Below are 57,671 nucleotides of genomic sequence, written 5' to 3' on the forward strand. Positions count from 1 at the left end.
ACTAATATTAAAGTAGATGAGAATCGTACTATGACATTATTGCTTGGTGAAAATGGTAAATTGGTACGTTATATGGGGATGTTGGAAAAACCTCTTGCGGCACCAAAAGATTATTCTTATGGTAAAGAAGGTATTCGTAAAGAATTGATTGCTAGAATGGAAACAGTAAAGCAATATTCAACTGCTAAAGGAAAACCAAATGATGGAATTATTGTAATTATCAAACCAAGTAAAAAATCAACATATCGTAATTTGGTTGATGTTTTGGATGAAATGGCAATTGTTGGGGTGAATAAGACTGGCTCTTATGCAATAGTTAATGAATTTACACCAGAAGAACAAAAATTGTTAGAAGTAAAAAAATAATTTTTACTAATAACCTAATAATTATAAAAAATGAAATTAGATTTAATTAAAAATCAATGGATAGAAATCGTTTTTGAAGGACGTAATAAGCTTTACGGAGCTTACGTACTTAGAAAATCGAATCGCAAGACTTCTATGCGAGCGCTTATCATTGGTAGTGTTCTTTTTAGCCTAGCAGTTAGTGCTCCGCTTATTGCGAGTTACTTGCCAAAAGGAGGTGATGAAATGGATACCGATATCAAGATAACTGCCGTTAAGTTACCTCCTAAGAAGAAAGTTGAAGATGTAAAAGATCTTGCACCACCACCGCCACCACCACCTAAACAAGATCAGGTTAAATTCGTGAAACCTGTTGTTGCTAAGGCTGAAGATGTTACTGAAGATCCACCAAAAATGGAAGATATCAAAGACAAAAAAACTGGTGCTGAAACAATCAAAGGAGATCCAGATGCTCCACTTACTGTAGAGGAAGTTGGAAATGGACCTGTGGTAGAAGTTATTGAGGAAGATACTAGTGTACACTCTTTAGCTGGGATTGAACAAAAACCTGAATTTCCAGGTGGAATTGAAAAGTTTTATCAATTTGTTGGTAAAAACTATCAAGCTCCCGAAGAGGAAGGTCTTAAAGGAAAAGTTTATGTGACTTTCGTTGTTGAGAAAGATGGATCATTAACAGATATAAAAGTTGTTAGAGATATCGGTTATGGTACTGGAAAAGAAGCAATTAGAGTTTTAAGTAAATGTCCGAAATGGCTTCCAGGTGAGCAAAATGGTAAAAAAGTGAGAGTACTGTATTCTCTTCCTATTACTATTCAATCAGCAGAATAATGTTAAAAAATATATTTAATAATTTGAAGAAGAAATCGCTTATTGAGCGATTTCTTCTTATTATAACCATTTTGGTTTTTTTGGCTTATTTTTTTTTGGGTCTAATGGTTATCTTTTGGAAAAAATTTCCTTTTAATATGCAAATGCAATATAGAATTGCTCTTGGCGTTGTATTAATGGGATATTCTATTATTCGTTTTTTCCGCGTCTATAATGCTAACAAGGAATAGGTATGTCTAGATTTAAAGTTTATTTAATTTTAGTGTCTGTTGTTTTCATTTTTTTTAATTGTAAAAAAAATGAAAATGAGGATGTAAACAAAGAAACAATCTTAAAAGGGAAAGCGGAAATCTATGTGGATGAAACTATTGCCCCTATTGTGGAAGACGAAACCATGGTTTTCGAAAGTCAGTATGACGCCAAATTTACTTTAATTTCTAAATCCGAATCAGAGGTTTTAAACTCTCTGTTTAATAAAAAGGCCAAAATTGTCGTGATTGCAAGAAATTTGACTAAAAAAGAGTTAAATATTTTCGAACAAAGGAAAATAGTTCCTAAAATAACTAAATTTGCGACAGATGGTATCGCTTTTGTTGCTAATAAATCGAGTAAAGATACTTTGATTGCTTTGAAAGATGTAATCGGTTTTATGAAAGGAGAGAGAAGCTCAAAAATTAAAGGTTTAGTTTTTGATAATCCCAATTCAAGTACCGTAAGTTATATGAATAATTTGGCTGATTTGAGTGGGTTGGCAGATAAAGATGTTTACACTTTTAAGACTAATAATGAAGTTTTAAAATTTGTTTCGGAAAATGATGGAATGATTGGTGTAGTTGGAGTAAACTGGTTGTCGCAACCTAATCCTTCAATGAATTCTATTATAAATAATATAAATGTGTTAAGTGTCAAAGGTTTAAATAAGGAAGGTTATTATTCGCCTTCACAAAATAATTTTGCCGAAGGAACTTATCCTTTATTAAGGGACTTGTATGTTGTAAATTGTCAGGGATATGATGGTTTAGGTATGGGATTTGCATCTTTTGTTGCTGGCGATATCGGACAAAGAATTGTTTTAAAATCTGGTTTACTGCCTTATCAAATACCCACTAGAAAATTAAATATAATACGTGGTCAATCTAATAATGAAAAGAAATAAAATAAATTAATTTAATGAAGATGAACAAAGTTAAAGTTTTAAGTATTGCTTTATTGGCTATCGTGGCAACAAGCCGAGCGCAAGACCTTAATCAAGCAAAAAAAGCAATTGATGCTGAACAATTTGAAAGTGCGAAAACTATTTTAAAGTCTATAATAAATGCAAAACCAGCCAATGGTACGGCAGCATTTTATTTAGGGAATGTTTATATGTTGCAAAATAATATAGATTCTGCTAAAATATATTATCAAAAAGGGTTAGCTGGTACTGAAGGAGCAAAATTGAATAATATTGGTTTTGGTTTAATTGATCTTGATAATGGGAATACTGCTGCCGCTGAAGAAAAATTTGCTTTAGCTACTAAAGATTTGAAAAAGAAGGATATTGAAGAATATTTATTTATAGGTAGAGCTTATACATATTCTTTAAAACCAGATTATAAAAAAGCGATTGAAGTTTTAAACAAAGCGAAATTGATAAACCCTCAGGATGCTCAATTGAATTTGGCACTAGGGAATGCATATTTTGGTGATAAAAACCAAAATGAAGCGTATTCGGCTTACCGAAACGCTTATACAATTGACAACACTTTGATTAGAGCTAAAATGCAATTGGGTGTATTGTTGAAAGGAGCGAAAGCATATACAGAAGCGATAAAAGCTTTTGATGAAGTAATCGCTATTAATCCAAACTATGGTCCAGTTTATCGTGAATTGGCTGAAACTTATTATTTATGGGGAAGAAACGAACCTTCTAAATATAGAGTTTATGTGGATAAAGCTTTAGTAAATTATGAAAAATACTTGTCTTTAACTGACTATTCTCTTAACTCAAGAATGCGTCATGCCGATTTTTTAGTTCTTGCGGGTGAGTATAAAGCTTTGGAAACTGAGGCTAATAAGATGATTGAATTGGATAAAGTGAATCCTAGAATTCTTCGTTACTTAGGAATTTCAGCTTATCAGAATGGTAATTATGATGTTGCTATCAAATCTTTAGAAGGTTTTATCGCTAATCCTGCGAATAAAATTATTGCTATGGATTATCAAACATTGGGGTTTGCTAAAATAAAAAAGGCCGTTGGAGAAGATGGTAAAGCTATTGATAATGCTTTGTTTGATAATGCAATTCTAGATGTTAAAAAAGCGTCTGAAATGGATGCTAATGGATTATCATTAAATATCAGTGATGTTGGGAAAAAATTGTATGAGTTAAAGTTATTCAAACAAGCCGCTGCCATTTATGAAATAGCTGTAGCTAATAAAGAGTCTAAAAACTATGTTTTGGATAATTTTTATTTAGGAAATAGCTTGTATTTTGACAATACAAGAAAGGATATTGTAAAACCAGATCCAATAGCTTTACAAAGAGCTGATATAGCTTACGGCGCTGTTATTGAAGCATCACCAAAAACACAGGACGCTTATTTGTATAGAGCAAGAACGAATAGTTTATTGGAGAACGATGAAATGACAATTAAATACTATAATGATTATGTAAATGTGGTTACAGAGAAAGGACCTGAAGAATTGGCAAAACCTGCAACTGTTAAAAAAATAATTGAAAGTTATAATACTTCTGCTGCTAGTTATGCAAATACTGATAAAGCTAAAGCAATCGAGTATTTCAATAAAACTTTAGCTTTGGATCCGGCTAATCAATATGCGCTTGATTCATTGAAGTCTTTAAAATAAAGATTTTTTCAAATATTTAAAAAAGACAATCAGAAATGATTGTCTTTTTTTTGTTTTAGCGGATTTGTTTTGATATTTTTAGGATAAAACACAAAGCTCTTATATGTCGTCCTTTCTTGAGATTTCTTTTAATTGCTTATCTTTGTAGCTTAAATTTATATAATGTTATCTAAAGAAGTTCAATTAGAAGTCAATAAAGGAACCATGCTTCCTCTTATGGAAGAATTTTATACAATTCAAGGGGAAGGTTTCCATACAGGTACTGCTGCATATTTTATTAGAGTTGGGGGATGTGATGTTGGTTGTCATTGGTGCGATGTTAAGGAGAGTTGGAATGCAGAATTGCATCCTCCTACTAAAATTGATTTAATAGTTGATAACGCTGCCAAGTATGCAGATACGATTGTTATTACAGGAGGTGAACCTTTAATGTGGGATATGGCTCCTTTGACGCAAAAGTTGAAGCATAATAATTTAAAAGTTCATATAGAAACTTCAGGAGCATATCCTTTAAGCGGAACCTGGGATTGGATTTGTCTTTCACCAAAGAAAAATAAATTACCAACCCAAACAGTTTATGATAATGCAGATGAACTTAAAGTTATCATTTACAATAAGCATGATTTTGTTTTTGCAGAAGAACAAGCTGAAAAAGTGAATTCAAAAGCTATTCTTTTTCTCCAGCCGGAATGGAGTAAAAAAGAAGAAATGACTCCCTTAATTGTTGAATATGTTATGAACAATCCAAAATGGCGTGTTTCACTTCAAACTCATAAATATTTAAATATTCCATAAATTAAATTGAGATTTTCAATTTTTAACCTGTCTTTGTTTTATCTAATTTTTACGAATATTAGTAATGGTTTTGCGTTTTTGAGATCATAATATAGATAGGGATATTTATTTGCGGCATTTTTTTTTAGATGATGTAAAAAAATACTTAATACTTGGCCTGTAGCTACTTATAGCTGCAGCTAATTTTTCTTATAAATATTTTATTCTGATTTTATCAAAGAAATAAATAACGTACTCTGATGCAGTAAGTTGGATTTTATTCGTGATTATATGATAATTTTGATCATATATTTTTGCGTATTTGGTTTTTATAAGCGTATTTTTTTATATATTTACTAAAACCTACTATGATTTGTTTTTTGTAAACATTCATAAATAAAAAATACCACATGAAAAGAATTTTACTTTCGCTAATTGCGTTGTTTATTGTGAGTTTTGCCTCAGCTCAAGCAACAGCTACTATTATTGATGATGCTCCCTATAATTATGACGAAGTAGAGGTTAGACCAGAATTTCCTGGTGGAAATAATGAGTTGCTGAATTTTATTGGCAAAAATTTTAAAATACCAGATTACGAAGGAAACGGTGGTACTTTAAAAATTGCTTTCATTATAGAAATTGATGGATCTATTACTAATGTGAAAGTTGTAAAAGATCTTGGCGAAGGAACTGGAGCTGAAGCTAAGCGAGTAATTTCTTCATCTCCTCGATGGACATCAGGTGAGACTAGAGGTAAAAAAGTTCGGGTTTTGTATGAGTTGCCTATAAAAATTGCTAGTCAAGGATAAAAGGGATAAAGCATAAAGAATAATTATTTTTTCAAAAACCAAATGTTTTTAAGCATTTGGTTTTTTTTTTCAATTGCTATTTTTGATTTAGATTGAAAGGCGGGCTAAATAATCATAATGTTCCCCCTCTAGAACTAATTCGCACTGAAGCCCATTGGCGAATGCCGCATTTTGAAGGGTGTTGTAATCTAAGAAGAGCCAATCTAAAGGAACTTCTTTTTCGCCTTTGTACGTAATATTAAAGATAGTTTCCCCGTAATATTCATTTTCTGATGGAATCCATTTGCCTCCGTCTTCATCTTCGTCAAACATATATATGATGTCTGAAGAATCGATGAGGATTTGCCCGCTAGGATTTAAAAGACTTTTTAATTTTTGCAAAAAAACGGGAGTTTCTTTTAGTTTCCCAAAGATTCCCGTGCCATTCATTAGTAATAAAATGGTATCGAATTTTTCGTTTTCCAATGTCATTATGTCTTGAACTCTTGCATTTTTCAATCCGCGAAGTTTGCAGGTTTGAATTGCATTTTCTGAAATATCAATTGAAACGACATCAAGATTCCTGTCATTTTGTAAAGTCAGGCTATGGCTACCGGCTCCGCACCCTACATCGAGTATTTTTCCTTTAGCTAATTGCATTGCTTTTTGTTCAATGCTTGGCATTTCGTCATAGTTTCTGAAAAGATAGGCAACGCTCATTTCGTCTTCTTCAGAAATGGATGTTTCCGTAATTAAATCCTCGGGCTGGTTGTTAGTTTGATAGTCAAGTATGGCTTTTCCGAAAAGGTCTTTCATAAAATTTAGTTTCAAGTTTAAATTTCCGAGTTTAAAGTTTAGTACTTTTGCGAAATCATCAACAAATTTCAAATTTGAAACCAGCTTTAAACGAATTAGGAAAACTAGCCAAAGATAAGCATATCGAAAACAAAAAGTATTTTGATAAGCTAAAAAAGAAAACGCCCAAGAATTTGGACTACGTAATGCAGGATATTCACGATGCCGAATTCAAAAAAACCGATTGTTTAAAATGTGCCAATTGTTGTAAAACGACTGGGCCATTATTTACTTTGGCTGATATTGAACGAATTTCTAAGTATTTGAGGCAAAAACCACAACAGTTTATCGAGCAATATTTGCGTGTCGATGAAGATAAAGATTATGTGTTGCAAAGTGTTCCTTGTACTTTTTTGGATAATGAAAATGCTTGTATGATATATGATGTGCGTCCAAAAGCCTGTAGAGAATTTCCACATACTGATCGTAAAAAGTTTCAGCAAATTACTGATTTAACACTTAAGAATGTTGCAATTTGTCCAGCTGCTTTCAATATTGTGGAAGAGATGAAAAAAAGATTACCACTTTAATAGATTGCTTTCTGTAAACATTGCCAATTTGAAGTTAACCAAATCGAGTAACAAAACATTAAATGAAACTTTATGTATATTTGTTCAGTTCCTCAAAATAAATCAATTTGAATTTAGAATATTTTATTGCCAAAAGACTTATTACTGCCAAAGATTATAAAAGCAGTATATCGGCACCTATAATAAACATTGCAATTTCGGCAATTGCAATTGGTATGATTATGATGATTGTCTCAGTTGCTACCGGGATTGGTCTGCAAAATAAAATAAGGGAAAAGATAGCCGCTTTCAACGGTCATATCATAATTTCAAACTACGATAATAATCAGTCAGAGATTACATTACTACCCATTGAAAAAAATCAAGACTTTTATCCAAATTTCAATTCTGTTCCTGGAGTAGGTCATATTCAGGCAATAGCGAGTAAAGCGGGAATAATCAGAACCGAAACTGCGTTTGAGGGAATAATTTTCAAAGGGGTTGGCAATGATTATCAATGGGGGAATATAAAAGAGTATATCGTTTCGGGAAAATTGCCAAATTTTTCTAAGAATGTCACTCAAGAAGTGGTGATTTCTCAATTTCTAGCCAATCGACTGAATTTAAAAGTAGGTGACTCCTTCAATACGTTCTTTATTAAAGAAGATCAAAATCAATTACCGAATGTTCGAAGATTCAAAATAGCTGGGATTTTTAATTCAGGATTTCAGCAATTCGACGCTACGTATATTATAGGTGATATTCGACACATACAGCGAATCAATAAATGGAATCCAAATCAAATTGGGGCTTTTGAAGTTTTCGTAAAGGATTTCAATAAAATAAAAGAAACCGGGGATCAAGTATATAAAAAGACGTCTTCAACTCTGGATAGCAAAACAATTATTGAGAAATACAGTTACATATTCGAGTGGTTGCAACTTTTCGATTTCAATATTATTGTGATATTAGTCGTAATGATACTCGTCGCAACGATAAATATGGTTGTTGCCTTGTTGGTACTCATCCTGGAGCGAACTCAAATGATCGGAATTCTAAAAGCACTAGGAGCTAACAATTGGTCTGTTAGAAAAATATTCCTTTACAATGCATTTTACCTTATAGTAAGAGGTTTGTTTTGGGGTAATTTAATTGGAATCTCTTTGCTGTTAATTCAGCAGCATTTCGGAATTATACAGCTCAATCCTGAAAACTATTATGTTAATCAAGCACCTGTGTATCTTAATCTGGGGTACATCTTGGCTTTAAATCTGCTTACAATTACGATTTGTGCATTGGTATTGTTAATTCCATCGTACATAATTACCAAAATTTCCCCTGTAAAAGCGATTCGTTTCGATTAAATTCCTCCAAATACTCAGGAGCTTAATCCCGCTATCCGCTACAATCTTATAAGCCGAACCCCGGCTTATAAGGATTTTCGCTTCTATCGGGGCTAGGGCTTGGGTTTTTCATTAGAAAGAAATCAATAAATGACACCTTATATATAGGAGAGAAAGATCCGGAAACAAATCCTCGAAAATCTCCTCATCGCTCAGACGAATTGCTATCGTCAGTGTTCAATTTGGCATTAAAAAAATCAACCAAAGCCCAGAAATACTGATAAAATCTCAAAAAAAGGATAAAGGGAAGGGGCTGAAATGTCAAAACCTCAAAAAAGCCATTTCATAAATACCAACATACCAGCGGATTAAAAAATACTTTAAAAAAAGGTTAAAAAAGCCATTGTTTGCACGAATAAAGGAGCTACTTTTGCACCCGCAACAACGCAGACGTTCTTAGAAATCCTGACAAGCCTGAAGAAATCGAAACGAAAATTTATTTTCAAAAAAGATTTAAAAAAGCTTGTGAGATTTAAAAACGTAAGCTATTTTTGCACCCCGCAAAACGCGTAACGTTCCTTGAAAGATTGACAAGAAATAGAGAAGAAAACGAAAAATAAATTTTTCAAAAAAAACTTCAAAATTTACTTGCCAGTTAAAAAAGAATAACTACTTTTGCACCCGCTTCGAGAGACATACAATGTGAGTTAAACGAGACGAAAAAACAAGAAGAACACGTTCCTAGACATATTGAATTGACAGCCGTTTTTATCGAAAGATAAGAACAAAAAGAATAAGAGTAATAGAATCGGAAGATTTGAATAAAGAACCACTAGAACTTCAGTCAAATAAAAACAGAGATCATTTATGATCTCGCATAATATACGATGAAGAGTTTGATCCTGGCTCAGGATGAACGCTAGCGGCAGGCTTAACACATGCAAGTCGAGGGGTATTGGTTTTCGGACCAAGAGACCGGCGCACGGGTGCGTAACGCGTATGCAATCTACCTTTTACAGAGGGATAGCCCAGAGAAATTTGGATTAATACCTCATAGTATGTGAGAATGGCATCATTTTCACATTAAAGTCACAACGGTAAAAGATGAGCATGCGTCCCATTAGCTAGTTGGTAAGGTAACGGCTTACCAAGGCTACGATGGGTAGGGGTCCTGAGAGGGAGATCCCCCACACTGGTACTGAGACACGGACCAGACTCCTACGGGAGGCAGCAGTGAGGAATATTGGACAATGGGCGCAAGCCTGATCCAGCCATGCCGCGTGCAGGATGACGGTCCTATGGATTGTAAACTGCTTTTGCACAGGAAGAAACAACGCTACGTGTAGCGTCTTGACGGTACTGTGAGAATAAGGATCGGCTAACTCCGTGCCAGCAGCCGCGGTAATACGGAGGATCCAAGCGTTATCCGGAATCATTGGGTTTAAAGGGTCCGTAGGCGGTTTGGTAAGTCAGTGGTGAAAGCCCATCGCTCAACGGTGGAACGGCCATTGATACTGCCAGACTTGAATTATTAGGAAGTAACTAGAATATGTAGTGTAGCGGTGAAATGCTTAGAGATTACATGGAATACCAATTGCGAAGGCAGGTTACTACTAATGGATTGACGCTGATGGACGAAAGCGTGGGTAGCGAACAGGATTAGATACCCTGGTAGTCCACGCCGTAAACGATGGATACTAGCTGTTGGGAGCGATCTCAGTGGCTAAGCGAAAGTGATAAGTATCCCACCTGGGGAGTACGTTCGCAAGAATGAAACTCAAAGGAATTGACGGGGGCCCGCACAAGCGGTGGAGCATGTGGTTTAATTCGATGATACGCGAGGAACCTTACCAAGGCTTAAATGTAGATTGACCGGTTTGGAAACAGACTTTTCGCAAGACAATTTACAAGGTGCTGCATGGTTGTCGTCAGCTCGTGCCGTGAGGTGTCAGGTTAAGTCCTATAACGAGCGCAACCCCTGTTGTTAGTTGCCAGCGAGTCATGTCGGGAACTCTAACGAGACTGCCAGTGCAAACTGTGAGGAAGGTGGGGATGACGTCAAATCATCACGGCCCTTACGCCTTGGGCTACACACGTGCTACAATGGCCGGTACAGAGAGCAGCCACTGGGCGACCAGGAGCGAATCTACAAAACCGGTCACAGTTCGGATCGGAGTCTGCAACTCGACTCCGTGAAGCTGGAATCGCTAGTAATCGGATATCAGCCATGATCCGGTGAATACGTTCCCGGGCCTTGTACACACCGCCCGTCAAGCCATGGAAGCTGGGGGTGCCTGAAGTCGGTGACCGCAAGGAGCTGCCTAGGGTAAAACTGGTAACTAGGGCTAAGTCGTAACAAGGTAGCCGTACCGGAAGGTGCGGCTGGAACACCTCCTTTCTAGAGCCTTAGTGTTAGTAGCAATACACGCTGAGGAAAGAAGACGAAAAGAACTATTGGTTACAAAAACAAAGATTATATTACTCTTGCTGTTAATTTAAATAATTTAAGATTGTTGATTAATGATTTTCGATTGCAGATTTAAATCTAAAATCGTTATTCTAAAATCAAAAATCTACAATACTGATGTCTCGTAGCTCAGCTGGTTAGAGTACTACACTGATAATGTAGGGGTCGACAGTTCGAGTCTGTCCGAGACAACAAAACAGTTACGAATTTGTAAATGACGAATTACGAATTACGAATTGAAAAAAACGTTCATAGAAACAGATTGAAAGGAAATTCTAGGGTTGAAGATTACGAATTACAATAATTCCTAATTCATAATTCACAATTCATAATTAAATTGGGGGATTAGCTCAGCTGGCTAGAGCGCCTGCCTTGCACGCAGGAGGTCAACGGTTCGACTCCGTTATTCTCCACAGATCCGAAAGGATAAAAGTTCATTGACATATTGAGATAAGAAATAATAAAAAGTAGAAAGCAGTTTTTTCTAATTTATTAGAGAAAACGAAAAAAAACGGTCGTAATTGATTTTACGATTGGTACAATAAGCAAAATAAGGGCGTATGGGGGATGCCTAGGCTCTCAGAGGCGATGAAAGGCGTGATAAGCTGCGAAAAGTTACGGGGATTGGCACACACGATATGATCCGTAAATACCTGAATGGGGCAACCCACTATGTTGAAGACATAGTACACCGATAGGTGGGCAAACCCGCTGAACTGAAACATCTAAGTAGGCGGAGGAGAAGAAAACAAAAGTGATTCCGTAAGTAGTGGCGAGCGAACGCGGATTAGCCCAAACCAGTGTTGTTACGGCAATGCTGGGGTTGTAGGACCACGACATTTTATGCACAAAGAATTAGAATCTACTGGAAAGTAGAGCCAAAGAGAGTGATAGCCTCGTATAAGTAATAAGTGTAATAGATAGTGGTATCCTGAGTAGGGCGGGGCACGTGAAACCCTGTCTGAATTTGGCGGGACCATCCGCTAAGGCTAAATACTCCTGAGAGACCGATAGTGAACCAGTACCGTGAGGGAAAGGTGAAAAGAACCGTGAATAACGGAGTGAAATAGATCCTGAAACCATACGCTTACAAGCGGTCGGAGCCCTTTCGTGGGGTGACGGCGTGCCTTTTGCATAATGAGCCTACGAGTTAACGTTGCTGGCAAGGATAAGTGGTTAAGCCACGGATCCGTAGCGAAAGCGAGTCTGAATAGGGCGCTTTAGTCAGTAGTGTTAGACGCGAAACCGTGTGATCTACCCATGGGCAGGATGAAGCGCTGGTAACACAGTGTGGAGGTCCGAACCGGTTGACGTTGAAAAGTCTTCGGATGACCTGTGGGTAGGGGTGAAAGGCCAATCAAACTCGGAAATAGCTCGTACTCCCCGAAATGCATTTAGGTGCAGCGCACGGCGCAAAGTTATATAGAGGTAGAGCTACTGATTGGATGCGGGGGCTTCACCGCCTACCAATTCCTGACAAACTCCGAATGCTATATAATGTTTCCGTGCAGTGAGGGCTTGGGTGCTAAGGTCCAAGTCCGAGAGGGAAAGAACCCAGACCATCAGCTAAGGTCCCCAAATATATGTTAAGTTGAAAGAACGAGGTTTGTCTGCCCAGACAGCTAGGATGTTGGCTTGGAAGCAGCCATTCATTTAAAGAGTGCGTAACAGCTCACTAGTCGAGCGGACGAGCATGGATAATAATCGGGCATAAACATATTACCGAAGCTATGGATTTAGAGTTTACTCTAAGTGGTAGGGGAGCATTCTAACAGGGTTGAAGGTGTGTCGTAAGGCATGCTGGACTGGTTAGAAAAGAAAATGTAGGCATAAGTAACGATAATGCGGGCGAGAAACCCGCACACCGAAAGACTAAGGTTTCCACAGCTATGCTAATCAGCTGTGGGTTAGTCGGGACCTAAGGCGAACCCGAAAGGGACAGTCGATGGACAACGGGTTAATATTCCCGTACTACTGATTACTGTGATGGGGTGACGGAGTGATGAAAGCGCCGCGAACTGACGGAATAGTTCGTTGAAGTACCTACCTATAAGCTGCGCAGGCAAATCCACGCGGCTTGGGGAAATACGATAGTACTCGGAGTCTTCGGACAAAGAGATAGTGCGCCTAAGGGCTTCCAAGAAAAACCTCTAAACTTCAGGTAATTAGTACCCGTACCGCAAACCGACACAGGTAGTCGAGGAGAGAATCCTAAGGTGCTCGAGAGATTCATGGCTAAGGAATTAGGCAAAATAGACCCGTAACTTCGGGAGAAGGGTCGCCTCTGAGTAATCAGAGGCCGCAGTGAAGAGGTCCAGGCGACTGTTTATCAAAAACACAGGGCTCTGCAAAATCGTAAGATGAAGTATAGGGCCTGACACCTGCCCGGTGCTGGAAGGTTAAGAGGAGATGTTATCTTCGGAGAAGCATTGAATTGAAGCCCCAGTAAACGGCGGCCGTAACTATAACGGTCCTAAGGTAGCGAAATTCCTTGTCGGGTAAGTTCCGACCTGCACGAATGGTGTAACGATCTGGACACTGTCTCAGCCATGAGCTCGGTGAAATTGTAGTAACGGTGAAGATGCCGTTTACCCGCAGTGGGACGAAAAGACCCTGTGCACCTTTACTATAGCTTAGTATTGACCTTGGATAAATGATGTGTAGGATAGGTTGGAGACTGTGAAGTGGCGTCGCCAGGCGTTGTGGAGTCATTGTTGAAATACAACCCTTTGTTTATCTGAGGCCTAACCCCGAAATTCGGGGGACATTGCTTGGTGGGTAGTTTGACTGGGGTGGTCGCCTCCAAAAGAGTAACGGAGGCTTCTAAAGGTTCCCTCAGTACGCTTGGTAACCGTGCGTAGAGTGCAATGGCATAAGGGAGCTTGACTGAGAGACATACAGGTCGATCAGGTACGAAAGTAGAGCATAGTGATCCGGTGGTTCCGCATGGAAGGGCCATCGCTCAAAGGATAAAAGGTACGCCGGGGATAACAGGCTGATCTCCCCCAAGAGCTCATATCGACGGGGGGGTTTGGCACCTCGATGTCGGCTCGTCACATCCTGGGGCTGGAGAAGGTCCCAAGGGTTGGGCTGTTCGCCCATTAAAGTGGCACGCGAGCTGGGTTCAGAACGTCGTGAGACAGTTCGGTCTCTATCTACTGTGGGCGCAAGAAATTTGAGTGGATCTGATTCTAGTACGAGAGGACCGAATTGGACTAACCTCTAGTGTATCTGTTGTCCCGCCAGGGGCACCGCAGAGTAGCTACGTTGGGAAGGGATAAGCGCTGAAAGCATATAAGCGCGAAACCCACCACAAGATGAGATTTCTTTTAAGGGTCGTGGGAGATGACCACGTTGATAGGCTATAGATGTAAAGGCAGTAATGTCATAGTCGAGTAGTACTAATAACCCGTAAGCTTATGTACACCTTTTCCCCCGATGCAAGTCGGGGGGAGAAACTTTCTAATACTTTTTATGTTCTTTATCTCAGTATGTTAAGATATTATTTTAATTATTAATGGTTAATGATCACCCGAGGCGAAAGCCGAACGGAGCGAAGCTAATTATTAATTAAAAAAGTTGTCCAAAGCAACTAACGACTTAAGGTGGTTATTGCGGCGGGGCTCACCTCTTCCCATCCCGAACAGAGTAGTTAAGCCCGCCTGCGCAGATGGTACTGCAGTTATGTGGGAGAGTATGTCGCTGCCTTTTTTTACTAAACCCTGTTTCGAAAGAAACGGGGTTTTTTGTTTTATAAAAGTTTTAGGTTTTTAGCGGATTTTATAAAAATAGCAATTTTAAAAACTATTCAAAATCACCCTAGGTAGATTCAAAATTGTCTTAATATGTAATATATCGTTTTCGTAAGGTTAAAATAGCATTTGTATCGGAAAATGCAGTTGTGTTTTAAACAGAATTATGATACTACTTTAGCAATAGAAATTATTACTAATTTAAAACAACAGTATTATGAAAGCGATTTTAAAACTTAGTCTGGTAGTATTGGTGGCAATGACCACGATGAGTACTTATGCAATCGATGGTGATTTTTTACTTAATGTAAAAAAAGGAACGGGTAAAGAAATTAGTTTTTCGGTAAATGAGATTCAGAAGGCCAATGTAACGATCTACGATAAATTCCACAATGTAATCTATTCTGAGACTGCCACGGGAAAAGGGGGGATTTTGAAAACCTACAGCCTTGAGGAGTTTCCTGACGGGGTTTATTTCCTGGAAGTGGAAACCAATCTGAAGAAAGTGACGCACGAGATTGTGATCACCAATGAGGTTTCTACACTATCGAGAAAATCAGTGGCCGAGGTGTACAAAGGGGATCTGAAAATGAAGAACCAAAATGTAGCCACGGTGAATTAATTGGGTTATTTTTAAAAAAAAGTGCTTACTTCGAAATTATAAAAACGGCTCCTCTTTGGGGCTTTTTTTTGTTTATAGGACAATACTAAATTTAATCATTAAATACTAAATACGGTTATGGAAACGTGATTGCATGAGGGATGGGAATGGCATCTCCCGATTTAGAAAAACAAGGCTTTTCTGCCGTAGTTTTTGTTAATCGGGAATACAATGGACAGCCCGACCCGCAGGGACATGCCATTATGGAGAGGAGAATGTAATCTTAATATGGAGAATAATTTAGTTTTTGGCCTTTTTAAGATAAGTTAATAAAGAAATGAATTCTTGTACCAATTTTTATTTTTGGCTTTTATCGTCTTTATTTTTAAAATGTGAAACGGACGTAATGGAGATTTCTTTTGCAAAAAAAAGCCCGTCTAGTTTTAAACCGGACGGGATTTTTAAATATTGAATCAAGTGTTTATGCAAGCATAGTTACTGGATTTTCGATGTATTGTTTTAATGTTTGTAAAAACTGTGCTCCGGTTGCCCCGTCAATTGTACGGTGGTCGCAAGCCAATGAAAGCATCATTGTGTTTCCTACTACAATCTGACCGTTTTTAACTACTGGTTTTTCTACAATAGCCCCTACTGATAAAATAGCAGAGTTTGGTTGATTGATGATAGAATTAAATTCAGTAATACCAAACATTCCAAGGTTAGATACTGTAAAAGTACTTCCTTCCATTTCAGTTGGTAATAATTTTTTGTTTTTGGCTCTACCAGCAAGATCTCTAACGCTTGTGCCAATTTGTGATAAACTCATTGCATCAGTAAATCTTAGTACAGGAACTACCAATCCATCTTCAACAGCTACAGCTACACCTACATTTACATGGTGATTGATGATGATGGCGTCTTCTTTCCATTGAGAATTTATTTTTGGGTGTTTTTTCAAGGCCAATGCACAAGCTTTTATTACCATATCGTTGAAAGATACTTTGGTATCCGGAACGCTATTGATAACTGCTCTCGATTGCATTGCTTCGTCCATTGTTACTTCAATTACAAGGTTGTAATGAGGTGCTGTAAACAATGATTCAGCCAAACGTTTCGCAATGATTTTACGCATTTGCGAATTTTTGATTTCTTCTGTGAAAACTTCGCCCGCTGGTACAAATACTTTTGGTGCTTCTGCTTTTACAGTTTCTACGGCTTTAGGTGCTGCACTTGGAGCACTGGCAGTTGCAGGAGTAAAGTTTTCTATATCGCTTTTAACGATACGACCGTTTTCACCTGTTCCTTTCACCTGCGTTAATTGAATTCCTTTATCACTTGCTATTTTTTTAGCTAAAGGTGATGCTAAAATTCTTTTTCCATCACTTACTGTCTCAACTGCTTCTGCAGCTTTATCAGATGAAGTAACTTTATCTTCTTCTTTTGCTACGGCAGCAGTTGGAGCAGCTCCACCCACTTTATAGTTTTCAGCGATTCCGCTAATATCTGTTCCTGCAGGGCCAATGATAGCCAAAAGACTGTCTACAGGCGCTGTATTTCCTTCTTGAATTCCAATGAACAATAAAGTTCCTTCATTGAAGGATTCGAATTCCATTGTTGCTTTATCTGTTTCGATTTCAGCAAGGATATCGCCTTCAACAACTTTATCACCTACTTTTTTCAACCAAGTAGCTACAGTACCTTCAGTCATCGTATCACTCAAACGAGGCATCGTTACTACGATTACTCCTTTCGGTAAATCTGCTGCTGGAGCTTCGGTAGTTTTTGTTTCAGTTGCAATTGGTGCTGATTCTGCCGCAGCTGGTGCAGTAGTTCCTCCAGAAATTAAAGCTGAAACATCTTCTCCTTCATTTCCGATGATTGCCAATAAAGAATCTACCGGAGCAGTTTCTCCTTCTGGGATTCCAATATATAATAGTGTTCCTTCGTTGAAGGATTCAAATTCCATTGTTGCTTTGTCGGTTTCAATTTCTGCAAGGATATCACCTTCGCTTACTTTGTCTCCTACTTTTTTAAGCCAAGCCGCTACCGTTCCTTCTGTCATAGTATCGCTCAAGCGAGGCATTGTTACAATTGTTGCCATAATTGATTTATAATTTATGAGGTGTGAATGGATAGTTTTCTTGGTCGTACACTACGTCGTATAATTGTTGGATTTCTGGATAAGGAGATTCCTCAGCAAATTGAACACATTCTTCAACAAGATCTTTTACTCTTTGATCAATTACTTCGATTTCTTCTTGTGTAGCGTATTTTTGATCTAAAATCACATCCAAAACTTGAGTGATTGGATCTATCTTTTTATACTCTTCAACCTCTTCTTTTGAACGGTATAATTGTGCATCTGACATTGAGTGTCCTCTGTAGCGGTATGTTTTCATTTCAAGGAAAGTAGGTCCGTCGCCACGTCTAGCTCTGTCAATTGCTTCGGTCATTGCTTCGGCAACTTTCACTGGATTCATTCCGTCAACTGGTCCACATGGCATTTCGTATCCTAGACCTAGTTTCCAGATATCAGTATGATTAGCTGTTCTTTCTACTGAAGTTCCCATAGCATAACCATTGTTTTCAACTATAAAAACTACAGGTAGTTTCCACAACATTGCCATATTGAAGGCTTCATGTAATGAACCTTGACGTGCAGCTCCATCTCCAAAATAAGTCATTGTAACTCCACCGGTTCCATTGTATTTGTCTCCAAATGCGAGACCAGCTCCCAATGGAATTTGGCCACCTACAATTCCATGTCCTCCATAAAAACGGTGTTCTTTTGAGAAAATATGCATTGATCCGCCCATTCCTTTGGATGTTCCAGTAGCTTTTCCTAAAAGTTCAGCCATTACACGTCTAGGGTCTACGCCCATACCAATTGGCTGAACATGATTTCTATAGGCAGTGATCATTTTATCTTTTGTCAAATCCATAGCGTGTAAAGCTCCTGCTAATACAGCCTCTTGACCATTATATAAGTGTAGAAAACCTCTAACTTTTTGTTGAATGTATAATGCCGCAAGTTTGTCTTCAAACTTTCTCCAAAGTAACATGTCTTCATACCACTTTAAATAAACTTCTTTTGTAACTTCTTTCATCTGAAATAATTCTTTTGCTTAAGTGTTATTGTATTATCAATTATGACCTAGTAACGCAAAATAGTTTCCTCACCACAAATTTGCGCCCCGAAGGGATCGGGATGCAAAAATAAGACATTCCTACTAAGAACTAAAATTTAAAAGCTAAATTTTGGTTTTTTTTAAAGTAATTTTTTTTCAAACATAAAAGGGAGTAGGTTTTTTAGGGATGCTGATTGATGAATTGCCCCTGTTTCTCCCATATAATAGATTTCGATAGGGGTGTCTTGTCGAATTTCATATTCTGCTATGGATTGTCTGCAAGCTCCACATGGTGGGACAGGAGTAACTGTTTGATTGTTTTCTGAGGCAGCGGTAATTGCCATTTTCAAAATTGTAGCATCAGGATAAATCGCTCCTGCATAAAAAATAGCTACCCGTTCTGCGCAAAGTCCAGAAGGATACGCAGCATTTTCCTGATTCGAACCAACAACAACTTCACCGTTGTCCAAAAGAATGGCAGCTCCAACCCTGAATTTTGAATAGGGTGCATAGGCATTTTGTCTAACTTCAATAGCTTTCAACATTAGATTTTGATCAACTAAAGGTAATTCCTGAATAGTCTCAAAAACAGTAATTTTCGAAGTGATTATTATTTCTTTCATTAGTTAAAGCTATTTTATTATTTGAATATGTATTTAGAATTAAAAACAAAAAAATCCAATTTCAAAATATTGAAGTTTGGATTCTTGTTTTGTATAAAAGTAAAATGTGGATTAGAAACTTTCATATTTCTCTCCAAAATTGAATGTTAAAGAAAAACGCAGTGTGTTTTCCAGTGGGTTTTGTACCTTAGAGGCTGAGAATAAGTAGGAAACATCAATTTTGACAGAGCTGTATTTAAAACCTGCTCCAAGCGAGAAAAATTCCCTTGCACCTTTATCAGGACTTTCGTGAAAATATCCTGCTCTAAATGAAAATGAATCTTGGTACACATATTCAGATCCTAAAGAGTAAGTTACTTCCTTTAGTTCTTCGCTAAATCCACCAGGTGCATCGGTAAATGATTGAAACATTCCTGCAAACCATCCAATAGATTGATAATCGTCCCTATTTTGTTGTTGCTCGGACGCATCTATTATTCCGTCACCATTTAAATCAACTGCATTTTGAGGTGTAGGAACGAGCAATTTGCTTACTTCCAAATTTACGGCTACCTTATTGTATTCGTCTAAAATAAAATCAAATCCGCCTCCAAGTTTCATATTGGCAGGTAGAAAATTGGCATTTATATCATTATTATCATAGCTCATTTTTGGACCCATGTTCTGAAAATTAAATCCCGCTCTCCATCTACCGTTAAAATCGCTATAAGCAATCTCTTCGGACTGAAAAAATCCGGCTACATCCACTGCAAAACTACTTGAAGAGGTTGCATCATTATTATCTGTGGCTACTTTTAGGTTAGAATTTATGTAACGACCCGCTACTGCCATTGAGAATTTTTCGCTCAATTTTTGAGAATAAGATACATCAAAAGCAAATTCATTTGGAGATACTAGTACAACTTGGCTATCAAAATCAGTTCTTAGTTCAATGTCGCCCAAACCAAAATATCGAAAACTACCGGCAAAAGCACTTCTTTCACTAAACTTATTATAGTAAGTTATTTGAGCTAATGATATGTCATTTACTAAATCCGTTAAATAGGGTGTGTAGCTTAATGAAAATCCTTGTTGGTCTTCGGCAAAGGCGTATTTTGAAGGATTCCATTGTTGAGAAAATGAATCTGTTGATGATGCAACACCATTATCTCCCATACCCGCGGATCTAGCATCTGCTGCTACTAAAAGGAAAGGAACGGCTGTTGTAATCACGTTTTCCTGTGCATGAACAAAATTAAAATTATATAAAAATATAATCAGTAAAGTAGCTCTTTTCATTTTTTTAAATAAAAATTAATTTGGGGTAAATATACTATATTATTAAAGAATCACAAGTTTTTCAAATTTTTCAGTCTTCTTATTGGAGAGGGTTGCCTTTACCGTTAATTTGTAAACATAAACCCCTTTTCCAATTTTATTTCCAAAATCATCTCGAGTATCCCATATTATTTCACGTGATAAAAAACCTGGAGTAGTGATGGTTTGGTTTTTTGTCCAAACTACTTTTCCTGTTATTGTCAACACCTGAACTTGCACCTCTAAAGGTTCGTTTGGTTTATTATGAGTAAACCAAAACTCCGTGTAATTTACACATGGATTAGGATAGTTCAATACATTTGTAAGTGTAATGGATTCATCTCCGATTACTAAAAATTGCATTTCTGATGTTGTGGCATTATTATAAACATCCCAAACTGTAAAAGTGATTGTATGTAATCCGGCTTTTAAATTTCGGAAAGGAAAATGTAAATTTCCTTTTGTGAAATTATCAAGTTCGGTTTGATAATAATCATTCAAAATAAAGGGATTACTCACATCGCTATCTAAAACAGCTACAATATCATGACCGATTCCCCCAGCTGTATTGATGCCACTTTCATCTTCCATATAAGCAATAAATATGGGGGAATCATTGGTAATACCTCCAGACGTAAAAGTCTGGTCATTCATATATAACTTCACTTTTGGACTATTATTGTCTGCGACCGCATTTTCATTTACCCCGCCAACCTTGATTGTAGTGTCATAACCCGTAACATCTTCTGGTAATGCGTTTTTTTGGGCATAAAAACTCAACTTTCCGGTATCCAATGGAATTCGAATGTCTTTCGGTACTATAAAACTGTATTCAAATTGACCATTCGTAACGGATGCATTTCCTCTAAAAACAGCTTCGCCTAAAGTAGTGAAATTCATTACCGGACTATAGCCATCATTATTTAAAGTGCTCTTCGTTATTTTTTTATCAAATAAAATAGTTGACAAAACACCATTATAGTTGGTTAAAGGAATATTGTTCTCATCGGTTATTTCTCCAGATATTTTCATTTTGGCTAATGATTTAAAATCTGGGAGGGTTTGATTTACGGGCACATCATTCACTTTGGTTAATACAACTTTTGGCTTGGGAATAGCTAAGAATATTGCTGGATCGCCAAGATAAAGGACTACGTTTGTTGCAGTATTTGGGTTTTCATTTTTGGAAAGCCTTAAGGCTTCTGCTATAGAAACGTATTGGTTGGAATCATAGGATAAAAGGTTTTTTGCAAATACATCATTGAAATTTTCAGCGCTAAATTGTCCAATTGAACGAATTGTAGATACCAAAGAGATAGCCCCGCCTTTTGAATTCCAATAAATGTATTCTCCAGCGGTAGGTCTTGTGGGATTGTCAAAACGAGAAAACTCGCAAGTAATTGTAATAAATAATGGGTATTTATACTGATTGCTTAAACTTTGGCTATCTGCTTTGTCCCAAAGTCTTTCACTCGCCAAGCCATCTTCTCCACCGTGTCCCAAATAATTAAAGATCAATGCTCCTTTTTCAAATTCGTTGTAAAATTCAGATTTTGCCTTGGGATACCTTTCTCCTCCAGCAGAAGCTTCTTGTGTATAAGAGTCCAAAAATATTTTTGAAACATTCAGAAATGGCTTTTGGACGGTAATTTCATCAGCAAGAGTGTTTTGTCTTGATTGCAGAGAAGCGTCAGTAGATTTATCTGAATCATCGGAAAGTGTGACATAGTTATTTCTCCAGCTTCCATAGGCTTTTTTGTCATAATATTCGATGACTTTATTGACCATTTCGTCTGCCTGTGTGGTCGTGCTGACCAGCATTCTGCCAACAGCGATGTCTACTCCTCCATAATATGTAGTAATATTTCCTTCGGAATCATCCATTAGACAAAAAAAGTCATCTGAAGCAAATGATGCTTCACCTATAGTATTACTGGTTAAAGACTCATATATAGGTACAATATTGGTGTTGTTTGTTATCCTTTTTTTATAGTCAAATGAAGCATCTCCGAAGAGATTTACATATCGTACTCTTTTATCTACAGATAAAGCGTTATTGTAAATGTATTTAATGCAGTTTCTTATCGCGGCTATGTCTTGTTTCCCTGAGGAAAACTCTTGATATATTGATTCAAGAGTAATAACTTTTGCATTTAAATTAGAATTTATTCGATGGAAATTGGCAAGCTTCTCCGCTTGGGGTCTTAAAATTTCGGGTGTAACAATTACGTAATCAATATCTTGAAATTGACCTTGGGTGTTTTTAAAAAGCGTTCCTTTTATATTTGAATTGGTTATTTTTGATTTGCTTTCTTTTGATGGGGTATAGTAATCATTTGAATCAACAGCAATATATTTTCTAAGTTCTCCTAAATTTGCTTTGAATGAAAAGGCACTTTGGTTGCTGTTTTCTATTTTAGAGATATTATATATGTCGGTTATATCCCAAATTTGCGAAATAGCAGTGGCATTAGAAAAAGCATATGATATAACTCCAAGATTTGAGCTGGCTAAGTCGTATTGAAAAGGGAATTGTTTTCCGAATCCCTGTAATTTACTTTTTGATTTTAACTGAATGTAGTCTAGGAAGCCTTTAGATCCAGGTACTCCATTGTTGTTATAGGATAATTTGATTTTTATATTAGTGCTGGCTGGAAAAGTAGTGATGTTTGGAAGTGCTCCATTAAAATATTGTATATCTGAATTGGTGTTTAATGCAGAGAATGTTACATTACCAACATCAAGACTATTGGCTGTAACTTTAAACGAAGTAGGAGTGTAGGCTGCTGACGCTAATACCGCATTTATTTTTACGGGGATTGATGAGTCGATATTTGGAAAATCAAATGTAAATTCTTGTTCCTGATTAATTTCAAATGATTCGCCAACCCATTGTCGTCCGACTTGAGCAATATTTGTTAAGTCAACTTCATGAAATTGATAATCGTCATATGTTGAAATATTTAAAGTACTTGAAGTCGTAGGCTGTACCATATTTAATATTCTCTTTCCATTATCTCCTTCTACGGTGATGTAATAATAGGATTTCGAATCGTATAAATTCAAATTGGTTTGACTTTCGTCATTCCAATTATAAATTCCCTCGCCATAAAACAATATGTAATCATCATTATTGAATACACCATCGCTTTCTCCTTGAATTTGGATTGCATTTTCTGTTAAATCTGTCGGGTAGTAAGTGTCATTTGCTAAAGGCAGCATTTTTCCGCCATTTCCATATATCTTAATTCTTTTCGGGTCAATTCCATTTAAATTCAATCCTAAATCCTGTAAAAATTTTAAAGATATTTTGTAAACGCCTGATTTTTCAACATAAAAACGATACCAATTCCCTGAAGCCAAAACCGAATTTGTAATAGTCGTTTTGTTTTTAATCGAACTGGTTTTTCTCGACGAACCGTTATTTATGGTATATGAAAAGGTTTTAATTCTTTTGTAGCCAGAACCCTCTTTTATTATTGGTGATATTCTGAGGAAATTTTGATTAATATTTCTTGATTTTGATGTATACAGTGTAGTTTTTATCGTGGAAGGAATAATAAAGGTATTCAAGTTTCCAAGAGCTGATGTCGCTATGGATTCATAAACTATATTAGAAATCTGAATACTTTTTTCGTCCAAATCAGTACCAGTTTTTAGATTTAAATTGTAATAAATGGATTGATTGTACCCGTCGTAAAAATAACTGTTCCCTTTGAAACTAGGCGTTTGAAACTTGTTATTGGGGGTTGTAGTATTGTTTTCTATCCAATCAATATTTATGTCTCCTTTTATTTGAGCAAAAGTTATTATTGGCAGTAAAAGAATAAAACAAAATACGAGTTTTTTCATTGGAATTGATGGCGAAGTGTATTGTGAATAATTGCTAAAAGTAAATAAAAAATATTAAATGTTCTTTTCGTTGTTTTGTGTAATAAAAAATATATTTTTGCGTTTTTATTACAGCTGTTAAAACATTACAAATTAAAGTTGAAAAAGGGTTTTGTGATTTAATGTTTAATTATTACATTGCGCAACCTAAATTTTAATAATCACCTACTAGAAACTATGAAAGTAAATAAAACTATCCCCTTAAAGATAATGCTGTCCCTGGCATTAATATTAGGACTAGCTAGTTGTAGCAAAAAATCTAAATCCGAGAGTGCCTCAAGAGGTACAGGTTGGAATGTAAGCAGTTCTAAAGGCGGTTTTACAAAAGGAGCTGGACATAAAACACAGGAAACGGGACCAGGATTGGTATTTGTAGAAGGAGGAACTTTTACAAGAGGATTAGTTCAAGACGATGTAATGCATGATTGGAATAATGTTCCAAATCAACAACACGTTATGTCTTTCTATATGGACGAAACTGAAGTTACCAACTTAATGTATCTTGAATACCTTGAATGGTTGAAAAAGGTTTACCCTCCAACAGAAGAAAATTATAAAAATATTTACGAAGGAGCTTCGCCTGATACTCTTGTTTGGAGAAACAGATTGGGTTACAATGAAACAATGACCAATAACTATTTAAGACATCCTGCTTATGCCAACTATCCTGTTGTAGGGGTAAATTGGGTTCAGGCAGTTGAATTTAGTAAATGGAGAACGGATCGTGTAAACGAAGCTGTTTTGGAGAAAAATGGATATTTGAAGAAAAACGCTAAAACATTAGATGTTTCTGCTGAAAGTAATTTTAATTCTGAAACGTATTTGGCTGCACCTACAATGACTTACGGAGGAAATGAAGAAATTCTTTTGAAAGGAAAAGGAGCGTCTAAAAAAGCTCCAAGACCAGACAAAAATGGTAATGTAGTTGAAGAGAAAAATGTATATGCTCAAAGATCATCAGGGATTTTATTACCTGAATATAGACTACCAACTGAATCGGAGTGGGAATATGCTGCAGCAGCTGACGTCGGTCAAAGAGAATACAATATCTATAAAGGACAAAAGAAATATCCTTGGTCTGGAAGCTACACTCGTTCTGGAAAAAGATCTAATAAAGGATTCCAATTGGCTAACTTCAAACAAGGTAATGGAGATTATGGCGGAATCGCAGGTTGGTCTGATGACGGAGCTGATATTACAAATGCAGTGAAAAGTTATCCTGCAAATGATTTTGGACTATATGATATGGCAGGTAACGTGGCTGAATGGGTTGCGGATGTTTACAGACCTATTGTTGATGTTGAGACAAATGATTTTAACTATTTCAGAGGTAACGTTTATACCAAAAATAAAATTGGTAAAGACGGTAAAATTGAAATCATCACTAATAAAAATGTTGTTTTTGATACATTAAGTAACGGTAAATTAGTGCCTAAATACTTAGCTGGTGAAATTGCTCAAGTTCCGGTAGACGAAAATGAAACTTATTTGAGACAAAATTTTAGTACAAGCGATAATATTAATTACAGAGATGGTGATAAACAATCTAGTAAATATTATAAGTTTGGTGGTGCTGACGCTGATAAAGGGAAAACTTCAGATAAAGAAATCATGTACAATGCTCCTAAACACAATGTTAAAATTGACAGTTTAGGAAACATGGAAAGAAAATATGACAAGTCTAGTAAAAGAACTACTTTGATAAATGATGCAGTTCGTGTGTACAAAGGAGGATCTTGGAGAGACAGAGCTTATTGGTTGGATCCTGCACAAAGAAGATTCTTCCCTCAAGATATGGCAACAGATTACATCGGTTTCAGATGTGCTATGTCTAGAGTAGGTTCTAAATCAAACACAAAAAAATCACCTAGAAATTAATTTTTTTATATACATTACAATAAAAGCCCTTTCATTAGGGCTTTTATTTTTTAAACTATATTTATATGGATATTAAATACATTCATAGTTTGTTTTTGAAATGCAATTCAATTTCAATTGATACACGAAAAATTGGATCTAATTCATTTTTTGTAGCCATAAAAGGAGATAATTTTGATGCCAATACTTTTGCAAGGGAAGCGCTAGATAAAGGGGCCTCCTATGTGATAATTGATAGTAAAGAGTATTACATTGACGACAGAACTGTTTTGGTTGAAAATAGTTTAGTGGCTTTGCAGGAATTAGCCAAATTTCATAGGAACTATTTGAAATTACCGATAATTGCTCTTACCGGAAGTAATGGTAAGACAACTACAAAGGAATTGATTAATGTGGTACTTTCGAAAAAATTTAAAACCAAAGCCACTATTGGGAATTTAAATAATCATATTGGAGTGCCCTTAACGCTATTGTCATTTAATGAACAAACCGAAATGGGGATTGTTGAAATGGGGGCTAATCACCAAAAAGAGATAGAATTTCTATGTGATATTGCACAGCCTGATTACGGATACATCACCAATTTTGGGAAAGCGCACCTTGAAGGTTTTGGTGGAGTAGAAGGTGTCATTAAAGGTAAAAGCGAAATGTATCACTATCTTTCAAACAATAACAAATTAGCATTTGTTAACCTTGAAGATCCTATTCAAGTTGAAAAGACGAAAACTATACAATCATATTCTTTTGGGATAGGTAAAGATTTTGCTAATGTTAATATAAGTCGCATAGAGGCCAACCCGTTTGTTTCTGTGTCTTATTCTCAAAACACCATTTCGACTCATTTAATTGGTTTGTATAATGCAAACAATATTAATGCGGCAATTGCTATAGGGACTTATTTTGGTGTTGAAGAAAGTGATATTAAACAAGCACTGGAAAGTTATATTCCTGAAAATAATAGGTCGCAATTAATGACTAAAGGAACAAATGAAATTATTTTGGATGCTTATAATGCGAATCCTAGTAGTATGAAGGTTGCTATTGAGAATTTCGTCCTTTTGAACAAAGAAAATAAAATTGTTTTCTTGGGTGATATGTTTGAATTAGGAGATGAGAGTTTATTGGAGCATAAGGGTGTTGTTGATTTATTGATGAATCAAAATGATATTGAATGTTATTTTATTGGTAAAGATTTTTATCAGAATCAAACAAATCAATCAAACTTCTTTTTCTTTGAAAACTTTGATACTTTTTCGGATTCCATTAAAAACAAAAAGTTTGATAATAACATGATACTCATTAAAGGCTCCAGAGGAATGGCTTTGGAACGAACCTTAGAATTTATAAAATAGTTTTTAATATTTAAAAAGCTCCTTCAGGATTATTTGAAGGAGCTTTTTTTATTTGATACTCATCAAGTAACCAATTAAATTTTCTTTTTGATTTAGATCTAATTTTTTTCTTAGGCGATATCTCGCCAATTCTACACCACCAGTTGATATATTCATGAACTCAGCAATTTCTTTGGTGGACATATTCATTAATAAATAAGTGGCTAAGTCCATTTCTCTTGGTGAAATTGAAGGATGCTTTTCTTTTAGTTTTTTCAGGAAATCAAAATGTACATTTTTGAGGTGTTTTTCAAGGTCCTTCCAGCTTTTGTCTGTATTCACTTCTTTGGTGATACTTCTGTTTAATTTTGTGAATTGAGCTTTAGTTGCTTCATCAAAGGAGCTCGTGTTGATGTCTTTTAATTTATGAATTATTCCGTTTAATATTTTGTTTTTCTTAACAACCTGCAGCGTGTTGTTTACAAGCTCCTTGTCCTTGGAAAGGATTTTTATCTGCAATTTTTCATTTTCTAATTTTTCAATCTCTTTTTCAAGCTCATATTGCTCTTGCTTGATTTTTGTTTCTTTTTCTAAATACAATCTTCGTTGCTCCAGTGTTTCAAAATGTTTGTTTTTTCTGATTTTTATTCTGATTCTTAGGCGGATGTAGTAAACACAACCGGCAGCTAATAACAGGTAAAATAAGTAGGCTAATGAATGTCTGTACCAAGGAGGATATACTCTGAAAGCAATTGAGGTTTCATCAGATTGGATTCCGTAACTGTTTCTGACTTTTACTTTCATTATGTAATTACCTTCTTTTAGATTCGTGTATTCTTTTGTCCAACTATTTGACCAAGGGCTCCAATTTTCATCAAAGCCCACTAATTGATAGGAAAATTCGACATTTTCAAGGTTTTCATAGATGGGAGAGGAAAATGTAAATTTTACTTGATTTGACGAATACGGTATTTCATAGTTTTCGATTATTTTTTGTCCATTTCCAAGTATAAAAGTATTCCCTGGGAACGTAAACGTTCTTATGAAAGCTTTTGGTTTATTTGCAAAATTATTCAATAGTTTGGAATCGTAATGAGCAAGGCCTTCAGTTAGACCAATTAAAATGTTTTCGGAATTAATAGCGTTTATAGATAAATAGTTATAGACTAGATTCCCCGTTAAGTTAGAGAATGGGGCAGCACTATTTTTATAACTACCGTCTTTGTTTTTCATTAACACTCCTAAGGATTCATTGTAGACATACCAAATATTTCCTTGACTGTCCTCTTTTAAAGTACTGACTTTTGGGATGTTTTTAAACAAGCGGGTTATCATTTCATCTTCAAAAAATAATCCCTGTTCATAGGAATATTTGAAAAATTTATTGTTAGTCTGAAAATAAATTTTGTTTTTTAACTGTTGAATACTTCCAATCCCTTTGGCTGTATTTGTTAGATTTTGATATGTTTTAATGGTCTTAAATTGTTTTAGATCTTTGGTTAATGTCATTTGTTGAATTAAATTGTCTTTTTTTATCCAAATGGATTTGTCGTCCAGATCAAATTCCCCAATAGATTTAATAAGTCCTCCAACTTTATTTCTAAACTGCCAACCATTTACTTTTTTTTCAAATATTGAAAAACCATTGTAGTTGGAACCAATTAAATAATTCGGATGATTCGGTATTTGCTTGAATATCCAATATCCTACATTGTCTAAAGTTTTAATTGATTTTCCTCCATCAATTAATAAAGCACCCCTGTTATGTGCACACAATAGCTCTCCATCTACAACTTGAATGTTCCATGCCTGGCCAGTTGTTCCTTCCACAAGTTTAAAAGTATCTTCTTTAAAGGTATGATCCCAGGAATGGTAAAATAAACCTTGATTCGTGGCTACATATAAATTCCCTTTATGAACAACAGATGCATAAACCGTACTTAAATCAAAACTGGAACCAAAATAGGTAAAGGGTGAATTTTCGTTAATAAAAGTGATTCCATTGTCAAGACCTAACCAAAGATTGCTTTTACTGTCAACAAAGGATGTAAGTACAGTGTTGTTTTGTATTCCTTTTTTATGGTTGATTTGTTGAACTATTCTTCCATTGCTGTCACAGATAATAATACCATTCAAAATAGAATTAAGAACTATGTAGTCATTTTGAATGATCGATCCTCCCAAACAACTATTTTTTTTAACAAATTGGTTGGCTTCGGTTTCCCATGGAATCATTCTTTCATTATCATACAAATAAAGCCCTTTGTCCAAAGTTGCAATTAATATTTTATTATTTGGCATCGCAAACATTCCCCAGATTTCTGTGTTATTCAAAAAGGTTGTGCCTTTTAAAGGAATAAGTTGGCCATTACTATACTTCATTAGGCCCATTGAAAGATCTTGAAAATAAAGCTGATCGTTAACTTGAAATGAAAATTGGAATTTGTTCGGCGCTTCTAATATTTTTACTTTATTATTCTTAAAGATATATGTGGTTTTGAAAGACTGAAAAAAAACAGCGCCTTTGAAAAAATGAATTTTCCAAATGTTATCAATTATTTTGGGATTATCCTTCTTTATGAGTTTGGAAACAGAAAAGTATTCTAGCCTCCCTTTTGTATTAGGTTTGAAATAGCCAAATTCATCATAACCTCCAACGAAAATTCTACCTGAAGCATCAATTTTAAGACACCTAACAAATGTAACATTTGGCATAGGGTACTTTGTCCATGCGGAACCGTCAAATTGCAGGAGACCATTATTATTTGCAAAATATAGATTACCATTCTTGTCTTGTTCGATATTCCAATTTTGGGTTCCGCCTTTGTATTCTGTTCTGCTGAAATTCTTGATATGTGGCAATCCAATTTTTTTTACTTGTCCCAAAGAAATGTAGGGCAGATTAATCAAAACAAACAGTAAAAGAAAGCTCTTTAATTTCATGAGTTGGTGTTTATTGTGCTTCATTGATTGAATGTAAGTGTATAGTTTTATAGGTATGTATAATTGATTTTTAGATATGCTTTAAGCTAACTGTTGAGAACCTTTTTGAACTGGATTTCAGTAGTATTTAATGGATTTTAGGCTAAAGTATTTAATTTATCACAATTGTAGTGGTTTTTTTAAATTAATATTTTTTTAAGTAATGATTTTTTGTTTTTAAATTATTAATAATCAGATATTTAAATTTTTTTTGATGTGTTTTTGTAATATTGCTACAACGTTATTGATGTGTTTTTGTAGTAGTTGTTAATTGTCAATGTAAAAATTTTAGCCTTAGTATTGCAGTAAATAACTAATTAATTAACCAAAATAATCAGAAAAATGAAATTATTAAAAACATTTATTTTTTGTATTTCGTTAATCTTATTCTCAGTTTATGGGCATGCTCAGGAAGCGTCCATTAATGGAAAAGTGATTGATGAAAAGGGCTTGCCGATTCCAGGGGCAACCATTGTTTTAAGTGGAACAACAACATCAGTAGCGACAGACTTTGATGGTAGGTTTCAAATTAAAGCCCCTAAAGATGGAATTTTGACTATTAGTTTTATAGGCTATAAAACGGTTCAGGAATCTATTAGTGGGCGAACACAATTACAGGTTAAAATGTATTCTTCCACACAAGACTTGAATGAAGTTGTTGTTGTGGGGTATGGTACCCAAAAGAAAAGTGTGGTAACCGGTGCGATTTCTAGTGTGAGAGCAAAAGATATCGAAAAAGTTCCTAACGGTCGTATTGAGCAAGTGCTACAAGGTAGAGTTTCTGGAGTTACGATTGCTGCCAGTTCTGGACAGCCAGGTTCAGCATCAACAATCCGTATTAGAGGTATAACTACTTTTGGTGACGGTGGAAATAATCCGCTTTGGGTTGTAGATGGTGTTGTGGTAGATGCTGGAGGTATTGGTTTTCTTAATCAATCCGATATAGAATCTATGGAGGTTCTTAAAGATGCTGCTTCTGCAGCAATTTATGGAACTCGTGCCGCAACAGGTGTAATTTTAGTGACAACTAAAAAAGGAAAATCGGGAAAAATTACGGTAAACTATAATGGATTTGCTGGAGTTTCTTCTCCTGAAAAGACTTTGGATTTATTGAATGCAACGCAGTATGCTACTTTATTAAATGAGAAATCAACAGCTGCAGGCGGACCTGTACTGTTTTCTAATCTTTCTGCTTTAGGTAAAGGAACCGATTGGCAAAAAGAGATTTTTAATACGGGTGCATTCCGTTATTCTCATGAATTGAGTATTAGTGGAGGAAATGATGCTTCTAATTTTTATACTTCTTTTGGGCTTCAAAATCAAGAAGGGATTGTTTTGTCAGAGATTTCGAACTATGATAAAAAGAATTTCCGTTTGAACTCTACTCACCACATATCTAAAGTTTTCACTTTTGGACAGACATTAGGTTTCACAAGACAAAAATCAGTTGGTATTGGTAATACTAATAGTGAATTTGGAGGGCCATTGAGTTCTGCAATTAATTTGGACCCAATTACTCCAGTTATTGAAACAGATCCTGTTTTAGCTAATTCATCACCTTATAGTACAAATCCGGTTATTCGTGATGCTAATGGAAATCCTTACGGAATTTCTAGTTTAGTTGGTCAAGAGATGACGAACCCTCTAGCTTATGCTAAAACTAGACTTGGTGGATTTAACTGGTCTGATGACTTGGTTGGTAATGCTTATTTGGAGGCAACTATTTCAAAGCACTTTAAATTCAGAACTACATTTGGAGGAAAAATTGCGTATTGGGGTAATCAAGGATTTACGCCTGTTAGTTATTTGAGTGCTACTGTGAACACACTTAAAAATAGTTATGGTCAAAGTGAAAACAGCAGTTTCGCATGGAATAATGAAAATATTGCGACTTATACAAATTCTATAGGTGATCATAACTTTACGGTATTGTTAGGACAAGGTTCTTATGTAGATAATATTGGTGGAGGTTCAGGGGCAACAATGTATGGTTTGCCTATTACAAGTTACCAAGATGCTTCTTTTAATTTTGACATACCACAGTCTGACAGAAGCAGCAGTACTTATGATATGACTGAGCACAAATTAACATCTTTATTTGCCCGTGTGAATTATGATTTTAAAGAAAAATACCTATTTACCGGTATTATACGTCGTGATGGATCTTCTCGTTTTGGAGGAAATAATAAATTTGGTGTGTTCCCATCGTTCAATTTAGGATGGGTAGTTTCTAAAGAAGACTTTTGGAATGAAAATGATGTGATCAATAGTTTGAAGATCAGAGGTGGATATGGTGTGGTTGGAAATGATGCTATACCAGACTTTAGATATCTTTCTTTGGTACAAGGAGGTTACAATTATTCTTTTGGAAATACTGGAGCAATAACTACAGGGTATGCAAACCTTACCTTAGACAATCCTGATTTAAGATGGGAAGAAACATCTCAAGCTGATATTGGATTTGAATCAAGATTTTTCCATGATTTAACCCTTACTGTTGATGTGTACAATAAAACAACCAACGGAATTCTACGTCCGATAAATATTCCAGGTTATGTTGGGGTGACAGATAATCCAACTGGAAATGTTGCCGATATGGAAAATAGAGGTCTTGAGGTTGAATTAGGATATAGAAAGCAATTTGGAGACTTTAACTTTTCGGTTAATGCAAACTTTGCGTATTTAGAAAATGAAGTAACTTATGTTGCTTCTGATACAAATTATATTGTTGGAGATGCTTCTTTCCAATCAATGGGAGCTGTGACTAGAACTCAAGTTGGCCATTCCTATAACTCATTTTATGGTTTTAAAACGGCAGGAATTTTTCAAAATGATGCTGAAATTGCAGCCTATACAAATACTTCAGGTGGTTTAATTCAACCAAATGCTCGTCCTGGTGACTTCCGTTGGGTTGATACAGATGGTAATGGTTCTATTAATGATGATGACAAACAGTTCTTGGGCAGTAATATTCCAAAATATACATTTGGATTGACCTTGAATTTAGACTACAAAAACTTTGATTTTATGGCTTTTGCACAAGGAGCTGCAGGAAATCAAATTTTCCAGGGATTACGCAGATTAGATGTTGGAAATGCAAATTATCAAACTGAGGCTATGAGTCGTTGGACAGGAGAAGGAACATCAAACGATTATCCTAGACTTACTAACAATGATACTAATGGTAACTTTGGTAAGATGTCAAATTTCTACTTGGAAGATGGAGATTATGTACGTTTAAAATTAATTCAATTTGGATATACATTACCAACGAATGTAGTTTCACAGATAGGAGCAAGCAAAGTACGTTTTTACTTAACGGGAGAGAACTTGTTCACATTTACTAAATATACTGGGTATGATCCTGAAATTGGTGGCGGTGTATTTGGAATAGATAAAGGAGTTTATCCACAGGCAAGAACATTCATGCTTGGAGTTAATCTACAATTTTAATAAAACTAAGAATTATGAAAACGATAAAATATAAATACATTTTTATTGCGATAGCAATGGTTTCTTTTGGATCCTGTTCTGAAGAGTTTGTAGATGTAGCACCAAAAGGATCATTCCTTTCCGAGAATTATTACTCAAACGAAGGACAAGCTACTGCTGCACTTGTTGGAGTTTATGATGCAATTAGAAAAAATTCAGGAGGTTTTGAAAATATGATCGCGATGATGAATGCTGGTTCCGATGATTTCTACGCCGGTGGTGGTGGATCTACAGATGGAGAAGGAATTCAAAATTTTTCAACTCACTCACTTACTTCAACAAATATACCTGGAAGTTTTTGGAATGACCATTATCAAGGAATTTTCAGAGCCAACACATTGCTTTCAAAATTGCCGGATGTTGATATGGGGGATAATTTGAAATCCCGATTTACAGGTGAAACAAAAGCTTTGCGTGCCATTTATTATTTTAACTTGGTTCGCATGTTTAAGAATGTTCCATTGCTTTTGGACCCTTTGACGACTACAAACATGTATAATGTTGAACAGGCAACTCCTGAAGCAGTTTATGCTCAAATCGAAAAAGATTTGACCGAAGCGATTCCTGCTTTGCCTTCTACCGTTCCAGCTAATACAGAATCTGGGCGTCTTACAAAAGGTGGAGCTCAGGCAATGCTTGGAAAAGTATATTTGTTTGAAGGTAAAAAAGCCGAAGCTGCAGCTATTTTGGCTGAAGTGAATGGTACTCCGGGTGCTGCAAATCAATACGGAAACAAATTGTTGACAAAATTCAGTGATTTATGGGTTGTTTCCAATAAGTTTAATACAGAGTCACTTATCGAGGTATCTCATACAAGTGCTGGAAATTCTGATTGGGGATTCTGGGGTTCCGGTAGAGATGAAGGGAATTCTGTGAATATAATGGTAGGACCTAGAACTTATTCTAAGCCAGCAGGATCGCCAGCTCCTGATCTACCGTCAGGATGGAGTTTTAATGTTATTACACAAGATTTGTACGATGCAATAAAGTTAGACCCAAGATTTGCAGCTACTGTATTGGATCTTAAAGCTATGAAGGCTGCTGGTGAAGCAGATTATATCGGTGGTTATCAAGATACAGGGTATTTCTTAAACAAATTTGTTCCCCGTAAAGCAGATGTTCGTACAGGTGGGGGAGCTGCTGAATTGAACTACAAACAAAATTCTTATATTATTAGACTTGCGGATTCTTATTTAATGGAAGCTGAAGCATTAGGTTCAGGGGCAAGAGCGCAAGCATTGCTTGATGCCGTTAGATCAAGAGTTAGTTTGCCTTCAATTCCAGTTACACTTGCAGCCATTAAAAATGAAAGAAGAATGGAACTTGCTGGTGAAGGACAAAGATTTTTTGACTTAGTAAGATGGGGTGATGCAGCTGCTAAATTAGGAAATAGAGGTTTCAATGCTGGTGTAGATGAAATTTTCCCTATTCCAACAAGAGAACTTCAAGGAACCAAATTGAAACAAAACCCTGGCTATAATTAATAAAAGATAAAATTATGAAAAAGATAAAATTTATATTAAGCCTTGTAGCATTGATGGCTGTTGCCATAAGTTGTTCGATAGAGGGTATCAGCAATGATACATCTTTGCCAGGGGCAGGTTCTGGAAATGTTAATAAAGTATTTGATATTAGTAAAGACAATTCAGGAAAGGTAAAAATAACTCCAACTGGAGATGGTGCTACATCATTTACTGTAGAGTATGGTCATGGTACTGATGGTGCAGTTACAGTAGCACCTGGTGAAAGTACAACTCATGCTTATCCTGAAGGTGACTATACTGTAAAAATTACAGCTATTTCTATATCTGGAAGTGCAAGTGAGCAGACATTTCCGTTGAAGGTTGTTTATAGAGCTCCCGAAAACTTACAAATTACAACTGCTGATGAGATGAAAGTTAGTGCTAAAGCTGATTATGCTAGCTCATTTTTAGTATATTATGGAGATGTTGCTGGTGAGAAAGGTACTCCAATGGCTATAGGCCAAGTATTACCTGCCCATACTTATCCAGCGACTGGAGGTCCTTTTGTATTGAAAGTTGTAGCCCTAAGCGGAGGTGCTGCAAAGACTGAAGGAACCAAATCATTATTTGGAACTCCCATTGATTTTGAAACTGCAGGAGTAGATTACTTTTTTGGGACTTTTGGTGATGTGACTTTTTCTAAAGTGGCAAACCCAAATGCTACAGGTTTAAATACTAGTGCAACTGTAGGTAAATATACAAAACCAAATGGAGTGGCTTCATGGAGTGGGACTTATAGTCCATTGAATATTCCAATTAATTTTGCCTATGGTAAAAAAATTAAAGTTTTGGCATATAATCCTGACGCAGCAAATATTGGTAAAAAATTAAATGTTGAATTGGAATGGGCAGTTGGTGGAACTCCGGCAAATGGTGTTGCAGTACAAAAAACGGCATTTACCACTTCTGGTGCTTGGGAAGAACTTGTTTTTGATTATAGCGCTGTTTCAGGAATACCAGCTGGAACCAAATTTACTCAACTTGTTTTGCGATTTAATGATTCAGCCGATGGAGCTGGAGAAGTAATTTATATCGATAATGTTAGATTAACTAATTAGAAAAAATATGAAAACAAATATAAAATACATTTTAGGGCTTTTCATCGCTATGACTCTAACTTTAGTTAGTTGTAATGAGCAAGAATACAGTCTGGGAGATTTGACAGCGCCTTCAAATATTGTAATAAATGCAGAAGTTGTTGGTAAAGATGCTACCCATCCAGATGGGAATGGTTCCGGTGATGTGAAATTTACCATAACAGGTGATAAGGCTCTTTCTTATAAAATAGACTACGATGCTAATACACCTGTGGATTTGGTTTTGTTACCAAATGGAAAAACGACCAAAAAATATACCAATGTAGGGGTTCACACTTATACAGTTACTGCAGTGGTTTATGGAGTTGGCGGTACTTCATCATTAATTACAAAAGATGTTACTGTAAGAAGCGATTTTACGGCTTCTCCAGAAATAGTGAAAGCATTGACTAATGATGGTACAAAAACTTGGGTTGTTGATAAAAGTGTTCCAGGTCATCTTGGTGTTGGTCCTTGGAATGTTGGTTCTATCAGACCAGAGTGGTGGGCTGCTGGAGTTAATGAAAAGGTAGCTTCTGCAAATTGTTTCTATACGGCTACTTTTACTTTTGCTAAAGTTGCTGCTACAGGAAGTTTTCAATTAAAAGTTACAACTCCTGATGGAGCTTTTACGAAAACGGGTTCATTAACAACTCTTCCGGGTATTCCAAGTTCTGGAGCCGAAGGATGTTATAATTATCCAGGCGGTACTTCTGCATTCTCTTTTGTTCCTGCTTCAAGTGGCGCGCCTGCAGTAGGGTCAAGTGCTGATAATTCACCATCTACCCAAGTGAGTATTTTATTGGCTGGAGTAGATACTTTTATCGGATACGGTGCTGTACTAAAAGAATATGAAATCTTGGTTATTACATCCGATTATTTATATCTAAGAGTACAAGGAACTGAAACTGGAAATGCTTGGTATCTTAAACTGAAACCAGCACCTTAATTAATTTAACTAAAACCTAAGCTCAGAACTTTTTTTGAGACTGTTCTGAGCTTTGTTTTAGTATTTATTTAAAAAAAAATATGAGAAATAATATATGGTTTACAGATTTAAAAAGTAAGAATTACTTATTATCGCTTGGTTTGCTCTTCACTGGTCTATCCGTTTTTTTAATGTTATTATCGTGTAGCGACAGCAATGGCGGTGGTGAAGATGTTTCAAAAGCGAAGCCTTCTGATCTTTCGGTAACAGCAACTGTTGTTGGAACAGACGCTCAAAATCCAAATGGAGACGGAAGCGGAGTCGTAAATTTTAAATTATCGGCAACAAATGCAACATCATATAAAATAGTTCTTGGTAATGGAGAAACAAAGGAAGTGACAAATGGCAGCTTTTCTTACACCTATACGACATCAGGTTCTAATACTTATGTGTTATATGTGTCTGCTTATAATGCGGGACAATTTGTTAGCAAAACACTCTCCATAACAGTTTTTGTAGGGTCAAAATTAGTATGGTCTGATGAATTTAATACAGATGGTGCACCAGATGCAACTAAATGGACTTTCCAAATTTGGGATCCTGGGAATGTTAATAATGAACTTCAATCTTATACCAATCGCCCCGAAAACACAATTGTTCAAGGAGGTCTTTTGAAAATAAAAGCCATCAGGGAAAAATATGGTAAAGGTGATTTCACTTCTGGTAGATTAGAATCAAATGGAAAATTCGATTTTACTTATGGCAAAGTGGTAATCAGAGCAAAACTGCCTACTGGAGTTGGGACTTGGCCTGCAGTCTGGATGCTGGGCAGTAATATTGGTAGTGTTGGGTGGCCTGCATGTGGAGAAATAGATATTTTAGAATCTGTTGGAAAAGAGTTGAATGTCAATCATTCATCATTGCATTCTCCTGGACGTTCAGGAAATACTCCAGATACAGGAACTATAAATGTGCCTAATGACAATACCGAATTTCATATCTATACAGCAGATTGGACAGCAAGTTATATAAAGTTTTATGTAGATGACAAGTTGTTTTACACTTTTGTAAATTCAGATAAATTCCCATTCAATAAAAACTTTTACTTAATTGTAAATTTAGCAATGGGAGGTAATTGGGGAGGTCCTGTAGATCCAAATTTTACTTCCTCTACTTTGGAGGTGGATTATATAAGAGTATACAATTAAAATATTTTGGTTAAGTTAGGTAGTTTGAGTTTGGTCTTCATTAGCGGCTTCTGTTTTTATCAAGTTGAACAGAAGCTCTGATGAAGAATTATCTGGCATTGTCTGACTAACAGAAACCAATCAAAAAAAGAATAAATGAATCTCTCCAAAAAAACAGCAATTTCTATCATTTTTGTTCTGATGGGTATTTTTTCCAACGGACAAACTTTAAAAATGATGACTTACAATATCCGACTAGATATCGAATCGGATGGAGAAAATGACTGGACGCACAGGAAAGATTTTTTTAATGCACAGATTCAATTTTATGCCCCCGATATTTTTGGGGTTCAAGAAGCAAAACCCAATCAAATATTGGATATTGCGACAGCACTTCCTCAATACAGTTATGTTGGCATAGGAAGAGACGGAATAGGAAAAGGAGAGTCATCGAATGTTTTTTATTCCAAAGAAAAATTTAAGGTAATGGAATCCAATACCTTTTGGTTATCATCAACACCTGATACTGTTTCAAAAGGATGGGATGCCGCCTACAACAGAGTTTGCACCTATGCGCTTTTGAAGAATAAGCAAAGCAAAAAAATGATTTGGGTTTTTAATACCCATTTGGATCATGTTGGTGAAGAAGCAAGAACCAAAGGATTGGAACTGATACTTTCAAGAATTGAAAAATTAAATACCAATAAATATCCTGTTATTTTGATGGGTGATTTTAATTCAGAACCAGAGACTGACCGGATAATTGCGTTGAAAAATAAAATGAATGACGCCAGAACGATTTCGAAAGAAAAACCTTTTGGCCCCTATGGAACTTTTAACAATTTTAAATATAATGAGGCATCAACACATTTGATTGATTACATTTTTTTATCAAAAGGCAACTCCGTTACAGTTAATAAATATGCTGTTTTATCAGATGCCAAAGATTTGAAATACCCATCGGATCATTTTCCTGTTTTTATCGAAATTAATTACAAATAGATAATGAAAAAAATACATCAATTAACAAAGCTGTTTTTCTTAATCGCTTTATCATCCATACACATCAGTTGTTCCTCTTCCAATGAAGGGGGTGATTCACCAACTCCGACGCCAACTCCAACACCAACTCCGGTAGTAAAAAACGAAGTTGATTTTTGGTTGACCAAAGGAAATCAAACATCGCTTTTGCAAAAGCAAACAGGTATTCTGGCTTTTGGAACTGGAGTGAACATTTATCCAAGTATAGAAGTTAATGAAGCTCAAACGTATCAAACCGTTGATGGTTTTGGATTTACATTGACTGGCGGAAGTGCACAAGTGATTAATCAATTGGCTGCCCAGAAAAAGAAAGATTTATTGCAAGAATTGTTTGGTTCTGGAGATACTTCAGTTGGGTTAAGTTACCTAAGAATTAGTATTGGAGCGTCTGATTTAAATGCTACTCCATTTACCTATGATGATATGCCTACTGGACAAACAGATGTTAATTTAACCAACTTCAGCTTGACTCCTGATATGGGTGATGTTATTCCATTATTGAAAGAAATTTTGGCAATTAATCCTAATATTAAAATTATGGGTTCGCCTTGGTCTGCACCAGTTTGGATGAAAGACAACAATAATTTTATGGGAGGAAGTTTGCAACCTCAATATTATGAAGCCTATGCACAATATTTTGTAAAATATATTCAAAAAATGAAAGATGAGGGAATTGTGATAGATGCAATTACTCCTCAAAACGAACCTTTACACGGGGGTAATAATCCGAGTATGGTGATGACAGCCTTGCAACAAGCAGATTTTATAAAAAATAATTTGGGACCTGCATTTAAAACAGCTAATATTGCCACAAAGATCATCACCTACGATCATAATTGTGATAATCCCCAATATCCAATTACGATCCTAAAAGATGCTGCAGCTTACCCTTTTGTAACCGGTTCTGCTTTTCATTTGTATGGTGGAGATATTAGTGCGCTTTCTACGGTTCATAATGCTTACCCTGATAAAGATGTTTATTTTACGGAGCAATACACGTCATCTACTGGATCATTTGATGGTGATTTAAGATGGCAAGTGAAAAATGTAATTATAGGTTCAATGCGTAACTGGAGTAAAAATGCCTTGCAATGGAATCTTGCCAATGATGGTTCTTTTGGGCCACATACTGACGGTGGATGTACTGTTTGCAAAGGAGCAGTAACAGTAAGTGGCACTGAATCAGTGGTGCGTAACGTTGGTTATTATATAGCGGCACATGCGTCAAAATTTATTCCGGCAGGTTCGGTTAGGATTTCAAGTAATATAATCGGAAATTTACATAACGTTGCTTTCAAAACTCCGGCAGGAAAGAAAGTTTTATTAGTTGTAAATGATGGCGATGCTGCGGCATTATTTAATATTAAATACAAAGGAAAATGGATTACTACGTCTCTGGAAGCTGGAGCAGTAGGGACCTATACTTGGTAACGTTACCACCAAAAAATAAGAAACCACCATACTATAGATTATGAAAAAAATAACCACCACAGCATTAGTACTCGCCACCTTTTTTGTTTTTGCACAGCAAAAAAACAAATCACAAGCACATTCTTTTTCAACAAAAGGAAAAACAGTCGCGGTGTACACTACTGCCGAGAGTACAAATTTAAGATTGTCAAAAACAGATAATCTTACATTTTCAGAACTGGCACAACCCAACGAAAGACAAATTTGCGTTTTTGTAAATCCAGATAAAACATTCCAGTCTTTTATGGGAATTGGAGGGGCAATAACGGATGCAAGTGCTGAAGTTTTCGCTAAATTATCCAAAGAAAAGCAAGAAGAATTACTGAATGCTTATTATAGCACCGAAAAAGGAATTGGCTACAATTTGATACGTACCACTATTCATAGTTCTGATTTTAGTTCAGCGAGTTATACCTATATTGATGAAGGAGATACTGCATTGAAAACATTTTCTATTGAGCACGATAGAAAATATAGAATTCCGTTGATTAAAAAAGCAATTGCTGCTGCAGGCGGAAAAATGACGGTGTATGCAACTCCTTGGAGTCCTCCAGCTTTTATGAAAAGTAATAAAGACATGTTGAAAGGCGGTACATTATTGCCAGAGTTTTTTCAGACTTGGGCTACGTATTATACCAAGTTTGTAAAGGCGTATGAGAAAGAAGGAATTCCAATTTGGGGAATCAGTGCAGAGAACGAACCAATGGCGGTGCAAACCTGGGAATCTTGTGTATATACAGCTGAAGCAGAAAGAGATTTTGTAAAAAATTATCTTGGACCAACTATGAAAAAAGAAGGTTTGGGCGATAAAAAAATTATTGCCTGGGATCACAATCGTGATTTAATGGTTCAAAGAGCCAATATTATTTTCTCTGATCCCGAAGCATCAAAATATATTTGGGGAATGGGATTCCATTGGTATGAAACTTGGGCAGGTGGTGATCCAATGTTTGAGAATGTAGCGAGAGTTCATGAAGCGTACCCTGATAAAAATTTAATGTTTACGGAGGGTTGTGTAGAAAAATTCGACTCTAAAAATTACCAATTGTGGGCGAATGGAGAACGTTATGGTACTTCTATGATTCATGATTTTAATAACGGAACTGTGGGTTGGACAGATTGGAATATTCTTTTGGATGAAAATGGTGGACCTAATCACGTGGGTAACTTTTGTTTTGCTCCGGTTCATGCAGATACTAAAACAGGAGAGTTAATTTATACTCCATCGTATTATTATATTGGACATTTTTCAAAATTTATTAAGCCTGAAGCCAAAAGAGTAAGTACTGCCGTAAGCAGAAGCAGCTTGTTGAGTACTTCATTTTTGAATAAAGATGGAAAAATGATAACAGTTGTTATGAATCAAAGTGATGCTACGGTAATTTATAATTTGTGTGTAGGAACTCAAGCTACCCAAATTACTATTTTGCCAAATTCTATTCAGACTTTGGTGTATTAATCAGATAAAAAAAACTTATTTAATTGTGGGTCAACCTGCTTTCGGATAATACCATTGGATTAAACTTTTTTTTCTCGCAAAGGCGCAAAGACGCAAAGAAAACAGTTTTAAACTTTGCGTCTTTGCGCCTTTACGAGAACCAGATTTAGAAAAAGTTTGAAGAAAGACTCTTTACACTATTCAAATTTTATAAATATTATGATGAAAAAAATAATAATTGTATTTTCTCTTATGTGCTTTGCCATGGCTTCTTTTGGACAGGGTTTTTTGCACAGAGATGGACAAAAAATTGTGGATGGAAACGGTAAAAATATCGTTTTGCGCGGTTTGGGTGTTGGAGGCTGGATGGTTCAGGAAGGCTACATGATTCAAACAGGTGCTTTTGCCGGTCCTCAATATAAAATCAAACAAAAAATTACGGATTTAATAGGTGAGAAAGGTACCGAAGAATTCTATAAAGCATACAAAGCAAACGGAATAACAAAGAGAGATATTGACTCTTTGGCGGCTTGGGGATTTAATTCCATCCGATTGCCGATGCATTACAATTTATACACTCCAGCGATTGAAACCGAAAAAGACGGGCAAATTACTTGGCTTGAAGAAGGTTTTAGAATGACGGATGATTTATTAAACTGGTGTGCTGCCAATAAAATATACTTAATTCTTGACTTGCATGCAACTCCTGGGGGACAAGGGAAAGATGCTGCAATATCCGACTACGATGATTCAAAACCATCGCTTTGGGAGAGTGCTGCAAATCAGGACAAAATGGTTGCGCTTTGGAAAAAATTGGCGCAACGTTATAAAGACAGTCCGTGGATTGGAGGTTATGATATTATCAATGAACCCAATTGGAATTTTACGGGGACAAATCAAAATGGTTGCGACGAAACCTCAAACGCCCCTTTAAAAGCCTTGCAGGTTAGACTTACAAATGCGATAAGAGCCATTGACCCTCATCACATGATTATCATTGAAGGAAATTGCTGGGGGAATAATTACAATGGTATGTTCCCGCTTTGGGATGAAAATATGGCATTGAGTTTTCATAAATACTGGAATCAAAATGATGTAGCTTCAATTCAAACAATGCTGAATTACAGAACGCAATATAATGTGCCAATTTGGTTGGGCGAAAGCGGCGAGAACTCTAACGTTTGGTTTGAGGAAGCGATCTCATTGATGGAATCCAATAATATTGGTTGGGCTTTTTGGCCAATGAAAAAAATTGAAAATCTGGCTGGTGTTACTTCGGTTACAAAAGCGCCAGATTATGATAAATTATTGGATTATTGGAAGAATGGGGGCGAAAAACCCAATTCGGATTTTGCCAAAAAAGTCTTGATGCAAACCGCCGAGAACTATAAAATGAAACACCTGACCATCAGATACGATGTGATTGACGCGATGTTCAGACAAGTACAAACTAACGATACCAAAAAGTATAAAAATCATGTGGCTCCAGGTAAAGTGTTTGCAACAGAATTTGATTTGGGACAAAATGGTTTTGCTTACTCCGATAAGGATGTGGCGAATTATGATGGAACTAAATTCACCCAATGGAATAAAGGGGGCAAAATGAGAAATGATGGTGTTGATATCGTAGCCTGTACGGATAAAATAACCAACGGTTTTCAGGTCTCCTTTATTGAAGAGGGTGAATGGTTGCAATTTACAGTTGATGTGAAAAAACAAAGTACTTTTCATGTTGCAATTCGATATTCGAGCGAAAAAGCTGGAGGTAAATTGCATTTGGAACAAGATGGAAAGAAAATTTCGGAAATAACGGAGCTTCCGGTTACCGGTGGAGAAACTCTTTGGAAAACAATTGTTCTAAAAAATGTAGCTCTTAAACAAGGAATGAATAAAATCCGCGTTCACTTTGAAGGAGGGAATTTCAACCTTAATTTTTTGGAATTTAAAACTGCTAAATAAAAGAATTTGCTTCAAAACATTAAATTTAAAATAAAAAAAACGCTGAGAAAGCTTACCATATAAGAAATATAAGAGCATTTAAGTCTTTGCTTTTTGCCTCCCAACTTATATGACCTTATATTTCTTATATGGTTAAAATTAAATATTTGTTGAAACACAATTTGAATATAAAATTTTAAAAATGAAAAAAACAATAACACTGGCATTCGTATTCGTATCGGTTTTTGCCTTTTCACAGCAACAAACGATAGACCAGAAAGTCGATGCTTTGCTTAAGCAAATGACACTTGAAGAAAAAATAGGACAGCTCAACCAATATACGGGTGATAATTCCGCCACGGGACCAATCACCATTAATTCCAACAAGCAAAGCGAAATCAAAAAAGGATTGATTGGTTCGATGTTGAATATTATGGGTACAAAATACACACGACAGTACCAAGATTTGGCAATGCAGTCCCGATTGAAAATCCCGTTGTTGTTTGGCTTGGATGTGATTCATGGTTACAAAACTACTTTTCCTATTCCGTTGGCGGAAGCGGCAAGTTGGGATTTAACAGCGATAGAACTTTCGGCTAGAGTTGCGGCGACCGAAGCTGCTGCCTGTGGAATTCACTGGACATTCGCACCGATGGTTGATATTTCTCGTGATCCGCGTTGGGGAAGAGTGATGGAAGGCGCAGGGGAAGATACTTATCTGGGGTCCAAAATTGCCTATGCGAGAGTGAAAGGATTTCAAGGAAACTTGGGCGATGTGAATTCGGTTATGGCATGCGTTAAACATTTTGCGGCTTATGGAGCTGCTGTTGGTGGACGAGACTACAACTCGGTTGACATGAGTAACAGAATGCTTTGGGAAACTTATTTGCCTCCTTTCAAAGCGGCTTTGGATGCAGGTGCCGCAACTTTCATGAATTCGTTTAACGACCTGAACGGAATACCGGCGAGCGCCAATAACTATTTGCTTAGGGACATCTTGAAAGGAAAATGGAATTTTCAAGGTTTTGTAGTTTCCGATTGGGGTTCGATTGGCGAAATGGTGAATCACGGTTATGTAAAAGACAATAAAGAAGCCGCTCTTGCATCGATAACTGCAGGAAGCGATATGGATATGGAGAGCAATGCGTATCGATATAATCTAGAGCAATTGGTAAAAGAAAACAAAGTTCCTGTTGCTTTAATAGATGATGCGGTAAAAAGAATTTTGCGTAAGAAATTCGAATTGGGATTGTTTGATGATCCATATAAATTTTGCAATCCAGAAAGAGAACAAAAGGAATTGAATAATCCAGAACATACCAAGGCGGCTAGAGAAATGGCAGCTAAAAGTATTGTGTTGCTGAAAAACGAAAGAGATGTTTTGCCACTTTCCAAAGGCTTAAAAACGATTGCTTTTATTGGACCAATGGTGAAACCGAAAAGAGACAATCACGGATTTTGGGCTGTTGATGTAAAAGGTATTGATTCGACTTACATTGTTTCCCAATGGGAAGGTTTGGAAAATAAAGTGGGCAAAAGAACTAAAATTTTGTATGCTAAAGGATGTGGCGTGGAAAGTCAAAGCAAAGAAGGTTTTGCAGATGCTTTGAAGGTTGCAAGCCAAGCTGAGGTGATCATTTTGAGTATTGGAGAAAATTTCAATAAAAGTGGGGAAGCAAAGAGTAAAAGCAACCTGCACTTACCGGGTGTTCAGGAAGATTTAATCAAAGAACTTCAAAAAACGGGGAAGCCAATTGTAATTTTAATTAATGCGGGAAGACCTCTTGTTATTGATTGGATTGCCGATAATATGCCAACCATTGTCTATACTTGGTGGTTGGGTTCAGAAGCTGGAAATGCTATTGCCGACGTGCTTTTTGGGGATTACAATCCATCTGGAAAGTTACCGATGTCATTTCCGAGAATCGAAGGACAAATTCCAATTTATTACAATCATTTCAATACAGGAAGACCTTCTGTCAATGAAGATAAAATTTACAAATCGGCTTACATCGATTTACCAACAACTCCGAAATTCCCATTTGGATACGGATTGAGTTATACGACTTTTGAATATTCGGATTTGAAATTATCTCAAAAAACAATGAAAAACAATGAGACGATTACGGTTTTGGTAAACATAAAAAATACTGGAAGCGTAAAAGGAGAAGAAGTGGTTCAATTGTATTTGAGAGACAGAGTGGGCTCTGTAGTGCGTCCGATAATTGAGTTGAAAGATTTTCAGAAAATAACATTGAATAGAGGGGAAACCAAAACCATTCAGTTTACTATTGACAACCAAAAATTGTCTTTTTACAACAATGCATTAGAATTCGGTTCAGAGCCCGGTGATTTCGATTTGATGATTGGTTCGTCTTCTGCAGATATTCGTTTGAGAGACAGTTTTGAATTGGTGAAGTAATTTAAGATGAAATATATTCTACTGTTTCTTCTCATGCCCTGTATGCTTTTGGCACAAGCCAAAAATGATACCATAAGAGTATTTTATTTAGGTGGTCAGTCGAACATGCAGGGGTATGGATATGTAAAAGAGCTTCCCGATTCTTTGAATAAAAAAAATAAAAATGTTTTTATTTACCAAGGAAATCCTGTTGGCGATAATGATAAAAATGGAGGATTAGGAAAATGGGAGGTACTTCAGCCCGGGAACGGAACTGGATTTGCATCTGATGGAAAGAGCAATACACTTTCGGATCGATTTGGTGTGGAGCTTTCGTTTGCTAAAAAACTGCAAGAATTATATCCAAACCAAAAACTGGCCATAATAAAATATGCCAGAAATGGGTCTTCGATTGATAGTGCCGGAACCGCATATTTTGGTGCTTGGGAACCTGATTTTAGAGGAGGAAAAGGAATGAATCAATACGATTATTTTCTAAAAACAGTCAATAATGCAATGGCTGTGCAAGACATAAACGGTGATGGAGTTGAAGATGTTTTGATTCCAAGTGGTATTATTTGGATGCAAGGAGAAAGCGATTCGGATAAAACAGAACAAGTTGCCAACCAATATTATGCGAATTTAAAAAGGTTGATGGAACTCATGCGGGCCACTTTTAGAAATAATGATTTACCTATTGTAATTGGGAAAATATCGGATTCAGGTGATGATGTCGATGGAAAAATTTGGCGTTTTGGCGAATTGGTGCAATATGGACAAGAAAAATTTGCTGCAACCGAATCCAACACTGCCATTGTACGAACGACAAATAGTTATAAATATACAGACAAATACCATTATAAAAGTGATGGATATATTGATTTGGGAAAAGAATTTGCAAAAGCAGTTTTCCTTCTGAATAATAAGAATACAAATAAGACCAAAGTTGAGTCTTTGAATTGAAAGATTTTAAAAGAGATGATTGATTCTCTTTTACAATAATACATTAGAATTTGTTTTCCTATAAATCCGTTTGAGAGACAGTTTTGAATTAGTAAAATAGCGCGACTTTCTTAAACACAAAAGCGATACGATTCGAAAGAATTGTATCGCTTTTTTTGTAAAAATTACCATTGGTATTTATAAAAAGTTCAATATTTTTATCTTCTTTCGAAGGTAGTATCGGGGAGATAATGTGGTATTTATAAAGGCTTTTGAAATGGTTTTTGTGTTATTTATTCTTTTACGATAACTTTATATTGTGAGGGAAGTGGAATAATAGGTTTCGTTCAACACGGATTTCATTGTTCGTCCAGCATATATAACCTTTTCTGTTATGGGCTGTGGTTCTTGTGGTTTTGTTATTACAATTCAAAAGTAACGGTTGAATTTCCTGAGCCCAATGCAGATGCTAAACCTGTTACATCATCTATCCTTCCTAATTTTGTGTAGCTGTATGATGTCGAAAAAATTTTGTAAAACAACACCAATGTTTTTGAGCCGTACAACATTAAGTCACCATTATTTATAGTTCCGGGATTGGAAGCATCTGTTGGAATACTGTTTAGCAAATCATAATATTTTTCATTTCCATTCAATTCAATCATATTAATTGTCAGCGGAAACATTTTCTTAAAAGCTTTTGCTGAATTATTATCCAATAGTGTAGCTGTAAATGTTTGAGAATTGACTGTTATTTTAATTTTACCATTTGTCATTGCGTTGTTATTTTCCGTGTTGATATTGTCGTCGTCTTTATTACAAGACGAAGCACTACTTATGGTAATTGATAAAAAAGTCAATAGCATTAAAAATGAATGTTTCATAAACCTGCTTTTATTTCAAATGTTCTTTAAAAAAAGCATCTAATTTATTGAAAGGAATAACATCTACTTTGTCATATAAATCAACGTGGACAGCGTTTGGTATAATTAGTAACTCTTTAGGTTCATTCGCCATTTTAAAAGCATCTTCGCTAAAATATCTTGAGTGTGCATTTTCACCGGCTATCAAAAGTATTGGTCGCGGAGATATTTCTTTGATATAGGTTAAAATAGGCATATTCATAAAGGATATTGGATTTGTCACCAACCAAGCTCCGTTTGAGTTCACGGAGTTAGTATGAAAACCACGTGACGTTCTGTAATAATCAAAATATTCTTTTACAAATTGAGGTTCGTCGCCTTTCAATGTTTCCGGTAAATTTCTTGCACCATCTGCCGGTTTTCCATTTTCTGCATCTTTCCAACGTTGCTGACCTAAATCTTCCAATGTTTTGGCTCTTTGTTCCGGAGTTACTGAATCATTATAGCCTTTTGACATTACTCTGGTCATATCATACAAACTTGTCGTAGCAACGGCTTTCACTCTTTTGTCAATAGCGGTGGCGTTTAAAGCAAATCCTGCAAAACCACAAATTCCAATGATACCAATTTTATTTCTGTCCACATTTTTTTGTAAACCTAAAAAATCTACTGCAGCACTAAAATCTTCGGTATTAATGTCTGGTGATGCAACGTTTCGTGGTTCGCCACTGCTTTCGCCTGTATAAGACGGGTCGAAAGCTAAAGCTATAAAACCACGTTCTGACATTTGGTTAGCGTATAATCCTGACGATTGCTGTTTCACTGCTCCAAAAGGTCCACTGATGGCCAATGCTGATAATTTTTCGGTTCCTGTATTTTTTGGAAGGTATAAATCACCACTTAATGTAATTCCGTAGCGGTTTTTGAATGATACTTTTTGACGGGTTACTTTATCGCTTAACTTGAATGTATAATGTTCTTTTGATGTATTCATTTTTTCTGAATTTGATTTTGTTTTTTGTGAAAATGCTTGTCCTGTTAAAAGAAGCATCATTGCGATTACCAATGGTTTTTTCATTTTTATTTAATTAAATTGTTTTTAAAATTTTCGCTGGAATTCCGCCTACGATAGTATTGTCAGGAACATCTTTTGAAACGACCGAACCAGATGCTACAATAGCATTTTCGCCAATCGTAACACCTTGCAAAATGGTCGCATTGGCACCAATCCAAGCATTTTTTTTGATGTGAATTGGTTTTGGAATTAAAGAATGTCGGTCTTCGATTGCCGTTGGATGCCCTTCCGTTAATAGACTTACTTTCGGTGCTATCAATACGTTGTCTTCTATCGTAATTCCACCTAAGTCCAGAAAAACACAATCAAAGTTGATGAATACATTTTTACCGATTTTAGTATGTTTTCCGTAATTGATATGTAATGGTGTAAATACGGTTACGCTTTCGTCAATTTCAGAGTCAGTAATTTGGCATAAAAAATTTCTGATTTCAGCAGGATCTGATGCGTTATTCATTTCAATCAATAGTTTCTTTGTAGCAAAAGAAGCTTCACGCATTTTATAGGCGTCTTTGTCGGTTGGCGAAATGATTTCTCCTTTTTTTAATCGCTCGAATATCGTTTTTGTTTGCATTGTCTATTAAGATTTACAATGCAAAGTTAAAGACAAAGCCTCGCAGTAACTTTACTGCGAGGCTCAAAGAATCTTTCTGAGAAGCTCAATATTAAATTTCTGTTGGTGAAATTCCATATTGCTTTTTAAATGCGGTTGAAAAATGAGAAGGATTTTTAAAGCCAACTTCCATATAAACATCTTGTACTTTTTTGCTTTCTTCTTTTAGTTTTATGTACGCCATTTCCAAGCGTTTTTTTATCAGCCATTTTTGAGGTGTGAGGCTGCTAATTTTCTTAAAATCTCTTTTGAAAGTCGCCAAACTTCGCCCTGTAAAAGAAGCAATTTGCTCCATTGAAAGTTCTTCCATATAGTTGCCGTTGAGGAATTCCAAAAGGTCAATTTTCCAAGGTTCAGCAAAGTCAAAAAGTATTGGATAGAGTTGTTCGTTACTGTTTAGTAAAGCATAAATTCCTTCCAACAATTTCAAATTTGTAACACCTTCAATTGGTTTTATATTGCTGTCGAAATAAGGGGTAAGCGATTGAAATAAACTTTCTATCGCAGGACTAGGTTCTAATTTGAAAACTTTTTTGTCAGAAATTTTTACAGCTTTCGGAATTTCAGATTTGTTCATTTTGCTATAAAAATCCCGTAAAACATTACGTTTGAAAGTCAACGAAATGCCTTTGTACAAATCTTCGCCTTTGCTGTTTTTGTACATTTTCAAACGGTGGTCTCTTCGAATAAAAGCACAATCGCCCGCTTGTAATTTTATCTTTTTGTTTCTGTCTTCAATAACTTGTTCGCCCGAATACAGATACACCAAAACGTGTTCAGGCGTTGAGTGAATACACTTTTCGCTGTAATCCGCAAAGCACGAAAGAAATATTCCTGAATAGCTTAACGTTTTTAATTTGTCGTCTTGTAGTACTTCCATTATTTCAGTTATTACTTTATGAACGTACAAAAGTAAAGTTTTTATAGCTGAATTACTTTGCTGTAAGGTTCATTTTGTCTTTCTGTAAAGCTCAATGCAATTATAAACCAGTTGGTTAGCTGTGGTGTTTTACGACAGCCTATTTTTATAAAATATACTATTTTCCTGTCCGCATACTTTTGTGAATGCATTTAAAATTCTAGTATCCCGAGAGTAATTTGCGATACAATTCTTCCGAATCGAATCGCTTTTTTTGTAAAAAATTACCATTGGCGTTAATAAAAAGTTCGATATTTTTTCATCTTTTGAAGATAATATCGGGGAGATAATGTGGTATTTATAAAGAACTTTTTTGCCAATGGTAGTATATAACTATTTGACTGTAATGAATGCCGATTTATAGGTTAGCATTTTCTGTTTTAGCCAAAGACGTACTGGTTCATCATATAATTTTAAACAAGCATAAGCAAGAAGAATAGCCCCTGTCAATGTCAATAAAGCAAAAGGTAGTGCTTCCTGAAAAGAAGGTTTATTGCCTACAGCCCAAGCCGTATAAATATAGATAAGCGGATAATGTGTTATGTAAATGGGATAGGATATATCACCTAGAAATTTACAGATTTTAGTGGAGTACTTGCCCGTTACTTCACCACTCGCTCCTATGAATACAATTAAGGGAAAAATGATAATGATGCTCAAAGAATCATATAAACCATTCATCCATAAATGTTCGCTTCCACCAATTCTGGGCATTGCCAGAACAATAACAGTTAACAAACTAGCCCAAAAGAATCCGTTATTGATAGAAGTTAGTTTTACCATTCGATGCAATAATAATCCCCCAAAGAAAGGAAACAGCAAACGTGAAAAACCAATGTGAAGTTGAGCCGGTTCAAGCGACCAACCACCAATCACGTCTCCGTTTGGACTTGTTACCGCTAGATGAATTAAAAGACAACCTGACAAAAATACCAATATAGCAAGTGCTGTATTCGAAAACTTTCTTACGAATAACGCATAAAGAATATTGCCTATATATTCAAAGAATAAAGACCAACCAGGGCCATTAAGCGGATGCATTTCTTGCCAACCTCTGATATCCAAAGATGAGGTTACAGGAATCAACGTAAATCCAATAATCATAACAACAAGCATTTTCCATACCGGTACTTCATGAATTGTTGGCCACAACACTGAATCCTGAAAATAAAAACAAATGGCTCCAATAATCATTCCCATAATCACCATTGGTTGCAGTCTGACAAGGCGGATTTTAAAAAAATCGGTAACGCTCATTTTGCTCCAGCGATCATCATAAGCATAGCTAATCACAAAGCCGGAAAGTAAAAAGAAAAAATCAACCGCAAGATAACCGTGGTTTATAATTTGATCCAAGTGACTGGTCGCATGGGCCTCAAAAATATGGAAGGCTACTACCATAATTGCCGCTACCCCTCGTAAACCGTCAAGTATTGGATAATGTTTTTTTGAAATTAATGAAGTAGTTTTTTTCATATATAACTAGACTTTTTTTAAAAATGAGGCTGTCCGACAGAGACAGCCTCAAATTGAAACAACTATTAAATAATCAAATAATACAGGTTCTTTTTTTAATTGCCATTGGCGCTTTTTAAAATAGCTTGCAAGTTTTCTTCTGTGAATTTACCTCCAGAAAGCAATATGAATTTACTGATTGGCATATCGCCCAACATTGCTTGCAAAAAGGATTCCGCTTTTTTCTCCTCCTCAGTTACTGCTTTTTTATTACCACCAGTAAAACTTTTGGTAAGCTGCTCGTATAGTGCCTCACTATTTGGCGCGTTTTTAAATTCTTTGAACATAGAGTTGCGGGTGAAAACGATTTTGGCTGTCTTTGTTGATTGAATTTCGATGGTTTGTTGCAAAGGTAAATCTCTTGAAGAAGCTCCTACGCGAATATCAAATTTTCCTGATTTTATGACCCAATCATGAGCAACCGTGCTGTAATAAGCAAAATCACGAGACGTTAAGTGAAAGCTAACTGTTTTTTCTTCTCCTGGATTTAATGCAATTTTTTCAAAATGTTTCAATTCATTTTCTGGTCGGGAAGTTTCTGTTGCTTGTTCGTGCACGTATAATTCTACTACTTCTTTACCGGCCACTTTACCTGTGTTTTTTACTTTAAATGAAATGATGATATCGTCAGTATCTTTGGCTGTAGCAGTGTTGGTTTTAATATCCGAATAACTAAAAGTAGTATAGCTTAATCCATATCCAAAAGGGAAATTCGGTTCGATTTTCTTTTTGTCATAATAACGGTATCCAATGAATATTCCTTCTCCGTAATTAGCATTTCCATCTTTCGAAGGAAAATCAATCGCAGTTGGGGTATCTTCCAAGCGCACTGGGAACGTTTCAGATAATTTTCCGGAAGGATTTACTTTGCCGGTCAATACATCAGCGATTGCACCACCACCGGCTTGTCCACCCAAATAAGCTTCTAAAATGGCCTGTACATCTTTTTTCCAAGGCATAGAAACTGCCGAACCATTCATTAAAACCACAACTACGTTTTTATTGGCTTTGGCAACCGCATCGATCAATTGATTGTGTCCCGCTGGCATATCCATATTTGCGCGGTCGTATCCTTCGGATTCGTAAATATCTGGTAAGCCAGCAAAAACTAAAACAGTTTGAGCATTTTTTGCGTTTTGTACTGCTTCTGCAATCAAAGTTTCATTTGTTGTTCCGTCCGTTGCATACCCTGCAGCATATGAAAATGTCGTTCCTTTAGACAGTTTTTGCAATTCATCGTAGGCATTTTCGATTTGGGTTGGTTTTACTTGTGAACTTCCTGAACCTTGATAACGAGGTGTTTTTGCGAAAGCACCAATTATTGCAATTTTGGTAGTCGAAGAGGACAGCGGTAAAATAGAGTTGTCATTTTTCAATAAAACAATACATTCCCCACTTACTTGTCTGGCCAGTGCATTGTGTTTGGGTTTGTCTACCACAATTCCTTGCTTGTGACTGTCTTTTGCTTTAAGCGTAACGGCAAGGGTTTCAGTTACGATTTCATCTAATCTGGACTCTTTCAAAGTTCCGTTTTTTACCGCTTCGATGATTTTTTTATTGTTATATCCTCCACTTGCAGGCATTTCTAAATTTAGACCTGCTTCAACTCCTAATGGTCGTTCGTTCACCGCTCCCCAATCAGAAACAACGAATCCTTTGAAACCCCATTTTTCTTTTAAAACATCATTCAATAAATATTTATTTTCTGAAGCATAAACGCCATTCAATTTATTATAAGAACACATGACTGTCCAAGGTTGCGCTTCTTTTACTGCCATTTCAAAAGCAGGAAAGTATATCTCGTTTAAGGTACGTTCGTCTACATTAGAACTATTGGACATTCTTTCAAATTCTTGATTGTTGGCAGCAAAATGTTTCATTGAAGTTCCTACACCTTGGCTTTGGACTCCGTTTATAAATGCCGTTGCAATTCTACCCGCCAAAATTGGATCTTCCGAAAAGTATTCAAAATTACGACCACCCAATGGAGATCTTTTCATATTTACCCCAGGTCCTAATAGAATCTGAACATCATTGGCTTGAGATTCTATGGCCAAAGCTTCTCCCATTTTTTGTGCTAAAGCGGTATTCCAAGAGGAAGCCAAAGCAGAGGCAGTAGGAAAACAAGTCGCTGGAACACTATTGGTAAAATCGAAACCAACAGCCTTACGCAAACCGTGAGGACCATCTGTCATAAATATAGAAGGAATTCCCAATCTTGGGATTGCTTGTGTGGACCAAGCCGTTTCACCAGAACATAAAGATGCTTTTTCTTCCAGTGTCATTTGTGAAACCAGTTTTTTGGCTTTTTCTCTATAATCGGTGGTTTGGGCGAATGCTGTCACAGAAATAAAAATTCCCATAATGAGCAAAAAAATATTTTTCATAATTATAAGTGGTTGGTTTTTAATAAAATGCTATGTGTTAATATGACGCAATGTACATTTAATTTTAATACAAAAAACATTTTTATAAAAAAAAGTGGGTTTGAATATTGATTTGCATGAAATCATCAGTATTTTTTGATGATAGTTATTTTATTTGAAATCATTTTTGAAATTCATCACCAATTTTGGGATGATTTTTGTCGCCAAAATAAGTTTCGGTCGTAAAGATTTATTTAGTTTATTTGCTGTATCAAAAATGAACTAAATTGCAAAACTATAATTTAGAAGAATAACGATACTACAAAGTCATGTTAAAAACACATCTGAAAAACAGTAAAGAGTATCAGCCCGGATTGTCTATCGATTGTGTAATCTTTGGTTTTGATGACAATCAACTCAAGGTTTTGTTGATCAAAACAGGATATGATGACAGTTGGTCTTTGCCCGGCGGATTCGTTTCGATTGATGAAGATATCGACACAGCGGCTGTTAGTATTTTGCAGTCGAGGACAGGTCTTAAAGGTATTTTTCTGAGACAATTTGCCACTTTTGGTAAGGTCAAGAGAAATCAGGACCATTTTAGCAGTGATGCTTTAGCCTATTTTGGAATTCCCCTTGAGGAGGAAAAATGGTATAAAAGTAGGTTTGTGACCATAGGTTATTATGCGTTGGTCAATTTTTCAAAAGCAATTCCACAGACTGATAATTCTGGCGAAATGGTCGAATGGGTTGATCACAATGAAGTTCCAAAATTGATTTTGGATCACAGGGAAATTTTAGACAAAGCTCTGGAAACTTTAAGAACCGAACTGAATTTAATGCCCGTAGGTTACAACCTTCTTCCGGAGAAATTCACCATACCCGAGCTTCAAAAATTATACGAAACCATATTGGGAAGAACACTCGACCGCCGAAATTTTCTTCGAAAAATTACCTCCATTGGCATACTCACCAAACTGGACGAAAAGAAAAGCAACGTAGCTCACAAAGCACCGAATCTCTACAGTTTTGACAAAGACAAATACGAAGAAGTCCTGAAGAATGGCCTAACGCAAGGCTGGTAAAAAAAAACTCCATAATTTTAATTTTGGCATGACCTCGTTGCACAACATTTTGATTTCATAACATCAATTTTGGGCAACGAGGTCGGGCTGTCCATTATATCTTTTCTTTTCCTAAAGAAGGAAAAGAAAAGGATGCCATTTCCATCCCTCATGCAATTTACTTTTCATAATAGCTTTTGGGTTAATAATAATTTAATAGAAAAGTTTAACAGAAAATACTTATTTTCACAACTTGTAACGGCTATAGGGTTGAGAATGTGATTTTTATTTAAGTGCCAACATCCTAAAATAATCGAACAGGAAAAATTAACTTCAAAACAAATGAAACAAATTACAGTATTAATCTTAATTAGCAATCTTACTTGGTTTGCCTCATTTGGACAAATCAAGGACATTGTTCAGACAGACGGAATAAAAACCCAAATTCATAAAGATAATATCGGCAAGGTGACTTTTATGAATGGAAATATTCCTTTGGAACAATACAAGGAGTCAGACTTTTTGACAAGATTCGAATTAACGCAAGAAAGTAATTTGAACATTCGAGTTTTTATGGACAACTCGATTACAAATTATATGCACCGACTTGCTCCTGGACTTACGGAGGACGAACTTAATTTAAAAGGGAATTATCAATTTTCATTTTTCGTAGACAATAACCTCATTTATAAAGAAAATATCCATCACGGTTGCGGATTAAGAAAAAGTGCAACTACCACATTTCGCGTTCCATTTACGGATACAGCAGGCGGTGATTGGTGGTCAATTTATTTATTCGAAAGATTTAAAAACAATGGTGGCGAAAAAGCATTAACAAATGGAACGCATAAACTAACAGTGGAATTGCGACCTTATGTGAGATTGGATGAAAATAGTGAAGCAATGGTTGGAGATTTAATCGCATCAGGCAAACTTGATTTAATAATTAATACTCCAGAAATAACGGCAAAACAAATAGCGATTCAACCCATTGCAACTAACAGCGGTTTTGAAATATCACATTCAGATTATGATAAAAAGAAGATTGAAGCACTTAATAAAAGCATTGCCGAAAATTCATTCAAAGCAATTACAAGCATAGTCATTATTAAAGACGGTAAACTTTTGTTGGAAGAATATTTCAACAATGCTGATAGAAATACACTACACGACACCCGTTCAGTCGGAAAATCTTTTACATCTGCATTGATGGGAATAGCTATAAAAGAAGGATATATAAAAAATGAAAACCAAACATTAAACTCTTTTTACGATTTGACTAAGTTTTCAAATTACAGTATAAAAAAAGATACTGTAAAGTTGAAAGATTTATTGACAATGAGTTCTGCATTTGATGGTTCAGACCAAAACAGCGATTCACCAGGAAATGAAGATAATATGTACCCAACCGAAAATTGGGTGAAGTTTGCATTGGACTTACCTATGGACAGTCTTAAATCAAATGGCAAACAATGGGATTATTTTACGGCTGGGGTAGTTTTATTGGGCGATGTTTTAAATAAATCAGTGCCAAAGGGATTAGAAGAATACGCAGATA

At 35.9% G+C, this 57,671-nt stretch carries 37 protein-coding genes, 2 tRNA genes and 3 rRNA genes (2 of these 42 cut by a window edge); 29 read left to right on the forward strand and 13 right to left on the reverse strand.

Annotated elements, in window-relative coordinates; translation table 11 throughout:
* The 6 genes from C8C85_RS10600 to C8C85_RS10630 all read left to right on the forward strand — a co-directional run.
* On the forward strand, window positions 1-366 hold the 3' portion of the coding sequence (locus C8C85_RS10600; RefSeq protein ID WP_116797049.1) for an ExbD/TolR family protein. The gene continues 204 nt to the left of window position 1, outside the view; 366 of the gene's 570 nt are visible here — the last part of the coding sequence; its start codon lies off the left edge, out of view; it ends in the stop codon at window positions 364-366.
* Window positions 367-396: 30 nt separating this feature from the next.
* Window positions 397-1,194: an energy transducer TonB gene (locus C8C85_RS10605; RefSeq protein WP_116797050.1), complete on the forward strand. Its 798-nt coding sequence runs from the start codon at window positions 397-399 to the stop codon at window positions 1,192-1,194.
* Between the two features lie 232 nt (window positions 1,195-1,426).
* On the forward strand, window positions 1,427-2,350 hold the full coding sequence (locus C8C85_RS10615; RefSeq protein WP_116797052.1) for a PstS family phosphate ABC transporter substrate-binding protein: 924 nt from the start codon (window positions 1,427-1,429) through the stop codon (window positions 2,348-2,350).
* A gap of 20 nt (window positions 2,351-2,370) precedes the next feature.
* A complete protein-coding gene (locus C8C85_RS10620) occupies window positions 2,371-4,044 on the forward strand; it encodes a tetratricopeptide repeat protein (protein ID WP_116797053.1) in 1,674 nt (557 codons plus the stop codon).
* A gap of 162 nt (window positions 4,045-4,206) precedes the next feature.
* Window positions 4,207-4,839 carry a 7-carboxy-7-deazaguanine synthase QueE gene (locus tag C8C85_RS10625; protein ID WP_116797054.1) on the forward strand — a complete coding sequence of 211 codons (633 nt, stop codon included), beginning with the start codon at window positions 4,207-4,209 and terminating at the stop codon, window positions 4,837-4,839.
* Between the two features lie 389 nt (window positions 4,840-5,228).
* The gene (locus tag C8C85_RS10630; RefSeq protein ID WP_116797055.1) at window positions 5,229-5,627 is read left to right on the forward strand and encodes an energy transducer TonB; all 399 of its coding nucleotides are present in this window, start codon (window positions 5,229-5,231) and stop codon (window positions 5,625-5,627) included.
* An 87-nt stretch (window positions 5,628-5,714) separates the two neighbouring features.
* Here the strand turns inward: C8C85_RS10630 and C8C85_RS10635 are convergent, their stop codons facing one another.
* Window positions 5,715-6,422 carry a class I SAM-dependent methyltransferase gene (locus tag C8C85_RS10635; protein ID WP_116798456.1) on the reverse strand — a complete coding sequence of 236 codons (708 nt, stop codon included), beginning with the start codon at window positions 6,420-6,422 and terminating at the stop codon, window positions 5,715-5,717.
* A 74-nt stretch (window positions 6,423-6,496) separates the two neighbouring features.
* On the opposite strand from C8C85_RS10635, the gene C8C85_RS10640 reads away from it, so the two are divergent.
* From C8C85_RS10640 to C8C85_RS10675, 8 genes are all read left to right on the forward strand, one after another.
* Window positions 6,497-6,991 (forward strand): YkgJ family cysteine cluster protein, encoded by a 495-nt coding sequence (locus C8C85_RS10640; RefSeq protein ID WP_116797056.1) that lies wholly within the window; start codon window positions 6,497-6,499, stop codon window positions 6,989-6,991.
* Window positions 6,992-7,098: 107 nt separating this feature from the next.
* Entirely contained in the window at window positions 7,099-8,334 is a 1,236-nt protein-coding gene (locus tag C8C85_RS10645; RefSeq protein ID WP_116797057.1) for an ABC transporter permease, read from the forward strand.
* A gap of 863 nt (window positions 8,335-9,197) precedes the next feature.
* Window positions 9,198-10,711, forward strand: a 16S ribosomal RNA gene (locus C8C85_RS10650).
* A 187-nt stretch (window positions 10,712-10,898) separates the two neighbouring features.
* Window positions 10,899-10,972 (forward strand) — tRNA-Ile (locus C8C85_RS10655).
* Window positions 10,973-11,119: 147 nt separating this feature from the next.
* Window positions 11,120-11,193: transfer RNA gene (locus C8C85_RS10660), tRNA-Ala, on the forward strand.
* A gap of 126 nt (window positions 11,194-11,319) precedes the next feature.
* A 23S ribosomal RNA gene (locus C8C85_RS10665) occupies window positions 11,320-14,205 on the forward strand.
* A 176-nt stretch (window positions 14,206-14,381) separates the two neighbouring features.
* Window positions 14,382-14,491, forward strand: a 5S ribosomal RNA gene (gene rrf, locus C8C85_RS10670).
* The 16S, 23S and 5S rRNA genes sit together here with 2 tRNA genes alongside, the layout of an rRNA operon.
* 258 nt (window positions 14,492-14,749) lie before the next feature.
* The gene (locus C8C85_RS10675) at window positions 14,750-15,154 is read left to right on the forward strand and encodes a secretion protein (protein ID WP_116796936.1); all 405 of its coding nucleotides are present in this window, start codon (window positions 14,750-14,752) and stop codon (window positions 15,152-15,154) included.
* A gap of 460 nt (window positions 15,155-15,614) precedes the next feature.
* On the opposite strand, the gene C8C85_RS10680 is transcribed toward C8C85_RS10675, so the two are convergent.
* The 5 genes from C8C85_RS10680 to porU form a co-directional block, all read right to left on the reverse strand.
* Window positions 15,615-17,234, reverse strand: a complete 1,620-nt coding sequence (locus tag C8C85_RS10680; protein ID WP_116797058.1) for a pyruvate dehydrogenase complex dihydrolipoamide acetyltransferase — start codon at window positions 17,232-17,234, stop codon at window positions 15,615-15,617.
* A gap of 7 nt (window positions 17,235-17,241) precedes the next feature.
* Complete coding sequence (gene pdhA / locus C8C85_RS10685; RefSeq protein WP_111411594.1) at window positions 17,242-18,240, reverse strand: pyruvate dehydrogenase (acetyl-transferring) E1 component subunit alpha; 999 nt, start codon at window positions 18,238-18,240, stop codon at window positions 17,242-17,244.
* Between the two features lie 161 nt (window positions 18,241-18,401).
* Window positions 18,402-18,884 carry a cytidine deaminase gene (gene cdd / locus C8C85_RS10690; protein ID WP_116797059.1) on the reverse strand — a complete coding sequence of 161 codons (483 nt, stop codon included), beginning with the start codon at window positions 18,882-18,884 and terminating at the stop codon, window positions 18,402-18,404.
* A gap of 111 nt (window positions 18,885-18,995) precedes the next feature.
* A complete protein-coding gene (porV, locus tag C8C85_RS10695) occupies window positions 18,996-20,162 on the reverse strand; it encodes a type IX secretion system outer membrane channel protein PorV (RefSeq protein WP_116797060.1) in 1,167 nt (388 codons plus the stop codon).
* A gap of 42 nt (window positions 20,163-20,204) precedes the next feature.
* Window positions 20,205-24,032 (reverse strand): type IX secretion system sortase PorU, encoded by a 3,828-nt coding sequence (porU, locus tag C8C85_RS10700; protein ID WP_116797061.1) that lies wholly within the window; start codon window positions 24,030-24,032, stop codon window positions 20,205-20,207.
* A gap of 216 nt (window positions 24,033-24,248) precedes the next feature.
* Here porU and gldJ point away from each other — a divergent pair, with 216 nt between their 5' ends.
* On the forward strand, window positions 24,249-25,949 hold the full coding sequence (gene gldJ / locus C8C85_RS10705) for a gliding motility lipoprotein GldJ (RefSeq protein ID WP_116797062.1): 1,701 nt from the start codon (window positions 24,249-24,251) through the stop codon (window positions 25,947-25,949).
* A gap of 65 nt (window positions 25,950-26,014) precedes the next feature.
* Window positions 26,015-27,301 (forward strand): UDP-N-acetylmuramoyl-tripeptide--D-alanyl-D-alanine ligase, encoded by a 1,287-nt coding sequence (locus tag C8C85_RS10710; protein ID WP_116797063.1) that lies wholly within the window; start codon window positions 26,015-26,017, stop codon window positions 27,299-27,301.
* Between the two features lie 48 nt (window positions 27,302-27,349).
* Here C8C85_RS10710 and C8C85_RS10715 read toward each other — a convergent pair whose 3' ends face one another.
* Window positions 27,350-30,223 (reverse strand): triple tyrosine motif-containing protein, encoded by a 2,874-nt coding sequence (locus C8C85_RS10715; protein WP_116797064.1) that lies wholly within the window; start codon window positions 30,221-30,223, stop codon window positions 27,350-27,352.
* A gap of 381 nt (window positions 30,224-30,604) precedes the next feature.
* Here C8C85_RS10715 and C8C85_RS10720 point away from each other — a divergent pair, with 381 nt between their 5' ends.
* From C8C85_RS10720 to C8C85_RS10770, 11 genes are all read left to right on the forward strand, one after another.
* The gene (locus C8C85_RS10720) at window positions 30,605-33,715 is read left to right on the forward strand and encodes a SusC/RagA family TonB-linked outer membrane protein (protein ID WP_116797065.1); all 3,111 of its coding nucleotides are present in this window, start codon (window positions 30,605-30,607) and stop codon (window positions 33,713-33,715) included.
* 14 nt (window positions 33,716-33,729) lie between these two features.
* Window positions 33,730-35,238, forward strand: coding sequence for a RagB/SusD family nutrient uptake outer membrane protein (locus C8C85_RS10725; protein WP_116797066.1), 1,509 nt, complete (start codon window positions 33,730-33,732; stop codon window positions 35,236-35,238).
* Between the two features lie 14 nt (window positions 35,239-35,252).
* On the forward strand, window positions 35,253-36,335 hold the full coding sequence (locus C8C85_RS10730) for a hypothetical protein (protein WP_133243381.1): 1,083 nt from the start codon (window positions 35,253-35,255) through the stop codon (window positions 36,333-36,335).
* Window positions 36,336-36,342: 7 nt separating this feature from the next.
* On the forward strand, window positions 36,343-37,302 hold the full coding sequence (locus C8C85_RS10735; RefSeq protein WP_116797068.1) for a hypothetical protein: 960 nt from the start codon (window positions 36,343-36,345) through the stop codon (window positions 37,300-37,302).
* Window positions 37,303-37,382: 80 nt separating this feature from the next.
* Window positions 37,383-38,489 carry a glycoside hydrolase family 16 protein gene (locus C8C85_RS10740; RefSeq protein WP_116797069.1) on the forward strand — a complete coding sequence of 369 codons (1,107 nt, stop codon included), beginning with the start codon at window positions 37,383-37,385 and terminating at the stop codon, window positions 38,487-38,489.
* Between the two features lie 135 nt (window positions 38,490-38,624).
* Window positions 38,625-39,470, forward strand: a complete 846-nt coding sequence (locus C8C85_RS10745; protein ID WP_116797070.1) for an endonuclease/exonuclease/phosphatase family protein — start codon at window positions 38,625-38,627, stop codon at window positions 39,468-39,470.
* A 3-nt stretch (window positions 39,471-39,473) separates the two neighbouring features.
* Window positions 39,474-40,940 carry a glycoside hydrolase family 30 protein gene (locus C8C85_RS10750; RefSeq protein ID WP_116797071.1) on the forward strand — a complete coding sequence of 489 codons (1,467 nt, stop codon included), beginning with the start codon at window positions 39,474-39,476 and terminating at the stop codon, window positions 40,938-40,940.
* A 40-nt stretch (window positions 40,941-40,980) separates the two neighbouring features.
* A complete protein-coding gene (locus C8C85_RS10755) occupies window positions 40,981-42,438 on the forward strand; it encodes a glycoside hydrolase family 30 protein (protein ID WP_116797072.1) in 1,458 nt (485 codons plus the stop codon).
* A gap of 198 nt (window positions 42,439-42,636) precedes the next feature.
* Window positions 42,637-44,376, forward strand: a complete 1,740-nt coding sequence (locus C8C85_RS10760) for a cellulase family glycosylhydrolase (RefSeq protein WP_317046337.1) — start codon at window positions 42,637-42,639, stop codon at window positions 44,374-44,376.
* Between the two features lie 181 nt (window positions 44,377-44,557).
* Window positions 44,558-46,777, forward strand: a complete 2,220-nt coding sequence (locus C8C85_RS10765; protein WP_116797074.1) for a glycoside hydrolase family 3 N-terminal domain-containing protein — start codon at window positions 44,558-44,560, stop codon at window positions 46,775-46,777.
* A 6-nt stretch (window positions 46,778-46,783) separates the two neighbouring features.
* Window positions 46,784-47,719, forward strand: a complete 936-nt coding sequence (locus C8C85_RS10770) for a sialate O-acetylesterase (RefSeq protein ID WP_116797075.1) — start codon at window positions 46,784-46,786, stop codon at window positions 47,717-47,719.
* 401 nt (window positions 47,720-48,120) lie between these two features.
* On the opposite strand, the gene C8C85_RS10775 is transcribed toward C8C85_RS10770, so the two are convergent.
* From C8C85_RS10775 to C8C85_RS10800, 6 genes are all read right to left on the reverse strand, one after another.
* Window positions 48,121-48,582 (reverse strand): cyclophilin-like fold protein, encoded by a 462-nt coding sequence (locus tag C8C85_RS10775; RefSeq protein WP_116797076.1) that lies wholly within the window; start codon window positions 48,580-48,582, stop codon window positions 48,121-48,123.
* A gap of 10 nt (window positions 48,583-48,592) precedes the next feature.
* Window positions 48,593-49,639: an alpha/beta hydrolase gene (locus tag C8C85_RS10780; RefSeq protein WP_116797077.1), complete on the reverse strand. Its 1,047-nt coding sequence runs from the start codon at window positions 49,637-49,639 to the stop codon at window positions 48,593-48,595.
* Window positions 49,640-49,649: 10 nt separating this feature from the next.
* On the reverse strand, window positions 49,650-50,210 hold the full coding sequence (locus C8C85_RS10785; protein WP_116797078.1) for a sugar O-acetyltransferase: 561 nt from the start codon (window positions 50,208-50,210) through the stop codon (window positions 49,650-49,652).
* 91 nt (window positions 50,211-50,301) lie between these two features.
* Entirely contained in the window at window positions 50,302-51,129 is an 828-nt protein-coding gene (locus C8C85_RS10790) for a helix-turn-helix domain-containing protein (protein ID WP_116797079.1), read from the reverse strand.
* Window positions 51,130-51,501: 372 nt separating this feature from the next.
* The gene (locus tag C8C85_RS10795; protein ID WP_116797080.1) at window positions 51,502-52,644 is read right to left on the reverse strand and encodes an acyltransferase family protein; all 1,143 of its coding nucleotides are present in this window, start codon (window positions 52,642-52,644) and stop codon (window positions 51,502-51,504) included.
* Between the two features lie 95 nt (window positions 52,645-52,739).
* Complete coding sequence (locus C8C85_RS10800; protein WP_207786928.1) at window positions 52,740-55,070, reverse strand: glycoside hydrolase family 3 C-terminal domain-containing protein; 2,331 nt, start codon at window positions 55,068-55,070, stop codon at window positions 52,740-52,742.
* 308 nt (window positions 55,071-55,378) lie between these two features.
* Here C8C85_RS10800 and C8C85_RS10805 point away from each other — a divergent pair, with 308 nt between their 5' ends.
* Together C8C85_RS10805 and C8C85_RS10810 are read left to right on the forward strand one after the other, a co-directional pair.
* Window positions 55,379-56,134 (forward strand): NUDIX hydrolase, encoded by a 756-nt coding sequence (locus C8C85_RS10805; RefSeq protein ID WP_116797081.1) that lies wholly within the window; start codon window positions 55,379-55,381, stop codon window positions 56,132-56,134.
* Between the two features lie 321 nt (window positions 56,135-56,455).
* On the forward strand, window positions 56,456-57,671 hold the 5' portion of the coding sequence (locus C8C85_RS10810; protein WP_116797082.1) for a serine hydrolase domain-containing protein. It continues 440 nt past the right edge of the window; only the first 1,216 of its 1,656 coding nucleotides appear in the window; the start codon lies at window positions 56,456-56,458; its stop codon lies off the right edge, out of view.

This window comes from Flavobacterium sp. 103 (assembly GCF_003096795.1).
Lineage (GTDB): Bacteria > Bacteroidota > Bacteroidia > Flavobacteriales > Flavobacteriaceae > Flavobacterium.

What these genes read in the sequence shown, in the direction of transcription:
- C8C85_RS10605 (WP_116797050.1), top strand. Translation starts at nt 397, where the DNA reads ATGAAATTAGATTTAATTAAAAATCAATGGATAGAAATCGTTTTTGAA.
- C8C85_RS10615 (WP_116797052.1), top strand. Translation starts at nt 1,427, where the DNA reads ATGTCTAGATTTAAAGTTTATTTAATTTTAGTGTCTGTTGTTTTCATT.
- C8C85_RS10620 (WP_116797053.1), top strand. Translation starts at nt 2,371, where the DNA reads ATGAACAAAGTTAAAGTTTTAAGTATTGCTTTATTGGCTATCGTGGCA.
- C8C85_RS10625 (WP_116797054.1), top strand. Translation starts at nt 4,207, where the DNA reads ATGTTATCTAAAGAAGTTCAATTAGAAGTCAATAAAGGAACCATGCTT.
- C8C85_RS10630 (WP_116797055.1), top strand. Translation starts at nt 5,229, where the DNA reads ATGAAAAGAATTTTACTTTCGCTAATTGCGTTGTTTATTGTGAGTTTT.
- C8C85_RS10635 (WP_116798456.1), bottom strand. Translation starts at nt 6,422, where the DNA reads ATGAAAGACCTTTTCGGAAAAGCCATACTTGACTATCAAACTAACAAC.
- C8C85_RS10675 (WP_116796936.1), top strand. Translation starts at nt 14,750, where the DNA reads ATGAAAGCGATTTTAAAACTTAGTCTGGTAGTATTGGTGGCAATGACC.
- C8C85_RS10680 (WP_116797058.1), bottom strand. Translation starts at nt 17,234, where the DNA reads ATGGCAACAATTGTAACAATGCCTCGCTTGAGCGATACTATGACAGAA.
- pdhA (WP_111411594.1), bottom strand. Translation starts at nt 18,240, where the DNA reads ATGAAAGAAGTTACAAAAGAAGTTTATTTAAAGTGGTATGAAGACATG.
- cdd (WP_116797059.1), bottom strand. Translation starts at nt 18,884, where the DNA reads ATGAAAGAAATAATAATCACTTCGAAAATTACTGTTTTTGAGACTATT.
- porV (WP_116797060.1), bottom strand. Translation starts at nt 20,162, where the DNA reads ATGAAAAGAGCTACTTTACTGATTATATTTTTATATAATTTTAATTTT.
- porU (WP_116797061.1), bottom strand. Translation starts at nt 24,032, where the DNA reads ATGAAAAAACTCGTATTTTGTTTTATTCTTTTACTGCCAATAATAACT.
- gldJ (WP_116797062.1), top strand. Translation starts at nt 24,249, where the DNA reads ATGAAAGTAAATAAAACTATCCCCTTAAAGATAATGCTGTCCCTGGCA.
- C8C85_RS10710 (WP_116797063.1), top strand. Translation starts at nt 26,015, where the DNA reads ATGGATATTAAATACATTCATAGTTTGTTTTTGAAATGCAATTCAATT.
- C8C85_RS10715 (WP_116797064.1), bottom strand. Translation starts at nt 30,223, where the DNA reads ATGAAATTAAAGAGCTTTCTTTTACTGTTTGTTTTGATTAATCTGCCC.
- C8C85_RS10720 (WP_116797065.1), top strand. Translation starts at nt 30,605, where the DNA reads ATGAAATTATTAAAAACATTTATTTTTTGTATTTCGTTAATCTTATTC.
- C8C85_RS10725 (WP_116797066.1), top strand. Translation starts at nt 33,730, where the DNA reads ATGAAAACGATAAAATATAAATACATTTTTATTGCGATAGCAATGGTT.
- C8C85_RS10730 (WP_133243381.1), top strand. Translation starts at nt 35,253, where the DNA reads ATGAAAAAGATAAAATTTATATTAAGCCTTGTAGCATTGATGGCTGTT.
- C8C85_RS10735 (WP_116797068.1), top strand. Translation starts at nt 36,343, where the DNA reads ATGAAAACAAATATAAAATACATTTTAGGGCTTTTCATCGCTATGACT.
- C8C85_RS10740 (WP_116797069.1), top strand. Translation starts at nt 37,383, where the DNA reads ATGAGAAATAATATATGGTTTACAGATTTAAAAAGTAAGAATTACTTA.
- C8C85_RS10745 (WP_116797070.1), top strand. Translation starts at nt 38,625, where the DNA reads ATGAATCTCTCCAAAAAAACAGCAATTTCTATCATTTTTGTTCTGATG.
- C8C85_RS10750 (WP_116797071.1), top strand. Translation starts at nt 39,474, where the DNA reads ATGAAAAAAATACATCAATTAACAAAGCTGTTTTTCTTAATCGCTTTA.
- C8C85_RS10755 (WP_116797072.1), top strand. Translation starts at nt 40,981, where the DNA reads ATGAAAAAAATAACCACCACAGCATTAGTACTCGCCACCTTTTTTGTT.
- C8C85_RS10760 (WP_317046337.1), top strand. Translation starts at nt 42,637, where the DNA reads ATGATGAAAAAAATAATAATTGTATTTTCTCTTATGTGCTTTGCCATG.
- C8C85_RS10765 (WP_116797074.1), top strand. Translation starts at nt 44,558, where the DNA reads ATGAAAAAAACAATAACACTGGCATTCGTATTCGTATCGGTTTTTGCC.
- C8C85_RS10770 (WP_116797075.1), top strand. Translation starts at nt 46,784, where the DNA reads ATGAAATATATTCTACTGTTTCTTCTCATGCCCTGTATGCTTTTGGCA.
- C8C85_RS10775 (WP_116797076.1), bottom strand. Translation starts at nt 48,582, where the DNA reads ATGAAACATTCATTTTTAATGCTATTGACTTTTTTATCAATTACCATA.
- C8C85_RS10780 (WP_116797077.1), bottom strand. Translation starts at nt 49,639, where the DNA reads ATGAAAAAACCATTGGTAATCGCAATGATGCTTCTTTTAACAGGACAA.
- C8C85_RS10785 (WP_116797078.1), bottom strand. Translation starts at nt 50,210, where the DNA reads ATGCAAACAAAAACGATATTCGAGCGATTAAAAAAAGGAGAAATCATT.
- C8C85_RS10790 (WP_116797079.1), bottom strand. Translation starts at nt 51,129, where the DNA reads ATGGAAGTACTACAAGACGACAAATTAAAAACGTTAAGCTATTCAGGA.
- C8C85_RS10795 (WP_116797080.1), bottom strand. Translation starts at nt 52,644, where the DNA reads ATGAAAAAAACTACTTCATTAATTTCAAAAAAACATTATCCAATACTT.
- C8C85_RS10800 (WP_207786928.1), bottom strand. Translation starts at nt 55,070, where the DNA reads ATGAAAAATATTTTTTTGCTCATTATGGGAATTTTTATTTCTGTGACA.
- C8C85_RS10805 (WP_116797081.1), top strand. Translation starts at nt 55,379, where the DNA reads ATGTTAAAAACACATCTGAAAAACAGTAAAGAGTATCAGCCCGGATTG.